54 protein-coding genes and 1 tRNA gene (2 of these 55 running past the window's edge) are annotated in these 56,168 nt (G+C 66.8%); 20 read left to right on the forward strand and 35 right to left on the reverse strand.

Translation table 11 applies throughout. From position 1 onward, the window contains the following. The 5 genes from V5F78_RS09460 to V5F78_RS09480 form a co-directional block, all read right to left on the reverse strand. Positions 1-448, reverse strand: the beginning of a protein-coding gene (locus V5F78_RS09460) for a DMT family transporter (protein WP_394071707.1). The gene continues 479 nt to the left of window position 1, outside the view; 448 of the gene's 927 nt are visible here — the first part of the coding sequence; the start codon lies at positions 446-448; its stop codon lies beyond the left edge, outside the window. A gap of 119 nt (positions 449-567) precedes the next feature. Beyond that, a complete protein-coding gene (locus V5F78_RS09465; RefSeq protein ID WP_394071706.1) occupies positions 568-1,938 on the reverse strand; it encodes a glutamate--cysteine ligase in 1,371 nt (456 codons plus the stop codon). A 315-nt stretch (positions 1,939-2,253) separates the two neighbouring features. Beyond that, positions 2,254-3,285 carry an AI-2E family transporter gene (locus V5F78_RS09470; RefSeq protein WP_394071705.1) on the reverse strand — a complete coding sequence of 344 codons (1,032 nt, stop codon included), beginning with the start codon at positions 3,283-3,285 and terminating at the stop codon, positions 2,254-2,256. 141 nt (positions 3,286-3,426) lie between these two features. Beyond that, the gene (locus V5F78_RS09475; protein ID WP_394071704.1) at positions 3,427-5,073 is read right to left on the reverse strand and encodes a long-chain-fatty-acid--CoA ligase; all 1,647 of its coding nucleotides are present in this window, start codon (positions 5,071-5,073) and stop codon (positions 3,427-3,429) included. Between the two features lie 160 nt (positions 5,074-5,233). Next, entirely contained in the window at positions 5,234-6,565 is a 1,332-nt protein-coding gene (locus V5F78_RS09480; RefSeq protein ID WP_394071703.1) for an OmpP1/FadL family transporter, read from the reverse strand. 455 nt (positions 6,566-7,020) lie between these two features. Here V5F78_RS09480 and V5F78_RS09485 point away from each other — a divergent pair, with 455 nt between their 5' ends. The 6 genes from V5F78_RS09485 to V5F78_RS09510 all read left to right on the forward strand — a co-directional run bounded on the left by V5F78_RS09485 (position 7,021) and on the right by V5F78_RS09510 (position 14,394). Next, on the forward strand, positions 7,021-7,452 hold the full coding sequence (locus V5F78_RS09485; protein WP_394071702.1) for a MerR family transcriptional regulator: 432 nt from the start codon (positions 7,021-7,023) through the stop codon (positions 7,450-7,452). A gap of 279 nt (positions 7,453-7,731) precedes the next feature. Then, on the forward strand, positions 7,732-8,868 hold the full coding sequence (locus V5F78_RS09490; protein WP_394071701.1) for a thiolase family protein: 1,137 nt from the start codon (positions 7,732-7,734) through the stop codon (positions 8,866-8,868). Between the two features lie 14 nt (positions 8,869-8,882). Further along, complete coding sequence (locus V5F78_RS09495; protein WP_394071700.1) at positions 8,883-11,210, forward strand: 3-hydroxyacyl-CoA dehydrogenase/enoyl-CoA hydratase family protein; 2,328 nt, start codon at positions 8,883-8,885, stop codon at positions 11,208-11,210. Between the two features lie 194 nt (positions 11,211-11,404). Further along, complete coding sequence (locus V5F78_RS09500) at positions 11,405-13,195, forward strand: acyl-CoA dehydrogenase C-terminal domain-containing protein (RefSeq protein ID WP_394071699.1); 1,791 nt, start codon at positions 11,405-11,407, stop codon at positions 13,193-13,195. An 80-nt stretch (positions 13,196-13,275) separates the two neighbouring features. Beyond that, entirely contained in the window at positions 13,276-13,584 is a 309-nt protein-coding gene (locus tag V5F78_RS09505) for an SCP2 sterol-binding domain-containing protein (RefSeq protein WP_394071698.1), read from the forward strand. A 276-nt stretch (positions 13,585-13,860) separates the two neighbouring features. After that, positions 13,861-14,394, forward strand: a complete 534-nt coding sequence (locus tag V5F78_RS09510) for a hypothetical protein (protein ID WP_394071697.1) — start codon at positions 13,861-13,863, stop codon at positions 14,392-14,394. Positions 14,395-14,512: 118 nt separating this feature from the next. Here the strand turns inward: V5F78_RS09510 and V5F78_RS09515 are convergent, their stop codons facing one another. Continuing rightward, on the reverse strand, positions 14,513-14,938 hold the full coding sequence (locus V5F78_RS09515; RefSeq protein ID WP_394071696.1) for an organic hydroperoxide resistance protein: 426 nt from the start codon (positions 14,936-14,938) through the stop codon (positions 14,513-14,515). A gap of 285 nt (positions 14,939-15,223) precedes the next feature. On the opposite strand from V5F78_RS09515, the gene V5F78_RS09520 reads away from it, so the two are divergent. Next, the gene (locus V5F78_RS09520) at positions 15,224-16,519 is read left to right on the forward strand and encodes an MFS transporter (protein WP_394071832.1); all 1,296 of its coding nucleotides are present in this window, start codon (positions 15,224-15,226) and stop codon (positions 16,517-16,519) included. 304 nt (positions 16,520-16,823) lie between these two features. On the opposite strand, the gene V5F78_RS09525 is transcribed toward V5F78_RS09520, so the two are convergent. After that, on the reverse strand, positions 16,824-18,167 hold the full coding sequence (locus tag V5F78_RS09525; protein WP_394071695.1) for an ATP-binding protein: 1,344 nt from the start codon (positions 18,165-18,167) through the stop codon (positions 16,824-16,826). Beyond that, positions 18,164-18,886, reverse strand: coding sequence for a response regulator (locus tag V5F78_RS09530; RefSeq protein ID WP_394071694.1), 723 nt, complete (start codon positions 18,884-18,886; stop codon positions 18,164-18,166). The genes V5F78_RS09525 and V5F78_RS09530 overlap by 4 nt, the downstream gene beginning before the upstream one ends. 210 nt (positions 18,887-19,096) lie before the next feature. Here V5F78_RS09530 and V5F78_RS09535 point away from each other — a divergent pair, with 210 nt between their 5' ends. Together V5F78_RS09535 and V5F78_RS09540 are read left to right on the forward strand one after the other, a co-directional pair. Further along, positions 19,097-19,888 carry a hypothetical protein gene (locus V5F78_RS09535; protein ID WP_394071693.1) on the forward strand — a complete coding sequence of 264 codons (792 nt, stop codon included), beginning with the start codon at positions 19,097-19,099 and terminating at the stop codon, positions 19,886-19,888. A gap of 76 nt (positions 19,889-19,964) precedes the next feature. Continuing rightward, positions 19,965-20,201, forward strand: a complete 237-nt coding sequence (locus V5F78_RS09540) for a hypothetical protein (protein ID WP_394012114.1) — start codon at positions 19,965-19,967, stop codon at positions 20,199-20,201. A gap of 25 nt (positions 20,202-20,226) precedes the next feature. On the opposite strand, the gene mdoH is transcribed toward V5F78_RS09540, so the two are convergent. The 12 genes from mdoH to exbB all read right to left on the reverse strand — a co-directional run bounded on the left by mdoH (position 20,227) and on the right by exbB (position 32,443). Continuing rightward, positions 20,227-22,401 carry a glucans biosynthesis glucosyltransferase MdoH gene (gene mdoH / locus V5F78_RS09545; RefSeq protein WP_394071692.1) on the reverse strand — a complete coding sequence of 725 codons (2,175 nt, stop codon included), beginning with the start codon at positions 22,399-22,401 and terminating at the stop codon, positions 20,227-20,229. Next, a complete protein-coding gene (locus V5F78_RS09550; protein ID WP_394071691.1) occupies positions 22,389-23,930 on the reverse strand; it encodes an OpgD/OpgG family glucan biosynthesis protein in 1,542 nt (513 codons plus the stop codon). The genes mdoH and V5F78_RS09550 overlap by 13 nt, the downstream gene beginning before the upstream one ends. A 144-nt stretch (positions 23,931-24,074) precedes the next feature. Then, positions 24,075-25,073, reverse strand: a complete 999-nt coding sequence (thiL, locus tag V5F78_RS09555; protein WP_394071690.1) for a thiamine-phosphate kinase — start codon at positions 25,071-25,073, stop codon at positions 24,075-24,077. A gap of 1 nt (position 25,074) precedes the next feature. Then, complete coding sequence (gene nusB / locus V5F78_RS09560; RefSeq protein WP_394071689.1) at positions 25,075-25,557, reverse strand: transcription antitermination factor NusB; 483 nt, start codon at positions 25,555-25,557, stop codon at positions 25,075-25,077. Then, positions 25,554-26,045 carry a 6,7-dimethyl-8-ribityllumazine synthase gene (ribH, locus tag V5F78_RS09565; protein ID WP_394071688.1) on the reverse strand — a complete coding sequence of 164 codons (492 nt, stop codon included), beginning with the start codon at positions 26,043-26,045 and terminating at the stop codon, positions 25,554-25,556. The genes nusB and ribH overlap by 4 nt, the downstream gene beginning before the upstream one ends. A gap of 6 nt (positions 26,046-26,051) precedes the next feature. Beyond that, positions 26,052-26,690 (reverse strand): riboflavin synthase, encoded by a 639-nt coding sequence (locus tag V5F78_RS09570; protein WP_394071687.1) that lies wholly within the window; start codon positions 26,688-26,690, stop codon positions 26,052-26,054. Between the two features lie 411 nt (positions 26,691-27,101). Then, on the reverse strand, positions 27,102-28,238 hold the full coding sequence (gene ribD / locus V5F78_RS09575; RefSeq protein WP_394071686.1) for a bifunctional diaminohydroxyphosphoribosylaminopyrimidine deaminase/5-amino-6-(5-phosphoribosylamino)uracil reductase RibD: 1,137 nt from the start codon (positions 28,236-28,238) through the stop codon (positions 27,102-27,104). A gap of 3 nt (positions 28,239-28,241) precedes the next feature. Next, positions 28,242-28,781: a transcriptional regulator NrdR gene (nrdR, locus tag V5F78_RS09580; protein WP_394071685.1), complete on the reverse strand. Its 540-nt coding sequence runs from the start codon at positions 28,779-28,781 to the stop codon at positions 28,242-28,244. A gap of 28 nt (positions 28,782-28,809) precedes the next feature. Then, positions 28,810-30,123, reverse strand: coding sequence for a serine hydroxymethyltransferase (gene glyA, locus V5F78_RS09585; RefSeq protein WP_394071684.1), 1,314 nt, complete (start codon positions 30,121-30,123; stop codon positions 28,810-28,812). A gap of 188 nt (positions 30,124-30,311) precedes the next feature. Continuing rightward, on the reverse strand, positions 30,312-31,169 hold the full coding sequence (locus V5F78_RS09590) for an energy transducer TonB family protein (RefSeq protein WP_394071683.1): 858 nt from the start codon (positions 31,167-31,169) through the stop codon (positions 30,312-30,314). After that, positions 31,166-31,687 (reverse strand): TonB system transport protein ExbD, encoded by a 522-nt coding sequence (gene exbD / locus V5F78_RS09595; protein WP_394071682.1) that lies wholly within the window; start codon positions 31,685-31,687, stop codon positions 31,166-31,168. The genes V5F78_RS09590 and exbD overlap by 4 nt, the downstream gene beginning before the upstream one ends. 3 nt (positions 31,688-31,690) lie before the next feature. Next, positions 31,691-32,443 carry a tonB-system energizer ExbB gene (exbB, locus tag V5F78_RS09600; RefSeq protein ID WP_394071681.1) on the reverse strand — a complete coding sequence of 251 codons (753 nt, stop codon included), beginning with the start codon at positions 32,441-32,443 and terminating at the stop codon, positions 31,691-31,693. A gap of 672 nt (positions 32,444-33,115) precedes the next feature. Between exbB and rimO the strand changes: the two genes are divergently transcribed. After that, on the forward strand, positions 33,116-34,450 hold the full coding sequence (rimO, locus tag V5F78_RS09605) for a 30S ribosomal protein S12 methylthiotransferase RimO (protein ID WP_394071680.1): 1,335 nt from the start codon (positions 33,116-33,118) through the stop codon (positions 34,448-34,450). Positions 34,451-34,547: 97 nt separating this feature from the next. Here rimO and rpoZ read toward each other — a convergent pair whose 3' ends face one another. Next, a complete protein-coding gene (rpoZ, locus tag V5F78_RS09610) occupies positions 34,548-34,934 on the reverse strand; it encodes a DNA-directed RNA polymerase subunit omega (protein ID WP_394071679.1) in 387 nt (128 codons plus the stop codon). A gap of 203 nt (positions 34,935-35,137) precedes the next feature. Between rpoZ and V5F78_RS09615 the strand changes: the two genes are divergently transcribed. Both V5F78_RS09615 and V5F78_RS09620 read left to right on the forward strand, forming a co-directional pair. Beyond that, positions 35,138-35,743, forward strand: coding sequence for a LabA-like NYN domain-containing protein (locus V5F78_RS09615; protein WP_348848379.1), 606 nt, complete (start codon positions 35,138-35,140; stop codon positions 35,741-35,743). Positions 35,744-35,749: 6 nt separating this feature from the next. After that, the gene (locus tag V5F78_RS09620) at positions 35,750-36,394 is read left to right on the forward strand and encodes a uracil-DNA glycosylase (protein ID WP_394071678.1); all 645 of its coding nucleotides are present in this window, start codon (positions 35,750-35,752) and stop codon (positions 36,392-36,394) included. Here the strand turns inward: V5F78_RS09620 and V5F78_RS09625 are convergent. From V5F78_RS09625 to dapA, 3 genes are all read right to left on the reverse strand, one after another. Next, complete coding sequence (locus V5F78_RS09625) at positions 36,391-36,957, reverse strand: peroxiredoxin (protein ID WP_394071677.1); 567 nt, start codon at positions 36,955-36,957, stop codon at positions 36,391-36,393. The genes V5F78_RS09620 and V5F78_RS09625 overlap by 4 nt on opposite strands. Positions 36,958-37,091: 134 nt before the next feature. After that, positions 37,092-37,571 (reverse strand): SsrA-binding protein SmpB, encoded by a 480-nt coding sequence (smpB, locus tag V5F78_RS09630; protein ID WP_394012080.1) that lies wholly within the window; start codon positions 37,569-37,571, stop codon positions 37,092-37,094. Positions 37,572-37,632: 61 nt separating this feature from the next. Then, positions 37,633-38,532, reverse strand: coding sequence for a 4-hydroxy-tetrahydrodipicolinate synthase (gene dapA / locus V5F78_RS09635; protein ID WP_394071676.1), 900 nt, complete (start codon positions 38,530-38,532; stop codon positions 37,633-37,635). 260 nt (positions 38,533-38,792) lie between these two features. Between dapA and V5F78_RS09640 the strand changes: the two genes are divergently transcribed. Then, positions 38,793-41,021, forward strand: a complete 2,229-nt coding sequence (locus V5F78_RS09640; RefSeq protein WP_394071675.1) for a transglycosylase SLT domain-containing protein — start codon at positions 38,793-38,795, stop codon at positions 41,019-41,021. Positions 41,022-41,173: 152 nt separating this feature from the next. After that, complete coding sequence (locus tag V5F78_RS09645) at positions 41,174-42,424, forward strand: multidrug effflux MFS transporter (RefSeq protein WP_394071674.1); 1,251 nt, start codon at positions 41,174-41,176, stop codon at positions 42,422-42,424. Positions 42,425-42,808: 384 nt separating this feature from the next. Here V5F78_RS09645 and V5F78_RS09650 read toward each other — a convergent pair whose 3' ends face one another. From V5F78_RS09650 to gor, 3 genes are all read right to left on the reverse strand, one after another. Further along, positions 42,809-43,105 (reverse strand): hypothetical protein, encoded by a 297-nt coding sequence (locus V5F78_RS09650; RefSeq protein WP_394071673.1) that lies wholly within the window; start codon positions 43,103-43,105, stop codon positions 42,809-42,811. Between the two features lie 24 nt (positions 43,106-43,129). After that, a complete protein-coding gene (locus V5F78_RS09655; protein ID WP_509276740.1) occupies positions 43,130-43,525 on the reverse strand; it encodes a hypothetical protein in 396 nt (131 codons plus the stop codon). A 91-nt stretch (positions 43,526-43,616) separates the two neighbouring features. Further along, complete coding sequence (gor, locus tag V5F78_RS09660) at positions 43,617-44,978, reverse strand: glutathione-disulfide reductase (protein ID WP_394071671.1); 1,362 nt, start codon at positions 44,976-44,978, stop codon at positions 43,617-43,619. Positions 44,979-45,167: 189 nt separating this feature from the next. On the opposite strand from gor, the gene V5F78_RS09665 reads away from it, so the two are divergent. Continuing rightward, positions 45,168-47,318, forward strand: a complete 2,151-nt coding sequence (locus tag V5F78_RS09665) for a glycosyltransferase family 2 protein (RefSeq protein ID WP_394071670.1) — start codon at positions 45,168-45,170, stop codon at positions 47,316-47,318. 26 nt (positions 47,319-47,344) lie between these two features. On the opposite strand, the gene V5F78_RS09670 is transcribed toward V5F78_RS09665, so the two are convergent. From V5F78_RS09670 to V5F78_RS09680, 3 genes are all read right to left on the reverse strand, one after another. After that, positions 47,345-47,866, reverse strand: a complete 522-nt coding sequence (locus V5F78_RS09670; RefSeq protein WP_394071669.1) for a DUF2059 domain-containing protein — start codon at positions 47,864-47,866, stop codon at positions 47,345-47,347. Between the two features lie 22 nt (positions 47,867-47,888). Next, positions 47,889-48,593 (reverse strand): ribose-5-phosphate isomerase RpiA, encoded by a 705-nt coding sequence (gene rpiA / locus V5F78_RS09675; RefSeq protein ID WP_394071668.1) that lies wholly within the window; start codon positions 48,591-48,593, stop codon positions 47,889-47,891. A gap of 97 nt (positions 48,594-48,690) precedes the next feature. Further along, positions 48,691-49,176, reverse strand: a complete 486-nt coding sequence (locus tag V5F78_RS09680) for a hypothetical protein (RefSeq protein ID WP_394071667.1) — start codon at positions 49,174-49,176, stop codon at positions 48,691-48,693. A 157-nt stretch (positions 49,177-49,333) separates the two neighbouring features. Between V5F78_RS09680 and gph the strand changes: the two genes are divergently transcribed. Beyond that, positions 49,334-50,020: a phosphoglycolate phosphatase gene (gene gph / locus V5F78_RS09685; protein WP_394071666.1), complete on the forward strand. Its 687-nt coding sequence runs from the start codon at positions 49,334-49,336 to the stop codon at positions 50,018-50,020. Positions 50,021-50,141: 121 nt separating this feature from the next. Then, positions 50,142-50,216, forward strand: a tRNA-Val gene (locus V5F78_RS09690). A 274-nt stretch (positions 50,217-50,490) separates the two neighbouring features. On the opposite strand, the gene V5F78_RS09695 is transcribed toward V5F78_RS09690, so the two are convergent. Then, a complete protein-coding gene (locus V5F78_RS09695; RefSeq protein ID WP_394071665.1) occupies positions 50,491-50,784 on the reverse strand; it encodes a hypothetical protein in 294 nt (97 codons plus the stop codon). Between the two features lie 164 nt (positions 50,785-50,948). On the opposite strand from V5F78_RS09695, the gene V5F78_RS09700 reads away from it, so the two are divergent. From V5F78_RS09700 to V5F78_RS09710, 3 genes are all read left to right on the forward strand, one after another. Next, positions 50,949-51,635 (forward strand): VIT1/CCC1 transporter family protein, encoded by a 687-nt coding sequence (locus V5F78_RS09700; protein WP_509276742.1) that lies wholly within the window; start codon positions 50,949-50,951, stop codon positions 51,633-51,635. 6 nt (positions 51,636-51,641) lie between these two features. Then, positions 51,642-52,493 (forward strand): alpha/beta fold hydrolase, encoded by an 852-nt coding sequence (locus V5F78_RS09705; protein WP_394071663.1) that lies wholly within the window; start codon positions 51,642-51,644, stop codon positions 52,491-52,493. A 157-nt stretch (positions 52,494-52,650) separates the two neighbouring features. Next, a complete protein-coding gene (locus V5F78_RS09710; protein ID WP_394071662.1) occupies positions 52,651-53,235 on the forward strand; it encodes a L,D-transpeptidase in 585 nt (194 codons plus the stop codon). Positions 53,236-53,427: 192 nt separating this feature from the next. Here the strand turns inward: V5F78_RS09710 and V5F78_RS09715 are convergent, their stop codons facing one another. The 4 genes from V5F78_RS09715 to V5F78_RS09730 form a co-directional block, all read right to left on the reverse strand. Further along, positions 53,428-53,634, reverse strand: a complete 207-nt coding sequence (locus V5F78_RS09715; RefSeq protein WP_394071661.1) for a cold-shock protein — start codon at positions 53,632-53,634, stop codon at positions 53,428-53,430. A gap of 437 nt (positions 53,635-54,071) precedes the next feature. Continuing rightward, on the reverse strand, positions 54,072-55,118 hold the full coding sequence (locus tag V5F78_RS09720) for an ABC transporter substrate-binding protein (RefSeq protein ID WP_394071660.1): 1,047 nt from the start codon (positions 55,116-55,118) through the stop codon (positions 54,072-54,074). 18 nt (positions 55,119-55,136) lie between these two features. Continuing rightward, a complete protein-coding gene (locus V5F78_RS09725; RefSeq protein ID WP_394071659.1) occupies positions 55,137-55,946 on the reverse strand; it encodes an ABC transporter permease in 810 nt (269 codons plus the stop codon). Beyond that, on the reverse strand, positions 55,943-56,168 hold the 3' end of the coding sequence (locus V5F78_RS09730; RefSeq protein WP_394071658.1) for an ABC transporter ATP-binding protein. The gene runs 632 nt beyond the window's last position; 226 of the gene's 858 nt are visible here — the last part of the coding sequence; its start codon lies beyond the right edge, outside the window; its stop codon occupies positions 55,943-55,945. The genes V5F78_RS09725 and V5F78_RS09730 overlap by 4 nt, the downstream gene beginning before the upstream one ends.

A 56,168-nucleotide genomic window follows, 5' to 3' on the forward strand; every position in this document is an offset into this window, starting at 1 on the left:
CGAAGACCAGAGCGATGCCCCCGACCCCCAGCAAGGTGCCCGCCAGGATGCGCGCCGTGACGCGGGTACCGAACATCGCCGCCGACAGAACGGGAATGCACACGGAGGCGAGTGAAAACACCACCGACATGACGCCGGATTTCAAATGATAGCCGGCATAATAGAACGTCAGGAAATTCAGCGAGAACAGGCACGCGCCGAGCCCGGCGAACAACAGATGATCGCGCGGCCTGAAGGCAAGCCGGCCACCGGAAAGACCGACCGCCAAGAACATGATCGCTCCGGCGATAAGAAAGCGCAGCATGCCGGACACCTCCGGCGCAACCACGCCCAATTGCAGGCGCAGAGGCAGCCAGCCGGTGCCCCAGAGCAGCACGGTCGCGGCATAAAGGGCCGCCTCCACGGGGCCGAACACGGTCGGGGCGGCGGAGGGTGGAGGCGCGGCCATCGAAATGAAACTCCGGGAGGTGGTTCGTTAGACCCCACCCGCGCGCAGCGCGAACCACCTGCCCGCGCATGGCCGCCATGCGCGAGGCACATATGGACTGCGCTACCCTGGTGCTCGCCTCAGTAGGCGAGTGCCTTGAACACCGGCTCGACCGATTCGTCCCAGGAGCTGAGATAGAGGTCGCGCAGCTTTTCCGCCGGGGTCTTGCCGCTGGCAAGAACCTCTCTGAGCGGCGCAAGGAAGCGTGTTTCGTCGCGGCCCTGGCTGTCCAGGTGGCGACGCCGCTTCAGCCCGGCTTCCGACAGGGCCACCATGTCGGCGGCGATGTCGCGCACCTTGCGGCCGGCGATGGTGGCGTCGAGGGCCAGCCGGGGCACGTCGTCGCGCAGGGCCTGCCGCTCCGCCTCGGTCCAATCCTTCACCAGGTCGAGCGCGGCATCGAGGCTGACGGAATCATACAGCACGCCGGCCCACAGCGCCGGAAGGGCGCACAATTCCGCCCACGGCCCCGCGTCCGCCCCGCGCATCTCCAGGAAGCGCTTCAGCCGCACCTCGGGGAAGATTGTGGAGAGGTGATTGACCCAATCCGACAAGGTCGCGGTCTCGCCCGGCAGCGCGGGATGGCGCCCGGCGAGAAGATCGCGGAAGGACGAGCCCGCGACATCGACGTAGGCATCGCCGCGCTTCACGAAATACATCGGTACATCAAGCGCATAGTCCACGTAACGCTCGAATCCCATGCCATCTTCGAAGGCGAAGGGCAGCATGCCGGCGCGCTGATTGTCGGTGTCACGCCAGATCTGCGAGCGGAACGAGAGGAAGCCGTTCAGCTTGCCTTCGGTGAAGGGCGAATTGGCGAACAAAGCGGTGGCGATGGGCTGGAGCGCGAGGCTCGCCCGCAGCTTGCGCACCATGTCCGCTTCCGAGGCATAATCCAGGTTCACCTGCACCGTGCAGGTGCGGAACATCATGTCGAGGCCGAGCTTACCGACCTTGGGCATGTAATTGGCCATGATCTTGTAGCGGCCCTTGGGCATCACCGGCGTCTCGGCGCGAGTCCATTTCGGGCTCATGCCGATGCCGAGAAAGCCGATGCCAAGGGGCTCGGCCACCTGACGCACCTGCGTCAGGTGGGTGTTGATCTCCGAGCAGGTCTCGTGGATCGTCAGAAGCGGCGCGCCGGAAAGCTCGAACTGGCCGCCCGGCTCAAGCGAGATGGCCCCGCCGCCTGCGGGGTCGGCAAGGCCGATCAAGGTCTCGCCTTCCATAATCGGCTCCCAGCCGGAGATCTTCCCCATCCCCTCCAGAATGGCCCGGATGCCTGCTTCCCCCTCATAGGGAACGGGTTCGTGCCGGCCGAGGGTGAACGGGATCTTCTCGTGCTCGGTGCCGAGCCGGAAGGCGGATTCCGGCTTGTTCCCCTGTTCGATCCAGGCGACCAATGCGTCGCGGGATTGGATCGGGGTCGCATCCAGCATATCGCGAGCCATGCGCGCATTTTCCCTGGCACGACCGGAATGGGCACAAGGTGCCATCGCCGGAATGCGTACCGCGTAAAGAGGTTGGATCATGCCGCGCACCGGCGCTGCGGCGCTGGCGGGGCATGGTCGAGAACGGGCGCGCGAACATACACGGCGCCCACGCCACCGCAAACCATACGATGCGGGCGGGTTTCAAACGCGCTTTAAGGTCGCGCTCAAGCCCCCTGCCCCGCCCATGCGAAGCGTTCGCACCAGTCGGTCAGAGCCGGCCGCCTTTGCCGCCTTTGCCGCCTTTTCTCGCAGGGAGGCTTCCTCTGGGGGATTTTATCCGGACGTCTCTTGCCCGGCTGCCCCGTGCCCCGCCGGCTCGGCAAGCGCCTCGCGCCGCCACACCGCGAACACCACCACCGTCAGCGGCGTCGCCAGCAGCACGCCGAGCGGCCCGAGCAATGTGCCGACCGCCACCACGGCGAACAGGCTGACCGCCGGGGGGATCGAAACCATCTCCTGTTGCAGCAGCGGCGAAATCACATTGCCTTCCAGCTGCTGCACCACCACGAACAGGGCGAGCGTCCACGCCGCCTCCTCATAGCCAACCGTAAAGGCGAGCAGCAGCGCCGGCACCGCTGCCACCACCGGGCCGATCATCGGAACGAATTCCGCCAGCCCCGCGAACAGGCCAAGCGCGAAGGCCGAAGGTATGCCGATGATCGACAGGCCGACACCGCTGAGGACGCCCACCAGGACCATCGCCATGAGCTGCGCCTTCAGGAAATTGCGCAGCCCGATATTCGCCCGGTCCAATGCATCGTCGATGTGCGGCCGCCAGGCTTTCGGGAAAATGAGCTGAATGCCCCGGCGATACACCTGAGGCTGGATGGCGATATAGATGCCGCCGACCACCACTAGGAACAGGCTGAGAAGAACATTGGCGACATTGCTGGTGAAACCGCGCAGGACCGATAGCACCGTGGTGCCGGACGGCACGGCATTTTCCGCTTGGCGGAGCAAATCGTCGGTCAGTCCGGCCAACCCGAAGCGGTCTCGGAACTCGGCCCAGGCCTGGGGCAGGCGCTGCACGAGTTCAACCACCTGGGCCCGGATGAGGCTGCCGAACAGATAGAGCGTGACCGCGAGGATCACAGCGACCAGAAACGCCGCAAGCGCAAGCGCGGCGCGCGGCGGCAGCGTCGTGACCCGCGCGATCGGTTCGGACAAGGCGTGCAGTGCCAGCGCGATGAGCACGGCCGCAAAGATCAGCAGGATAAGGTCGGACACCAGCCAGGCGACCAGGAAGCCGGCGGCGACGAGGCAGCCCACAGCCACCCCACGCGCCACGCGCGTTTCAAAGCCCATAGGCGGTGTCCATCTGCGGCGTCCTTCCGTCTGCGGCGCGACCCTCTCGCTTCCGCAACGCCACCGGGCGTGGGGCGTTCCCCGGACGCCCATCGCGCCGAACCGCTGATGAATTTCAGCGTGGCACCTCCGCGCTCGGGATCAAGCGCGCTTGCGCCGCTCCTCCTCCACCAATTCCTTCTTCGAAAGCTTGCCCACCATGGTCTTAGGCAGGGTCTCGCGGATTTCCACCTCTTTCGGCAGCTCGATTTTCGAGACCTGCGTCACGAGGAAGGCGAGCAGCTCATCGGGTGTCGCGCTCGCCTCGGCCCGCAGGGTCACGAAGGCCTTGGGGCTCTGGCCGCGATAAGGGTCCGGCACCGCGATCACAACGCATTCCGCCACCGCTGGATGCAGATAAAGTGCTTCCTCGATCACGCGGGGATAGACATTGTAGCCGCCGCACAAGATCACGTCCTTGATGCGATCCACCAAGAACAGATAGCCGTCAGCATCCAGGTAACCGACATCGCCGGTGCGGAACGCGCCGTCCACGAAGGCGTGGGCGGTTTCCTCCGGCCGGTTCCAATAGCCGGACATCACTTGCGGGCCGCGTGCGCAAACCTCTCCCTTTTCACCCAGTGGAACCAGGCGGGAGGGATCGGCGAGGTCGCGAATCTCGATTTGCGTGCCGGGAACCGCGGTGCCGACCGATCCGTCCTTGATGACGCCGAGGGGCGGGTTGGCGGTCAGCACGGGCGAGGTCTCGCTCAGTCCGTAGCCTTCCACCAGCTTGCAGCCGCTCAGTTCCTCGAAGCGGTGGCGCACTTCGCCCGGCAGGGGCGCGCCACCGGAAATGCAGAGGCGCAGCGAGGACAGGTCATATTTTTCGAGATCCGGCGCATTGTTGATCGCCGTATAGATGGTCGGCACGCCGGGAAACAGGGTCGGCTTCTGCGTGGCGATGGTCGCCAGCAGATCGCCCAGGTGAAAGCGCGGCACGAGGATGATTTCCGACCCGGCCGCGATGGGAATATTCATCACCGTGGTCATGGCGAACACATGGAACAACGGCAGGACGCCGAGCACCCGCTCGGCGCCGACTTCCAGGCACCGCACGTGCGCCATCACCTGGCGCGCATTGGCGACCACGTTCGCATGGGTCAGCATCGCACCCTTGGGAATGCCGGTGGTGCCCCCGGTATATTGAAGCACCGCGACATCGCGCAGCGGATCGACCGAGATCGGCGCCGGGCGGCCGACATCGCGCACAAGGTCCTGATAGCGGATATGGCGGCCGTCCCCGCGCGCAAATTCCGCCAGATCCTTGCGCCGCAAGAGCGGAAACAGCAGCCCCTTCAGCCAGGGCAGAACCTTGGCGAACGGACAGACGATGATCGACTTCAGCCCGGATTCGTCGGCGACCGCCGCAACCCGGGAATGGATCACCTTCAGGTCCGGAACCACCATGATGGTGGTGCCGGAATCGCGGATCTGGTTGGCGAGCTCCCGCTCCACGTAAAGCGGGCTGAAATTCACCACGATGCCGCCGGCCCGCAGGATCGCGTAATAGAAGATCACCGAATAGGGCGTGTTGGGCAGGCACAGGCCGACCCGCGTCTCCTTACGCACGCCAAGGCGCTGAAGGCCGGCGGCGGCGGCATCGACCATCGCGCCGAGCTGGGCGTAGGTCCATCTGCGCCCCATGAAATTCATGGCCGCGCGCGCGCCATGCTCGGCCACGCTGACGTCCAGCAGGTCGCTCACCGGCGCTGCCGCGATGCCTGCGTCCTGATTGCGATCGAGCATTTGTGTTTCCCCTCTCGATGGAGGCGCGCATCGCCGCGTGACACGGCGCCGGCCTCTCTTGCTTGCGGGGCACCTCACGGTGCCGCCGCGCGCATCATGGAGCGCAATTGTGCCGGGAAAGCGAAGCTTGATGCGCGCTCCCGACCGCGCCCCACTCACCTCACTTGGTGATGAGGGCGGTCTTCACCGGCACGGAGTCGAAGCGGTAGCGCACGCCGACCGAGACGATGTCCACATAGGCGTTGTTCACTTCAGCGACCAGCACGCCACGGGTGAGATTGGCGGTGTCGAGCGGGGAGAGGTTGATCGGGCCGCTTTCGCCGAAGATGTGGGTATAGGCCAGATCAATGCTGAGGTTATCCGTCCACGCATAGGTCAGGCCGCCGGAAAGCCAGAGCCGGTTGCTGTCGGGCAGGCGCGGGGTGCGGTATTCGTCGGTGACGGGCGAGATTTCATAAGCAAGACCCGCGCGCAGGGTGAGCTTGGGGTCCCACTGATACTCGAGGCCGCCGGAGAAGAACCAACCATCCTGCCAATGCAGCGAGAGGATCGAGGGGGCCGAAGGGACCGCGCTGTTGGGCTGGATGACCAGCTGCTGCAAGTTGGACCAATTGGTCCATTCAACCGTTCCGAGCACGGTCCAGCGCGGGTCGAGCTGCGAGCGCAAGCTGGCGGTGATCTGGTCCGGCAGGTTCAGGCCGGCGGTCGCGGGCGCCTGGCCGGCGATCACCCCGATGGGCAGCGAGGAGGTGACGGAGCCGCTGAGATTCTGGTCGATGGCCGAGCGATAGCCGATGCCGAGCGTGGTGCCCGGCCGCAAGGTGAACAAGGCGCCGAGGGTGAAGCCGACGCCCATATCGTCGCCATTCACTTCGGCGGAACCCTGAAGATAAGACGGCGCGCCGGTGAGGATCTGCGCCTGGTTCAGCTTGGCGTCGATGTAATTGACCGCCACGCCGCCGCCGAGGGTCAGCCAGTCGTTGACCTTATAGGCCACAGAGGCGGTGGCGTTCATGTCGAAGATGCGGCTGTAGCACCCGTAATACCGACCGGACCAGTTGCACGGCGCGTCCGTGATGAGGCCGTAGGGCGACGTGATCGCGAGCCCGACCGCCCAGCGATCAAAGGCATAGCTGATATAGCTGGTGGGCAGCGTGCCGTTGTCGACGATGTCGCCGACGCCCACGGTGCCAAGATTGGCGCCGAGCGCGCTGCGGGCGCCGATCACGTCGATGGAGGCATGGGGGGCGATATAGGTGACATTGCCTTCCACAGAGAGGCCAGGAGCAAAACTCATGGCCGCCGGGTTCCAGTACATGGAGGCAAGGCCCGCGCCGCCCGCCGCGTTACCGGCGAACGAGGTGCCTTGATAGTAGGAACTCTGCTCGCGCAGGCCGAAGCCGCCCGCCGAGGCGGTCGAGACGCCGCCCAGGAGCAGGGCCGGCATCATCAAGGCGGTACCGGTATGAGCAATGGCGTGACGTCTGGACATAATGCCCCCCAAGGTTGCGTTTCCACCCGGCATCCCGTCTTGTGCGGCGCACGTATCAGTGCTTGTGATGCCCTATACGTCAACAAGCATGCCTATTCGGCTGGCAGCGTCAACCGGACTGCAGACCGAGGAGGTGCGAAAATTACTTTAACCACTCCTCTGTGGCAGACGTGCAACGTTGACGGGGTAGATGTCCCCGCTGGATCCACGGAATTCGTATCGGATTCACAATGATACGTCAGCTGGATTGACCTTTTTGCATTGAAGGAGGCGAGACGGACACAGCGAGAGCCATTGTGCAGCGCCCAGATGGCGTGCCCGAATCTTTTGCGTCGCAATATTGAAATGATAACTGCCAAATCACGTCTTCCAAACCGCCTGGGTCGGGGGCTTGCGCCGAAGGTTAAAGCATGTATCCTGCGTTCGTTGGGTGACGTATAGGTAAAGGTGCGACAGTGGCAGTTAAGCGCGGTGCCTCCGGTGCCATAACCGACACATTCTTCACCGTGACCGAGCTGGCGCGGGATCTCGCCGTCACGGCCCGCACCATTCGCTTCTACGAGGACAAGGGGCTCATCACGCCCCGGCGCGCCGGAAATATTCGCGTCTATACCAAGCGCGACCGGGCGCGGATGGCGCTCATCCTGCGCGGCAAGCGCCTCGGCTTCAGCCTGCGGGAAATCAAGGAATATCTTGACCTCTATGACGTCGATCCGACCCAGATCGAGCAGATCCGCCTGCTGCTGAAGCAGGTGCGCACGCGCCTGGAGATGCTCGAGGACCAGCGCCTGGCGCTGGAGGAGACCATCGTCGAGCTGAAGGAGATCGAGGCGCAGACCGAGGAGGCCCTGAAGCAGGAAGTCGCCTCCAAGCGCATCGCCGGCTGAAGACAGCGCGTTCCCGTCCGGGTCCCCGGCCCGCGCGCCGCGCCTGTTTGCGGGCGTCTATCGGGCGTCATTACCGGCGCGGCATGATCGGGCGGGCCCACCGCTCGCCGCCTGGCGCGGCATGACCGAGCAGCGTTCAGATGCGGAATGCGAGCGGCAGTTTCTGACCCTCGCGCGCAAGCACATGAGACATCACGCCAATAACATTTGGTCTTCGAACACGAAAACGCGGCACCCGAACAAGAACACTGGCAACAAAGACATCTGGTAGGAGAGCCCATGCAGAACGTGGTTATCGCAGGCTATGCCCGCTCGCCTTTCGCGCCCGCCAAGAAGGGGGACCTCGCCCGCGTCCGCCCGGATGACATGGCCGCCCAGGTGGTGCGTGAGCTGATCGCCCGCACGAAGGTCAATCCCGAGGACATCGAGGATTTGATCGTCGGCTGCGCCTTTCCAGAGGCCGAGCAGGGCTTCAACGTGGCGCGCCTCATCGGCATGATCGCCGACCTGCCGCAATCGGTCGCCGGAGTCACGGTGAACCGCTTCTGCGGCTCTTCCATGCAGGCGATCCACATGGCCGCCGGCCAGATCCAGCTCGGCGCCGGCGAGGTGTTCGTGTGCGCCGGCGTGGAGAGCATGAGCCGCGTGCCCATGACCGGCTTCAACCCCATGCCGAATCCGGCCCTGCACGAGAAGAACCCCGCCGCCTACATGGCCATGGGCGACACCGCGGAGAATGTCGCGCGCAAATGGCAGATCAGCCGCGCGGATCAGGACGCCTTCGCGCTCAAGAGCCAGCAGAAGGCCGCGAAAGCCCAGGCCGAGGGCCGGCTGAAGGATGAGATCGTCTCCATCCGCATCAACGGCAAGAGCGTGGATGTGGACGGCTGCATCCGCACCGAGGCCAAGCCGGAGGATTTCGCCGGTCTCAAGCCCGCTTTCGATGAAAACGGCACCGTCACCGCCGGCACCTCCTCGCCGCTCACCGACGGCGCGTCCGCCGTGCTGGTGTGCACCGAAGCCTATGCCGAGAAGCACGGCCTCACCCCGCTCGCCCGCCTGCGCGGCGTTGCGGTGGCCGGCTGCGCGCCGGAAATCATGGGCATCGGCCCGGTCGCCGCCACCCGCAAGGCGCTGGCGCGCTCCAACATCCAGGTCGGCGACCTTGATGTGGTCGAGCTGAACGAGGCCTTCGCCTCCCAGGCGCTCGCCTGCATCAGCGATCTCGGGCTGCGGGACGACACCATCAATATCGACGGCGGCGCCATCGCCATCGGCCATCCGCTCGGCGCGACCGGCGCGCGGATCGTCGGCAAGGCGGCCTCGCTGCTCCAGCGCGAGGGCGGGCGCTATGCGCTCGCGACCCAGTGCATCGGCGGCGGACAGGGCATCGCCACCGTTCTCGAACGCATCTGAGCGGAGCGCGAGAGATGAACGAGATCAAGAAGGTCGCCGTTATCGGCGCGGGCGTCATGGGCGCCGGCATCGCCGCCCATGTGGCGAACGCGGGCATCCCGGTGCTGCTGCTGGACATCGTCCCCGAGGGTGCGGCCAACCGCAATGCCATCGCCGAAGGCGCCATCGCCCGCCTGCTGAAGGCGGACCCCGCCGCCTTCATGTCGAAAGCCGCCGCCAAGCTGGTCACGCCCGGCAATACCGAGGACCATCTCGATCAGCTGGCCTCCTGCGACTGGATCGTGGAAGCGGTGATCGAGCGGCTCGACATCAAGCAGGCGCTTTATGCGAAGATCGAGGCTGCGCGCACCCCCGGCTGCGCGGTGTCCTCGAACACTTCCACCATCCCGCTGGCCGATCTCACCGCCGGCCTGCCGGACAGCTTCGCCCGCGATTTCCTCATCACCCACTTCTTCAACCCGCCGCGCTACATGCGTCTGCTGGAGATCGTCGCCGGCCCCAAGACCGACCCCGCGACGGTGGCGAAAGTCTCGGCCTTCGCCGACGTGAAGCTCGGCAAGACGGTGGTGACCTGCAAGGACACGCCCGGCTTCATCGCCAATCGCCTCGGCACCTTCTGGCTGAACCTCGCCGTGGGCGAAGCCATCGAGAAGGGCCTGAAGGTGGAAGAGGCGGACGCCGTGATGGGTCGTCCGTTCGGCATTCCCAAGACAGGCATCTTCGGCCTGCTCGACCTCGTCGGTCTCGACCTGATGCCGCATGTGCAGGGCAGCCTGGAGCGCGCGCTTCCCAAGAGCGATCCCTTCCACGCCACGCTGCGCGACGTCCCCCTGGTCAAGACCATGATCGAGACCGGCTACACGGGCCGCAAGGGCAAGGGCGGCTTCTATCGGCTGAACCGCGAGAATGGCGGCAAGCTGAAGGAAGCCATCGATTTGTCCACCGGCGCGTATCGCCCGCAGGAAAAGGCGGCGCTGCCGGAGCTTGAGGACGGCGGCGGCAGAGATCTCCTCGCCCTTCTCTCCGCGCCCGGCGCGGGCGGGCGCTATGCCTGGGCCGTGATGGGACGCACCCTCGCCTATGCCGCTCGTCTGGTGGGCGAGGCGGCGGACGACGTGGTCGCCATAGATGAGGCCATGCGCCTCGGCTACAATTGGAAATGGGGCCCGTTCGAGCTGATCGACAAGATCGGCGCGGCCAACCTCATCGCCCGCCTGAAGGCGGACGGGGAAGAGATTCCCGCTCTCCTCGCCAGCGCCGAGGCCCAGCCTTTCTATCGGGTGGAGAACGGCACGCGGCGCTATCTCGGCCGCGACGGTGCCTATCACGACGTGGTGCGCCCGGAGGGCGTGCTGCTGCTCGCCGACATCAAGCTCAACAGCGAGCCCCTGATGAAGAACGGCTCGGCGGCGCTGTGGGACATCGGCGACGGCGTGGTGTGCCTGGAATTCACCAGCAAGGGCAATTCGCTGGATGAGGGCATCATCACCTTGCTGACCAAGGCGACGCGCCTCGTGAAAGACAAGTACAAGGCGCTCGTCATCTATAATGAGGGCAATAACTTCTCCGTCGGCGCCAATCTCGGCCTCGCCTTGTTCGCCTGCAACATCGCGGCGTTCGGCGAGGTGGAGAAGCTGGTGGCGACCGGGCAGAAAGCCTATCAGGACCTCAAATACGCCCCCTTCCCCGTCGTCTCCGCCCCCGCCGGCATGGCGCTCGGCGGCGGCTGCGAAATCCTGCTGCATTCCGATGCGGTGCAGGCCCATGCGGAAAGCTATATCGGCCTCGTGGAATGCGGCGTCGGCCTGCTGCCGGGCTGGGGCGGATGCAAGGAGATGCTGACCCGCTGGCAGAACGCCAAGGGCATGCCCAAGGGGCCCATGCCCGCGCCCTCCAAGGTGTTCGAGCTGGTGAGCGTCGCCACCGTCTCCAAATCCGCGGCGGAAGCGAAGGAATATCTGTTCCTGCGCGAAACCGACGGCATCACCATGAACCACGACCGCCTGCTGGCGGATGCCAAGGCCAAGGCCCTGGCGCTGGCGGAAAACTACGTGCCGCCCAAGCCCAAGGACCTCACCTTGCCCGGCCCCTCCGGCAAGACGGCCCTGGTGATGGCGGCGGAGGGCTTCCACCGGCGCGGCATCGCCACCAAGCACGATCTGGTGGTGGCCGGAGCGCTGGCCGAGGTCCTCTCCGGCGGCAAGGCGGACCATATCGAGCCGGTGACGGAAGCCCAGGTGCTGGAACTGGAGCGGGCGAACTTCATGCGCCTCATCAGGACCAATGCGACGCTGGCCCGCATCGAGCACACGCTCGAAACCGGCCGCCCGCTGCGGAATTAAGTGGCATCGCCTGAACAGTCCCCTCTCCCGCTTGCGGGGGAGGGCTAGGGAGGGGGAAGGCGGACGATCGCAGTTTGGCAAATGGTGCCCTGCTTGATTGCCCCCTCCCCGCCCCTCCCCCGCAAGCGGGAGAGGGAGTTAGCCCTCGAACATGAGCCTCTTGGAGAGGCCGCAAGGACAACGGGAGAGCGACCATGCAGACGTATCAGCCCCCGCTCCGCGACATGCGCTTCGTGCTGCACGAACTGCATGGCAGCGAAAGCCTGAAGGATATGAAGGGCCTCGAAGAGGTCACCCCCGATCTCATCGACGCGGTGCTGGAGGAAGCTGGCAAGCTGGTGACCGAGGTGCTGGCGCCCATCAATATGGCGGCCGACCAGGAAGGCTGCACTTATGAGAACGGCGTGGTGCGCACGCCCAAGGGCTTCAAGCAGGCCTATGAAACCTATCGCGAGGGCGGCTGGAACGGCATCGCCTGCGATCCCGAATGGGGCGGCCAGGGCCTGCCGGCGAGCGTGACCAAGTTCATCGAAGAGATGATGTGCTCGGCCAACCTGGCCTTCGGGCTCTACCCAGGCCTCACCCACGGCGCCTATATCGCGCTGAAGAACCACGCCTCGCAGGAGCTGAAGGAGCGCTATCTGCCGAAGATGGTGGAGGGGGTCTGGACCGGCACCATGTGCCTCACCGAGCCCCATTGCGGCACCGACCTCGGCCTGCTGCGCACCAAGGCGGAGCCGCAGGACGACGGCAGCTATCTCATCACCGGCAACAAGATCTTCATCTCCGCCGGCGAGCATGACCTGACCGAGAACATCATCCATTTGGTGCTCGCCCGCCTGCCGGACGCGCCCAAGGGCATCAAGGGCATCAGCCTGTTCCTGGTGCCGAAATTCCTGCCGACCGAAGACGGACGGCCCGGTATGCGCAACGGCGTGCAGTGCACCGGCATCGAGCACAAGATGGGCATTCACGGCTCCGCGACGTGCCAGCTCTCCTTCGACGACGCCAAGGGCTGGCTGGTCGGCGAGCCGCACAAGGGCATGCGCGCCATGTTCTCGATGATGAATTCCGAGCGCCTCTCCGTGGGCACGCAGGGGCTCGGGGTGGGAGAAGCCGCCTATCAGGGTGCGGTCTCCTACGCCAAGGAACGTCTTCAAGGCCGCGCGCTGACCGGGGCGAAATATCCCGAGAAGCCCGCCGACCCGATCATCGTGCATCCCGACGTGCGGCGCACGCTCATGACCATGCGCGCCTATAACGAGGGCTGCCGCGCGCTCTCCGGCTGGGTGGCGCGCAACCTCGATCTGATGGAGCGTTCCAACGATCCGGAGGAGCGCCAGCGGGCGGAGGATTTCACCGCGCTGATGACGCCGATCGTGAAGGCCATGTTCACCGATCTCGGCTTCACCAATGCCTCGCTCGGCGTGCAGGTCTATGGCGGCCACGGCTACATCCGCGACCACGGCATGGAGCAGTATCTGCGCGATGCCCGCATCGCCATGATCTATGAGGGCACCAACGGGGTGCAGGCGCTGGATCTCGTGGGCCGCAAGCTCGGCGCCCACACCGGGCGCTATCTGCGGGCCTTCTTCCACCCGGTGCTGAATTATATCGACGCAAAGCTGGACGACCCCGACCTTGGGCCGCTGGTGGGCCCGCTCGGCAAGGCGTTCGGCGCGCTCCAGCTCGCCACCGCCCACATCGCCCAGAAAGGCATGCAGGACCCCGACGAGGCCGGCGCGGCGGCGACCGAATATCTGCGGCTGTTCGGGCTCGTCGCACTCGGCTACATGTGGGTGCGCATGGCCGAAGTGGCCCTGCAGAAGCGCGGCGAAGCCAATGGCGATGCCGCCTTCTACGAAGCCAAGATCGTGACCGCGCGCTTCTTCATTGATCGCCTGCTGCCGGAAGTGGCGGCCCTGTGGGGCTCAATCAAGACCGGCAAGGCGTCCATGATGGCGCTGGACGACGCGGCTTTCTGATCCTAACTGAGGGCGTGCCGAAGGCGCGCCCCCTCCTTGGACACGGCGTCTCGGCGAGGCGCACGGATGCAGGATCGACCATGGCAGACCTTTCCTCCCTCATCGAGCTCATGAACGATCGCGCCGGCGCCTTGAGCGAACTTGGCTATCGCGTGCGATTCGACCTGACCGATACCGACGAATCCATCCTGCTGGATGCCACCGGCCCGGCGGTGGAGGTGAGCGAGGGCACCGGCGAGGCCGATGCCGTGTTCAAACTCTCTTCAGACACGCTGGACAAGCTCATCACCGGGCGCATCGGCCCCATGTTGGCGTTCTCCACCGGCCGGCTGCGGGTCGAGGGCTCGCAGGGCGTGGCGCTGAAGCTCGCCGGCCTGCTGGACAGCTGAGCGCGCCGGCGGCGATTTCAGCCGCCCTCGCCCCGCGAGGGACGCGCCCAGTTTTTAGAAGTATTCGCCTTCGCGCGATTTCTCCCCGAAGGTTGCGATCAAGTTCATTTAATTGACACACGCGGCGCAAGCGCCTTCAAGACACAGCCCGAACTTAACCATAAGCCGGCAAGCATTTTTCCCACCAGCAACGGGCATGAGAGCTCTGGTAAAGCGCGAGAGCGGTGGTAATGTACGCGCGTAATGACGGATTAACGTCTGCCCCGGGAGAGTTCGATGAAATCTGTGATTTTAGGCGCGCTGTTCGCGATGGTCGGCGCCATCGGCATGGCGAACGCCCAAGGCGCCAAGCCCGCCAATACCGAAGAAATGAAGCCGGCCAACTGGTTGTTCGTCCAGGTCGCCGATTCGGTTACGGTCGACGACAAGACGATCACCCTGAAAGGCATCGCGCCGCAGACCCTCATGTTCTCCGACCGCCCCGAGCGCATGACCGGCGATGCGCCGACCGCGAACTTCGTGAAGTTCTGGAACACCGGCAAGGACAGCTTCCAGAAGGACGCTCCCAACGCCACGCTCTCCGTGACCGTGGACGGCAAGCCCACGACCGCCGTGGTGGAACTCACCAACCCGGTCCTGAATGGCGATACGCTGGTCTATAATTACAAGCTGCTCAGCGACGAGAAGCCCGCCTCTGGCACCAATGCCAGCCTGTTCATCGACTGGTGGTATGGCTACGGCCCCTATTGGCACCCCGGCTATTGCTGGCGTGGTCCTTACGGCGGCCTGCACTGCCGTCCGGGCTGGTGAGCCCTCGCCCGTCTGAGGCCTGAAACGAAGACCCCCGCCCGGCTCGGCCGCGGCGGGGGTTTTCTTTTGGATGTCGCGCGGCGGCTCACCCGGGCCACCGCGCCTTCACCGAGATCGCTCAGGCGATTTCGAGCCCGACGTCCACATTGTTGCGGGTGGCGTTGGAATAGGGGCAGATCTGATGCGCCTTGGCGACCAGATCCTCGGCCTGGGCGCGCTCGATGCCCGGCAGCGAGATCTTCAGGGCGGCGGTGATGCCGAAGCCGCCTTCCGAGCGCGGGCCGATCCCGATCGTGGCGGTGACCGTGGCGTCAGCGGGGATGCGCACCTTTTCCTGTCCGCCGATAACCTTCAGCGCACCGAGGAAGCAGGCGGAATAGCCAGCCGCGAACAATTGTTCGGGATTGTTGCCTTCGCCGCCGGCGCCGCCGAGTTCCTTCGGGGTGGCCAGCTTCACGTCGAGCGTGCCGTCGGTGGTGGTGGCGCGGCCGTCGCGGCCCCCGGTGGCGGTGGCCTGGGTGGTGTATTTCACATCGACAGTCATGGGATGTCTCCTTTGAAAATCCGTTTAGGACGCTGCGGCAACCGCCCCGCTCGCCATGTGCGAGCCCTTGAGGCGACCCCATGAATGTTTTAATAGCTCACGATTAAATCGCGCGCAATACATTTTTTGAAATCCGTCCTGATACCGCCGCGCCACACCGGACGCGCAAGCGCCGCACGCCTCCCGCACGCCATTGCCTGCGGGCGGAAAGCTCCCTATCCAGAAGGCGTTGCAGCGGACGGGGCCGCACGGCCCATGGAGAACGTGATGTCTGGGACCGCGCATATGGACGCCAGCCTGCCCCGCAAATCCCCCTCCAAGGCCGCGACGGTCTTCCGCGTGACCAGCGGCAATTTCCTGGAGATGTTCGACTTCTTCCTGTTCGGCTTTTACGCCACGCATCTGGCCGCGGCGTTCTTTCCGGTACACGACCCATTCGCCTCGCTGATGCTGACCTTCGGCACGTTTGGCGCGGGTTTCCTGATGCGGCCGCTCGGCGCCATCATCCTCGGCGCCTATGTGGACAAGATCGGCCGCCGCAAAGGCCTGATCCTGACGCTGGCGATCATGTCGTGTGGCACGATTCTCGTCGCCTTCGTGCCGGGATATGCCACCATCGGCCTGCTGGCGCCCCTGCTGGTTCTGATTGGCCGGTTGCTCCAGGGCTTTTCCGCCGGTGTGGAGCTGGGCGGGGTCTCGGTCTATCTGTCGGAAATGGCGACGCCCGGCCACAAGGGCTTCTATGTGAGCTTCCAGTCGGCGAGCCAGCAGGTGGCGATCATCGTCGCCGCCGCACTCGGCTTCGCCCTGAATGAATGGATGAGCCCGCAGGCCGTCTCCGACTGGGGCTGGCGCATCCCCTTCTTCATCGGCTGCCTGATCGTGCCGTTCATCTTTGTCATCCGCACCTCGCTCCAGGAGACCGAAGAGTTTCTCGCGCGCAAGCATCGCCCCGACGCCAGCGAGATCTTCCGCTCTATGCTCACCAATTGGCCGCTGGTGCTGGCGGGCATGATGCTGGTGGTGATGACCACGGTGTCGTTCTATCTCATCACCGTCTACACCCCGACCTTCGGCCGCGCGGTGCTGAAGCTCAGCGCGGCCGACAGCCTGATCGTCACCTTCTGCATCGGCGTTTCGAACTTCTTCTGGCTGCCGGTCATGGGTGCGCTGTCGGACCGGGTCGGGCGCTGGCCCCTGCTCGCGGGCTTTTCCCTGCTCGCGCTCGTCACCGGCTATCCCGCTCTGTCCTGGCTGGTGGCCGAACCGACCTTCGGGCGCATGCTGCTGGTGGAGCTGTGGCTGTCCTTCCTCTATGCGAGCTATAACGGCGCCATGGTGGTGGCCTTGACCGAGGTGATGCCGGTGAACGTGCGCACCTCCGGCTTCTCGCTCGCCTATAGCCTCGCCACCGCTTTGTTCGGCGGCTTCACGCCGGCCGCTTGCACTTGGCTGATCGAGGCGACCGGGGACAAGGCGGCTCCTGGCCTGTGGCTCGGGTTCGCGGCCCTGTGCGGCCTGCTGGCCACCGCCGCGCTCTATCTGCGCCGCGATGGCCGCAGCTTGGTGAATGCCGTCTAGGACCGATCGACAGTCATGGCTTGACGCCATTGCAGCAGAACATCGTCATGCACGGGCTTGTCCCGTGCATCCACGCTGAACCGCTGGCACCGACTTTTCAAGGCGTGCGCGGGCGGCCCTGCGTAGATGGCCGGGACGAGCCCGGCGATGACGCGCAAAAGACGACGGCTGATGAAAGTAAGCCAAGGGCGCGAACCTGCCGTCAGGCGCCACGACCATGCATCACGCCACTGACCGTCGATCCGCCCCAGCGCATTTTCGAGCGGGGTGGACACCGGCCTACACAAGGCGGTGACTCGGGAAGTCACAAGACGTTGCGGTCTTCCGTGTCCTGGTGATCCTCCACGCTGGGCAACTCCACCCGCTGGATCAGGCCGCCGGACGGCTTGTTGGCGAGCGCCAGCTTGCCGCCGTGCCGCTGGATGATCTCGTGGGCGATCGCCAGCCCGAGGCCGGCACCGGGGATCGTCACCTGGCGCGCCGGATCGGTGCGGAAGAAGGGCTCGAACACCTGCGCCATCAGATGTTCGGGAATGCCGGGCCCGTCGTCCTCGATCAGCAACAGGGCGCATCCCGCGCCCGGGCGCAGATAGACCCGCGCACCGCGCCCGTGGGTGGCGGCATTGACGATGAGATTGCGAATCGCGCGCTTGAGCGAGAGCGGCTTGCCCGCGACGTTCAACGGGCACGCCTCGACCAGCTCGGCACCGAGACCGCTTTGCTCGGTTTCCCGCACCACGGCCTTTACCACCTCGTCGAGCGGCACGTTTTCATCCGGCGCGCCGCTGACTTCCTCGCGTACGAGGCGGATGGCGCTGTCGGCGATGTGGTCGAGCTCGGCGAGATCGTTGAACCAGCGCTCGCGCTCCTCCTCGTCCTCGATGAATTCCGCCCGCAGGCGCAGGCGCGTGAGGGGGGTGCGCAGATCGTGCGCGGCCGCGGCGACGATCCGCATGCGGCTGTCCATCGCCATCTTGAGCCGGTGGGACAGCAGATTGATGGTGCGCGCGGCTGCCCGCACCTCGGTGGAGCCGGTTTCAGCGAGCTGCGGCAGTGAACCGTCGACGCTGACCTGATCCACCGCCTGCTCGATGAGCGCGAGCGGCCGCAGCAGGCGCTGAACCGCCACCGCCACCACGATCGTGACGCCGAGGGCCACCAAGGCGAACCATCCCAGCACCCCGTAGGGAATCGCCGGTGGCGGGGGCAGCATGTGCTGCTCGATGGGAAATCTCAGCCATCGGCCATCCTTGAGATGAACCAGCGCCAGATGTTCTCGGCTCCCCTCGTCCGGCGGGCCATCGACGGGCGGCGGGCCCCCGGGTGACGAGCCGGGGGCGAATTCCGTAATTACGGTCACGGCGCGGGCGATGCCCTGCCGGCCCAGAGCCTCGGTCAGCGCCCGGGAGGCAAACGGATCGGCCATGCCTTCGGGCGGGGTGACGCTGAAGATGTCTGGGCTGGCAACCGCATCCGCCCCGTTCTCGACCATCTTCACCACCATCGCGAGCTGGCTCGCGGTCACGGCTTGCTCAAAAATCGGGCGCGGTCGGCCGGTGACCAGAAGAAACACCGCGGTGGCAAGGACGAGGACCAGCAGGATCGCCACCACCAGAAGCGCCGTCACCCTTGCACGCAGTGATTTCACGATGCGGTCTCGAGCATCTCCACCCGCGCGGCGAACTGATAGCCGCCGTTGCGCTGGGTCTTCAGGATCTGGAACGAGCCGGCATCGCCGAGCTTGCGCCGCAGCCGGCTGACCAGCACGTCGATGGACCGGTCGAAGGGGCCCGCCTCCCGGCCCTGGGTGATGTCCAGCAGCTGATCGCGCGACAGGATGCGGCCAGGCCGCTCCAGAAAGGCGAGCAGCAGGTCGAATTCGGCGGCGGTGAAGGCCAGGTCCACGCCCTGGGCATCCAGCACCTGGCGCGAGGTACGCTCCACCGTGAATCCGCAGAAGCTGTATTTCTGCGCGAGGCCGGGATCGGGCGGCACATCGTGCATGCGCCGCAACACCGCGCGGATGCGCGCCACCAGCTCGCGCGCATTGAACGGCTTGCCGAGATAATCGTCCGCCCCGACTTCCAAGCCGATGATGCGGTCCACCTCCTCCTTGAGCGCCGTCAGCAGGATGATCGGCACCCGAGAGCGCGAGCGCAGCGAGCGGCACAGGTCCAGGCCCGAAGCGTCCGGCAGCATGAGATCCAGCACGACGAAATCAATGCGGTTGGTGGTGAGCTTTTCTTCCATCTCCCGGCCGCTCGCAGCCAGGGACACGCGAAACCCCTGGCTCGCGAGATAGCGGCCAAGCAATTTTCGGATTTCATGGTCGTCATCGACCACGAGAATATGGGGCGCCGCTTCCAACTGAATGTTTCCCGTTGTAGTCCCCATCGCTCTAGCGCAGGCGGCGCAAAGATCCGCCGGCGGAATGCAATTTTCCATTGCCATCATGCGCCCAGCAACGGCCGCTCACAAATCCCCGAGTTTGAGAAACATCCAGAAACCAACCGCCATACCTGGGCAATTGCCGGGGGGCATCGTCCGGTCATCGAAAACGACCTGAGGACGATCTAGATGTTGAAACGGGCCATTCTCGCCCCCTCGGTGGTGCTGGCGCTCGGCATCGGCGTGGCCGGCTTCGCGGCCGGCGGCTTTGCCTTCGCGGACGGCACCACGCTTCCGGCGAAGAGCACGGACCGCATTTCAGCGAGCGAGGGAACGAGCGGCTTTGCCATGACCGCCCGTGCCACGCAACTGGCCGATGCCACCCCGCCCGGCCCGCGCGACCGGCAGCCCGTGATGCGGGACGCCGACCAGGACGGCACGCGGCGAACCGCCCCTGGCCTCCATCCCTCGGAGCTCCCGGGAAACGGCCCGTTCGCAGGTCGCCCGCCCTTGGGCGGACAGGTGGTGGCGGCCGCATCGCTCGCGGCGATGGAGACCTTCGTCGGCATCCGCGCCGACCAGTTCGATGCGTGGCGCACCTATACCAATGCCGTGCTGGCGCTGCTCCAGCCGCCGAAGCCGCCGCAGGAGGCGGAGAAGCCCGCCCCATTCGCGCGGGCCGAGGCCATCGCGCGCCATATGGCCGAGCAAGGTGCCAAGGCCCAGGCGGTGCTCGACGCGCTCGCGGCGCTGAAAAGCAAGCTCACCGAGGACCAGCTCCAGCGCGCGGCGGAGCTTTCCGCGCTGCTGCCGCCCGGCCCGCCGCGCGGCCCGCTCGCGTTTGCGTTCGGCGCGCCCCTCGCCCCGCCGATGCCGCCCCCCGGCGTCGAACACCCCCATCTGGGCGGACATGGCCCGCAGGCCCTGCCGGATCCTTCCGACGCCGACACGGCGTCCCAGCATCCGCGCCCGGCGCTCTGAGCGCAGGCAGATCAACGGGCGGGGGCCCATGCGAGGACGGGCGCAAAGCGCCCTCCCGGTATCACAAGGAGCCCACATGACACCGACGCACGCGGCACATATCGACATCGCGCAGGCCGACGTAACCGAATTCGTCGCCAAGCTGATCTATGAGCGGACCTATCACAAGGTCTGGGAAGACGCCGCCCAATGGGCGCGCAAGGACAGTGTCTCCTGTGCCGAGACGGTGGTGGACGCGCTGCGGCACGCGGCGCTTTTGCCGGGCGAGCAGGCCCCCGTGCACCGGGCGCACGTGCAGCCGCCCCGCCGCTGAACCGCTTCGGGGTCAGGAAGCGACCTCAGCCGCGAGGGTCCGGGAGGGCCAGGAGCGCGGCGAGCGCCTCGCCATCGCCAAGCGCTGCGGCCTTTTCTCGTGCGGAAAGCGCGCCGATCGCCTCCGGCAGGCTTGCGGCATCGGCGATCTTGGCGCGCGCCACCAGGCGTTCGGGGGAATGATCCCCGCGCCGGCGCGCACCGCCGTCTGGCAGGAAGGCGATATGGGCCGCCCTCAGGCGCCCGTCGCCGCGCAGCCGGGCCACCGCCTCGCCCTCGCGCAGCTCCACGGCCAGTTGCTCGGCGATCCGGCCGGACTGTTCCAGCACGGGCGGTGGCGTGCGCTCCTCAGGCACCGTGAGGAGGCCGAGCCGCCGCAATCCCGTCCCCGCGCCGCGCAATGCCGTGAGCGCCACCAGCGGCACCGCCAGCACGAGGCCGAGGATCACCGGGCTCATCCACCAGAACAATGGCGCGGCGATGAGATAGGCCACCACACCCAGGGCGAGCCCCAGCAGGGTGTGAAAACCATACCGCCGCAGCAGGGCACCGAGCGGCACCGAGCCATCATCACGGCGCTGCGGCTGCCAGCCGGAATCCCGGCCCATGAGGATGCTGGCCACCGCCGAGGATTGGATGATCATCATGATCGGCGCCATCAGGCCCGAGAGCAGGGTTTCCACCAGCACCCCGAAGAACGCCAGTATGCCGCCGCCGAACCCGCGCCGCCGGCGCGCGTCGAACAGCATCAGCACATAGGCGATGAGCTTCGGCGCCAGCAGCACCGACATGGTGCCGACGAACACCCAGGCGGCGCGGACGGGGTCCTGCGCCGGCCAGCTGGGAAACAGCGAGAATTGCGAGGGGAAATAGTCCGGCGGCACGAAGCGCCCCTGGAGCGACACGAGGAGGCCGGCGGTCAGCATGGCGAGCCACAGCGGCGCCGTGATGTAGGAGCCGATCCCGGTCAGAAGATGCAGGCGGCTGACGAATTTCAGCCCGCGCCCCGGCAGCACCGCGGCGTGCTGGAGATTGCCCTGGCACCAGCGCCGGTCGCGCACCGCAAGGTCGGTGAGGGAGGGCGGGCCTTCCTCATAGCTGCCCTCCAGGCCCGGCACCATGTGCACCGCGTACCCGCCGCGTCGGATCAGCGCCGCCTCGACGAAATCATGGCTCAGAATATGCCCGCCGAACGGCTTGCGGCCCCGCAGATGCGGCAGGCCCGCGCAGTGCGCGAAGGCGGCGGTGCGGATGATGGCGTTATGGCCCCAATAATTGCTTTCGCTGCCGTGCCACCAGGAAAGGCCGTGGGCCAGCAGCGGCCCGTAGAGCCTGCCCGCGAATTGCTGGAGCCGCGCGAAAAGCGTGCGCCCGCCGACGATGATCGGCAGGGTTTGGATGAGGCCCACGCCGGGATTTTGCTCCATGGCGGCGGCGAGGCGCACGATGGCATCGCCGGTCATGACGCTGTCGGCGTCGAGCACGATCATACTCTCATAGGCGCCGCCGAAGCGCGTCACCCATTCGCCGATATTGCCGGCCTTGCGGTCGATATTCTTTGCCCGCCGCCGGTAAAACAGATGGCCCTCCCCGCCGGTGCGCGCGCGCAGGGCCAGATAGCCCGCCTCCTCGGCGATCCAGACGTCCGGGTCGGTGGTGTCGGAGAGGATGAAGACGTCGAACTTGTCTCCCTGCCCGGTCGCCAGGAGCGATTCATAGGTCGCCTGGAGCCCCGCCATCACCCGCGCCGGGCTCTCGTTGTAGCACGGCATCAGCAGCGCGGTGCGCGCGGACACCGCCGGCAAGGGCGCGTCGGGATCTATGCCGAGCGGCCCGGCGCCGGACCGCAGCAGGGAAAAGATGCCGCTGAGCGCGCTGGTGCAGGAAAAGGCGATCCACGCGAACAGGACCACGAACAGGACCAGCACCACGCCTTCCAGCCAGGAGAGCGATCCCACGGAGAGCACGAGATACATTTCCCATGCCGCAAAGACCGTCATGGCGATGGCGCCGCCGATCACCAGCACCCGCCGCCAGAAGAGCCCGGCGGGCGCGGTATCGGGACGGCGCGTCACATGGGGACTGACCGAGAGCGACTGCACGGGCATGGCGAGCGGTGCCTCGGGCGGAAGCGCCGGCGCCGTCGCCTCGGGCGGCGGGGCGTCCATCGCCAAGGCGCGCGGGTCCGTCAGGCTGTCCATCTATAGACCCAGACTTCGGACATCACATCCGAGTCCCGCAGGATCTGCGCGCGCAGCTCGGCGAGGTCGGCATTCTGCGGATCGAGCACGAACGAGAGCCGCCAGCCCTGGATATCCGGATTGGGCTGCAGGACCACATCCTTCACCGTGCCGGCGCTGGTGGAGACCTGGGCCCGCAGGGTGGTGATGTCCATGTCCTTCAGCGTATCGCCCACGACATCGACCACGAACAGCCGCCCGCCGCTGGCCGCGCCGCTGCGGGTGGCGCCGAAACGGGCGGGCGGAGCGGCCTCCGCATGGTCCCAGGCCCAATACAGGCGATAGGTGAAGGCATATTCGCCCCCCTTGCGCAGCGGCTCCTTCGGCCGCCAATAGGTGACGACATTGTCGTGCACTTCCTCGCGGGTCGGAATTTCGATCAGGTGCACCGCGCCCTCGCCCCAATCGCCGATGGGCTCCACCCAGACGCTCGGGCGCTTTTCGTAGCGCGCTTCCAGGTCCTGGTAGTCGAAGAAGGAACGCTGGCGCTGCATGAGGCCAAAGCCGCGCAGGTTCGAATCCATGAACTGGCTCACCTGCAGCCGCTTGGGATTGGTGAGCGGCCGCCACAGCCGCTCGCCCCGGCCGTTGACGATGGCAAGCCCCTCGGCATCGCGCACAGCGGGGCGGAAATCATCCACGTCGTTGCGGTCGTTGGGGGCGAAGAAGAACATGGATGTGAGCGTCGCGATGCCGGCCTGATCCATGTCGGTGCGCGGATAAAGCGTCATCTCCACCGCCATGGCGGTGGGATCGCCGGGACGGATGGTGAAGCGAAACGCCGCCGCCGCGCTCGGGCTGTCGAGCAGCGCATGCACCACCACCGAGTCCGTGTCCGGCCGCGGCCGCTCGATCCAATAGGCGACGAACAGTGGGAATTCCTCGCCGCCCGCATCGCCGGTCTTCACCGAGAGCCCGCGCGCCGAGGAGCCATAGACCTGCCCCTTGCCGACCGCGCGGAAATAGCTCGCGCCCTGGAATGCCGCGACCTCGTCGAAATAGTCGGGGCGGTTGATCGGCGCGTGCAGGCGAAAGCCGGAAAAGCCGAGATTGTCCTTGGGGTCGGGCGCGGCGACATTGTGCTCGAAATTGAACAGGTCGGGCGAATAGGCGAGCGGGCGCGCCTTGCCGTCGGCGACGATCGAGATATCCACCCGGTCGCGGAACAGAAAGCCGCGGTGGAACATCTGCAATTGGAACGGCAGCTTCTCGCCGCGCCAAAGTGCCTTTTCAGGATTGAAGCGGATGTTGCGGTAATCGTCATAGCTCAGCTTATCGAGCTGGGACGGCAGTTTCTGGTCGGGGGCCTTGTAAGGCTTGGCGGCGCGCTCGCGCGCCAGCTGGCGCACGGTATAGGCATCGAACGGCGTGCCCTCGCTCGCCGGTGCCGGGGTCTGCGCCTGCGCCGCGAGCCCGCCGAAGAACGACGCGCCGAACGCCCCCATCAGCGGAAGGAAAGCGGCGGCCTGGACGACCTGGCGACGATGCATGAACGGGCCTCATAAAATGAAAGTCGGGCCGCAACTCGCCCCATTTGAGGATCGCGATGCCGCAGCTTAACGGTGGGAAGGGGGATTGGTTCCGCACTGCAATGGCGGCATCACGGCGCGCCGGCGACAGCCCTGCGGCGATCCTCAGAAATGGCTGAAGCTCCGCTGCTCCAGCACCATGGAATTGCCGGCTCCGTCCAGCAGATCCAGCCCCTCTTCCGCCCGCGTCTCGCCAATCACGGTGCAGAAGATCCCCGCTTCTCGCGCCGCCGCGAGAAAGGCATCCACCTCGGCAAAGGGGAGCGTGGCGGCGATCTCATAATCGTCGCCCCCGGTGAGCGCGGTGGCGAACAGGGCGGGCTCGGCGGCAATCGCCGCCCGCGCGGCCGCCGAAAGCGGCACCCGGCCGGCATGGATCCGGCCGCCGCAGCCGGAGGCCGCAAGCATCTTCGCGACGTCGCCGACCAGACCGTCGGACACATCCATGCCCGCCGCCGCGTGGTCGCGCAGCGCGCCAGCGAGCGCAAGGCGCGGCTGGGGATGGAGATAGCGGTCGGCGAGATGGGCGATGAGGGCGGCGTCCAGGCCGGCAAAGCCCGGCCGCGCTGGATCGAGCCGCCATTGCAGCCCGAGCGCCGCATCGCCGATGGTGCCGGAAACCACGATCGCCTGGTCCGGCCGGGCACCGGTGCGCGGCACGAAGCGCCCGCGCGGCACGGCACCGAAGGCGGTGATGGAGAGCGTCAGCGGACCGGGCGTGCGCACCGTGTCGCCGCCGAGGATGGGGCAGCCGTAGACATCCGCATCGGCGCCGAGGCCGGCGGAGAAGGCTTCCATCCAGGCGCCGGTGACATCGCGCGGCAAGGCCAGCGCCAGTAGCGCGCCGAGCGGGCGCGCGCCCTTGGCCGCAAGGTCGGAGAGGTTCACCCGCATCACCTTGCGGGCGATGGAGGCCGGCGGATCGTCGGGAAAAAAATGCACGCCCGCGACCACCGCGTCCTTGGTGAGGACGAGGTCGCAATCGGCCGGCGGGGTGAGGATGGCGGCATCGTCCAGCAGACCGCGCGCGGCGGCGTCCCGGGCGATGGGCCGGAAGAACCGGCCGATGAATTCATCCTCGCCCGAACCGCCGTCCGCGACCATCTCAATCGGTTCCGCTGCGGGCAAACTCGCTGGCGCGCAAGTCGCGCGCGAGGGCATCCAGCACCGCATTGACCATGCCGGTCTCGTCGCGATCCAGGAACGCGCCGGCGACGTTGACATATTCGGCGATCACCACGCGCGCCGGCACGTCCGGGCGCGAGGACAGCTCGAACGCACCCGCGCGCAGCACCGCGCGCAGAACCACTTCCACACGGCGCAGCGGCCAGCCGTCGGAGAGCGCCTTGTCCACCATGGGATCGAGCGTGCGCTGGTCACGCACCACGCCTTCGACCACGTCCTTGAACAGGGTCACGTCGGCGTCGGGATATTGCGTCCCCTCCACCTCCTGCCCGAGCCAGTGGCTCTGAAACTCGGCGAAGATCTCGTTCACCGGCGTGCCGGCCACGTCCATCTGGTAGAGCGCCTGCACCGCGCCCAGGCGGGCGAGGCTCTTACGCATGGGTTTCGGCGCGGTCTCGCTCATTCCGACACCCGGCGCTTGAGGCGCACCAGGTTGAGCGCCGCCTCGGCCGCGCCGCCGCCCTTGTTGCCCTCGGAGACGCGCGCGCGCTCCCAGGCCTGCGCCTCGGTATCCACGGTGAGAATGCCGTTGCCCACCGGCATCGCATGGGCGAGGCCGAGGTCCATGAGCCCGCGCGCGGATTCGCCCGCGACGATCTCGAAATGATAGGTCTCGCCCCGGATGACGCAGCCGAGCGCGACGATGGCGTCGATCGGCTCACCGCTGATTTCCGCGCCATCCATGGCAATCTCGGCGGCGATGGGAATTTCCAGCGCGCCGGGCACCGTCACCACCTCGACCTCGACCCCGGCCGCTTCCAGCGCGGCGCGCGCGCCGGCGAGCAGTTCGTCAGCCAAGGCCTCGTAATAGCGGGCTTCCACGATGAGCACCCGCGCGCCGGAAACCGGCTCCGCCGCGGTGCCTGCGCGCTCGTTGCGCGTGCTGACCATGTCAAATCACTCCTGAATTAGGCGCGAGGGGTACGCGCCGCGAGGGAACTCCGCAAGTCGCGCCGCATAGCGCGCCATCAGGTCCACTTCGAGATTGATGTCGTCGCCCGCTTTCACCCCGCCCCAGGAGGTGACCGCCAGGGTGTGGGGAATGAGCAGGCAGGTGAAAAAATTGCCGTCCACGGTGTTCACCGTGAGCGAGGTGCCGTCCAGGCAGACCGAGCCCTTGGCGGCGATGAAGCGGGCGAGATCGGCCGGCGCCTCGAAGGTGAATTTGGTGGTCTCGGCGAAATCCTCCCGTGCCGCGACCCGCGCCATGGCGTCCACGTGGCCGGTTACGATATGCCCGCCGAGTTCCGCGCCGATCGCCAGCGCGCGCTCCAGATTGATGCGCCGCCCCGCTTGCCATTGCGCGACCGTGGTGATGGCCAAGGTCTCGGGCGCCGCATCCACGGTGAAGAGGCTGCGCCGGGGACCGCCCTCCTGCACGGCGGTGACCGTGAGGCAGACGCCCGAGCAGGCGATCGAGGCGCCGATGGCGATGCCGGCGGGATCATAATCCGAGGCGATGGCGAGGGTGCGCACCTCGTGATGGGCGGTGACCTCGGTGAGAAGGCCGAGATCGGTGACGATGCCGGTGAACATGGTGTGCGTCCAAATCCCTCTGCGGGCCGTTCCCTCTGCGGGCTCTGCCGCAAAAGCCAGATGTCACGCCCTTAGAGCATGTCGCGGCGAAAATCGCGTCCCTTTTTCGCGATGCCGCAGCGCCGCAACGCATGGCGCCCCTGCGTCTGGCGCGGGCGGCGGACCTCTCGGACGGATCGACATTCGGTGGCGGGATGCCTCGTCGAGGTGCCTGACGGCGCGTGCGCGCCATTGGCTTTCTTTCTCCCAGCCGTCATGGCCGGCCCTCTCCCGGCCTTCCACGCCGGGCCGATGGCACGGGCCCTGAAAATCCGGTGCCTGCGGCGCCGCGTGGATGCACGGGACAGGCCCGTGCATGAGGCAGCTTTGCTGCAATGGCGTCAGGCCATCGATGTCGGTCGGTTCTTGGCCTCAGCGCCGGCGCAGCCGCGTCAGATGGTCTGGGCCGAGATCCGCATGCTCGACCTCGACGAAACCCACCGGCGCGGTGAGGCGCTCCAGCGCGCGGCCCGGCAAGGCGTCGAGCGCATCGGGGCCGAGCCTGCGCGGGCCGCGCAACAGCGCCACCTCGTCCACGAGGCCCGACTCCAGCAGCGCGGCCGCCAGGTGCGGGCCGCCTTCCACCATCAGCCGCGTGACGCCCAGCAGCCCGAGCAGATGCAGGCTCGCGCCGAGATCGAGCCGGCCGTCGCTCGCGCGCGGCACCCGCAGCACTTCCAGCCCGAGATCCACCAGGATGCGCTCGGGACCGAGCGGAGCCTCCTCCGCGCAGATCACCCAGACCGGCACTTCCTGCGCGGTCCGCACCAGGGCACTCGCGGGCGACAGGCGCAGGTCGCTATCCAGCACCACGCGCACCGGCGAGCGTCCTTCCAGGCCCGGCAGGCGGCAGGTAAGCATGGGATCGTCGGCCAGCACGGTGCCGATGCCCACCATGATCGCATCGCTATGGGCGCGCATGAGATGGACCCGGGCGCGCGCCTCCTCCCCCGTGATCGCCGCCGGGCGCGGACCGGGGAGCGCGGCCTTGCCATCGGCGGAGACCGCCATTTTGAGCAGAACATGCGGGCGGCCGCGGGTGACGCGGCTGATGTGGCCGGCATGGTCCTCCAGCGCCTGTTCGGCGCCCACGCCCACCGTCACCCAGATGCCGGCGGCGCGCAGGCGGGCGACGCCCCGGCCCTTCACCCGGTGGTCGGGATCCTCGATCGCCGCCACCACCCGGCGGATGCCGGCGGCGACCACCGCATCCGCGCAGGGCGGCGTGCGCCCGTAATGGGAACAGGGTTCGAGCGTGACATAGAGCGTCGCGCCCCGGGCACCCTCCCCGGCTTGAGTCAATGCAAGAGGTTCGGCATGGGGCCGGCCGGCGGGCGCGGTGCCGGCGGCGCCGAGGATCTTCGGGCCGTGCTCGGTCTGCCGCACCACGAGGGCGCCGACCGAGGGATTGGGCCAAGTGCGGCCAAGGCCCTCTTGCCCGACCCGCAGGGCCTCGGCCATCAGGCGTTCGTCTTCCTGGGGGGAAATGACCGCCTCAAGGGCTGCCATGGATCAGTCCTCGTGCGCGGCGGAAGCCGATGACGCCGGCTTTTGTTCGCCGGACGTCGGCCGAGCTTCGCCGGGCGTCAATTTGGGCTCGCCGTCCGACGACAATTCGCCGAGCAGGCTTTCGAAATCCTTCGCCTCGCGGAAATTGCGATAAACCGACGCGAACCGCACGTAAGCGACGTCGTCGATCTGCTTGAGACCTTCCATCACCAATTCGCCGATGGTCTCGGATGTGATGTCGCTGTCGCCGAGGCTTTCCAATTGGCGCACAAGGCCGGAGAGCATGCGCTCCACCCGCTCAGGCTCCACCGGCCGCTTGCGCAGGGCGATCTCCACCGAGCGGGCGAGCTTGTCGCGATCGAACGGCACCCGCCGGCCGGACCGCTTCAGCACCATGAGCTCGCGCAATTGCACGCGCTCGAACGTGGTGAAGCGGCCGCCGCAATCGGGGCACACCCGGCGGCGACGGATGGCCGTGTTGTCCTCGGTCGGCCGGCTATCCTTCACCTGGGTGTCCAGGCTTCCGCAGTACGGACACCGCATGTTGGATAGCCCCCCGGCGCCCCCGCGCTCAGCTGTAGATGGGGAAGCGCGCGAGAAGCTCGGCCACTTTCCCGCGAACCGCCTGTTCCACCAGGCTATCCTCGTCCGCGCCCTTCTGCGAGAGCACGTCGAGCACTTCCGCGATCATGTGGCCCACCTGCTGGAATTCCGCCACCCCAAATCCGCGCGTCGTCCCCGCCGGCGTGCCGAGGCGCACGCCCGAGGTGACGAACGGCTTTTCGGGATCGAAGGGAATGCCGTTCTTATTCGTGGTGATGTGGGCGCGCCCGAGCGCGGCTTCGGAAACCTTTCCGGTCAGCCGCTTGGGCCGCAGATCCACCAGCATCAGATGGGTGTCGGTGCCGCCGGAGACGATGGCGAAGCCGTGGCCGCGCAGCGTGTCGGCGAGCGCCTTGGCGTTCTCCACCACATTCTTCGCATAGATCTTGAACGAGGGCTGAAGCGCCTCGCCGAACGCCACCGCCTTGCCGGCGATGACATGCATCAGCGGGCCGCCCTGGATGCCAGGGAAGATCGCGGAATTGATCTTCTTGGCCAGATCCTCGTCATTGGTCAGGATCATGCCCCCGCGCGGGCCGCGCAGGGTCTTATGGGTGGTGGTGGTCACCACATGGGCGTGCGGGAACGGGCTCGGGTGCGCGCCGCCTGCCACGAGGCCGGCGAAATGCGCCATGTCCACCATGAGCTTGGCGCCCACCGAATCGGCGATGGCGCGCATCTTCGCGAAATCAATGACGCGCGGATACGCCGAGCCGCCGGCGACGATCACCTTGGGCTTGTGCTGGTCGGCGAGCCTGGCCACTTCCTCATAGTCGATGCGCTGGTCATCCTCGCGCACGCCATAGGGGATGGGCGTGAACCACTTGCCAGACATGTTCACGGGCGAGCCGTGGGTCAGGTGTCCGCCGGCCGCCAGATTGAGGCCCAGGAACGCGTCGCCGGGCTGCATCAGGGCGAAGAACACCGCCTGGTTGGCCTGGCTGCCGGAATTGGGCTGCACATTGGCGAAGCCGCACCCGAACAGCTTCTTCGCCCGGTCGATCGCGAGATTTTCCGCAACATCCACGAACTGGCAGCCGCCGTAATAGCGCTTGCCGGGATAGCCTTCGGCATATTTGTTCGTGAGCACCGACCCCTGGGCTTCCAGCACCGCGCGCGAGACGATGTTCTCGGACGCAATGAGTTCGATTTCCTCGCGCTGGCGACCGAGCTCCGCTGTAATGGCGGCGGCGATCTCGGGATCGCTCTCCGAGAGCGGCGCGGAGAAGAAGCGGTTCAGATCCTCCGTGACGGAGGCGCGGTTCGCGTCGAGCGAGGCCATGAAGGTGGTCTCCGAGGGTTTCGCTGCGCCGGCTCGCGGCACGGCTGGCGCGAACTTGGGCAGGGGTGGTCGCTTAGCACAGGGTGGCGGCCAAGTCCAAAGCCCCGCCCCACCTTTCCGGCACGGCTGGCCTGCGCGGGCCGAGGGGCGTGCGCGGCGCGCGCGCCCTCGCCTCACGTATTGCCCCGTCAGCGCGGGTTGAAGTTCACCGGCACCGTGAGGCTGATGGTGCTGCCGCCGATTTCCGGCGGCGGGGCCGGCACGGGCGATGCGCGGTGGATCAGCGCCAGCACCTCGCGGTCCAGCACGGCCGATCCGGCGGAGCCGGCAAGGCTCGCGGATACGACCCGGCCCGACCGGTCGATGGTGAAGCGCAGGCGCGCCATGCCTTTGTCGCCGTTGGCGTCGGCGGGATAGCGCTTATAGCGGTTGAGGTGCGCCATCAGCTGCCCACGCCAGGTCGCCTGCGCCGCCGAATTGGCGGAAGAGGCGCCGATCGCCGGCGCCGCCGCGGTGGTGGCCTGCGGCGCATCGGTCTTCGGCGCGGCGGTGGTGGCCGGGGCGGCGGGCTTGCGGCTCGCCTTCTTTTTCGGCGGCTCGGGCTTTTCCTGCGGCTTCGGCTTTTCCTTCACCTCCTCCACCGGCTTCTGCTGCGGCAGCATTACTTCGGCCATGGGCGGCGGCGGAGGAAGCTCGAACACCTCTTCCACCTTCTCCATCACCTGCGGCTCGGGCGGCGGGGGCGAATCATCCGGCGTCTCGGGGGCGTCTGGCACCGGCTCGGGCGCCTTCACCATGGGCGGGCCGGGGGCGATGTCGGGCGTTTCCGAGGGCGAGGACACCGCGAGATCCGCCAATTCGATCACCATCGCGGCGGCCGGAAGGTCGCCCTCCTGGTCGCGCTGCCAATAGAGCCCGATATAGACCAGCGCCCCGTGGATGAGGAAAATCACCAGCGCCGCCAGCGCCCAGCGCGCGATGAAGGCCAGAACCTCTGCGCGCGTGGGATGGTGCCAGTGGAAATGGGGATGGTGGACCGACGTCACCGCCCTGCCCCTGAGGTGGCGGCTGCGGGCGCGGCCGGTGCAGGCGCGGCTGTCGCGGGCGCGGCACCCGAGGGCGCAGGCGCACCTGCCGGAAGCGCGGGCGCGGCGCCTTCCAGGCCCACCAGAGCCACCTTCAGATAGCCCGCATTGCGCAGCAGGTTCATCACCTCCATCACGTCGCCATAGGGCACGGAGCGGTCGGCGCGCACGAACACCCGCTGCTGCTTGTCGCCGTTCGAGGCGGCATCCAGCACCCGGCCGAAACCATCGCGCGGCACCTGGTCATTGCCGAGCGACAAGGTGAGATCGCTTTTCACCGTCAGAAACAGCGGCTTGTCCGGGCGCGGCTGGGGCTGGGCATTGGAGGTCGGCAGGTCCACCTGCACATCCACGGTGGCGAGCGGCGCCGCCACCATGAAGATGATCAGCAGCACCAGGATCACGTCGATAAATGGCGTGACGTTGATTTCATGGTTTTCGACGAGATCGTCGCCGCCGAGATCGAGCTTAGCGGCCATGGCTCACTCCGCCGCTGCGCGCAGGGGCGGCGCGCTGATGCCCGCGTCGTGCCGGTCGAGATCGCGGGAAAGATGCCGCAGCACTTCGGAGGAGGAATCGCCCAGCGTCGCCCTGTAATTGGCGATCGCGCGCGCAAACACATTGTAGATCACCACCGCCGGAATGGCGGCGACGAGACCGATGGCGGTGGCGAGCAGCGCTTCCGCGATACCGGGTGCCACCACGGCCAGATTGGTGGTCTGCGCCTTCGAGATGCCGATGAAACTGTTCATGATGCCCCACACGGTGCCGAACAGCCCGACGAACGGCGCCGTCGCGCCGATGGTGGCGAGAAGGCCGGTGCCCACCTGCATGCGGCGCGTGGCATAGGCATCGATCCGGCTGAGCGAGATCGCCACGCGCTCCTTGATGCCCTCGGCCGGCAGGCCGCGCGAGGCCTCAAGCTCCACCAAAGCGGCGCGCACAAGCCGGTTAGTCGTGGTCTTGGCGGTGCCGAGCGCGCCGGCGGCGGGCAGGAGCCCGCTCGCCTGGCGCAGGATCTTGAGGCCGCGCCGGGCCTGCGCCAGCGCCATGAAAAGTTCGAGCACCTTCACCACGGCGACGGTCCAGGTGACCACGGAGGCGAAGGCCAGCCCGAGCATCACCGCCTTCACCACCAGGTCCGCCGCCATGAACATGCCCCAGGGCGAAAGATCATGCGGCAGGATCAGCGATGCGGAGGTGGCCACCGGCGCGCCGGCACTCGGCGTACCCACACCGGGCGCGCCCTGGGCGGAAGGGGCAGGAACAGAAGGAGTGGAAACAGAAGGAGCGGAAATAGAAGGCGTGGAAACCGTTGGCGCGGCAGCGGCGGGGGTGGCGCTTGCCGCGGAAGGAGCGCTTACGGGCGCCGGGCCCGTGGGAACAGCCGCCGGAGCGGAGGGCCCGGGCGACACGGCGGGTGCCGGCAAGGCACGCTGGGCGGGCAAGCTCGTAGGGGCGGATTGCGCTTGCGGCGCCGGCTGCTGCGCCATCCCCATGCTGGGCGCCGCAACGGCACCGGCCACGATCAGGGAAAGGATCGAACCCCAACGGACGCACGCGCGGGGCATGCATGAAAATTCGCGTGTCGTCATCGCGCTTCACCGGCAAGAAAAAGAAAGCTGGTTGGCTGGCGACCCGCGGCGGGGATTGGCTGGCTGGCTTAATCCTTACGCCATCAAAGGGATGACGTTAAGCGTTTTTCTCTGCTGCGACCATGCGCCCGGATACCGCTGCGTCAAGCCGCCTCATGGTTTTGCGGACGCGCGCGAGAGGTAAAAAAGCCCGGCGGCCGCGCGTGCGGCCACCGGCTTGCCGGCTTCGTGTCCGGGCGCGGGATTGACGCCGCCCCTATCCTCGCTTAACGCGTCGGCGCTCCTGACACTGATGGAAACGCGCCCCGCGCCATGGCCGAACTCGCGCCGAAGACTTCGCCTCGTATTTCGTTCGTCTCGCTTGGCTGCCCGAAGGCGCTGGTGGACAGCGAGCGCATCATCACGCGCCTGCGCGCCGAAGGCTATGAACTCTCCCGCGGCCATGATGGCGCGGACCTCGTCATCGTCAACACCTGCGGGTTTCTGGACAGCGCGAAGGCGGAGAGCCTTTCCGCCATCGGCGAGGCGCTGGCGGAAAACGGCAAGGTGGTGGTCACCGGCTGCATGGGCGCCGAGCCCGAGCAGATCCGCGCGGTGCACCCGAGCGTGCTCGCCATCTCCGGCCCCCAGCAATATGAGAGCGTGCTCGCCGCCGTGCACGAAGCGGTGCCGCCGCAGCATGATCCATTCCTGGATCTCGTGCCGGAGCACGGCATCAAGCTCACTCCGCGCCATTATGCCTATCTGAAGATTTCCGAAGGCTGCAACAATCGCTGCACCTTCTGCATCATCCCCAAGCTGCGCGGCGACCTTGTGAGCCGCCCCCTCGCCGACGTGATGCGCGAGGCCGAGCGCCTCGTCGCCGCCGGGGTGAAGGAATTGCTGGTGATCTCGCAGGATACCTCGGCCTATGGCGTCGACATCAAATATGCCGAGAGCCTGTGGCGCGATCGCGAACGCTCCGCCCGCTTCTTCGATCTGGCCGAGGCGCTGGGCGAGCTCGGCGCGTGGGTGCGCCTGCATTATGTCTACCCCTATCCCCATGTGGATCGGGTGATGGACCTGATGGCGAGCGGCAAGGTGCTGCCCTATCTGGATATTCCCTTCCAGCATGCGAGCCCGACCGTGCTGAAGCGCATGAAGCGCCCGGCCTCGCAGGAGAAGACGCTGGCGCGCGTGCAGGCCTGGCGCGCGGCGGTGCCGGACCTGACCTTGCGCTCCACCTTCATCGTCGGCTTTCCCGGCGAGAGCGAGGAGGAATTCACCGAGCTTCTGGACTTCCTGAAGGAAGCCGAGCTCGACCGCGTGGGCTGCTTCAAATTCGAACCGGTGGCCGGCGCCCCCGCCAACGACCTCGCCGCCCCGGTGCCGGACGAAGTGAAGGCCGAGCGCTACGACCGCTTCATGAAGACCCAGCAGGCGATTTCCGCCCGCCGTCTCAAGCGCAAGGTGGGCACGCGCCAGCAAGTGATCATCGACAGCGTCGGCCCGGCCGGTGCCATCGGCCGCACCAAGGGCGACGCGCCCGAGATCGACGGCCGCGTGCATGTCGCCTCGCGCCGGCCGCTGCGGGTGGGCGAGATCACCACGGTGAAGATCGAGGCGGCGGACGCCTATGATCTGCGGGGCAGCGCCGTCGGCTTCTGAGGCCGGTCGCGACCAACGGAAATCCGATCAAATAAAAACGCGGCCGGCAGAGCCGACCGCGTTCAAAAATCACGCAAATCCCGTGGGGACGGAGGGTTCAGCCCTCGTCCTCGTCATTGTGCTCGGGCGGCACGAGGCCCTGGAGGCCGGCGAGCAGCTCTTCCTCGGTCATGCGGTCGAGCACGATGTCGGTGTCGTCGCTGGAGCCGACGCTGGAAGCGATCATCGGCACCGTCTCGGGTTCCGGCTCGTCCACCTCGGTGTATTTCTGCAAGGTGTGGATGAGGTCTTCCTTCAGATCCTCGGGGCTCACCGTCTCATCCGCAATTTCACGCAGGGCAACGACGGGGTTCTTGTCGTTGTCGCGGTCGATGGTGATCGGCGCCCCTGAGGAAATCATGCGGGCGCGGTGGCCGGCGAGGAGAACCAGCTCGAAACGGTTGTCGACCTTGTCGATGCAGTCCTCAACGGTGACACGGGCCATGGGCTCGGCACTCCCTCGTGCGCGGTAAGATAAGGTAGGATGTCAGTTTGAAGAGGGTTTGTTTACAGGAAAGCCCGGGACGCGGCAAGGGCACGCAGGCTTTTCACTTGCGCTCCGCTTAAGTCTGTCCGAGAAAGGTTGGACTTCCCATTTTATACCCATTCTAGCTTGTACACTCCCCCTCTTGGTTTTGGACGCCCTTTATGAACGGACTGGAAAAGATCGCGCTGCTTATTGATGGCGCCAATCTCTATTCAGCAACAAAGGCTCTCGGTTTCGACATCGACTACAAGCGGCTGTTGAAAGAATTTCAGTCGCGCGGATATCTCCTGCGCGCTTTTTATTACACCACCCTGATCGAAGACCAGGAGTATTCCTCCATCCGGCCGCTGCTGGATTGGCTCGACTATAACGGGTATTCCGTCGTCACGAAGCTGGCACGCGAATTCACGGACTCCCAGGGCCGCCGCCGGGTGCGCGGGAACATGGATATCGAGATCGCCGTGGACGCGATGGAACTCGCCGGCCACGTGGACCATATCGTGCTGTTTTCCGGCGACGGGGATTTCCGTTCCCTCGTCGAAGCCTTGCAGCGCAAGGGCATTCGCGTCAGCGTCGTGTCCACCGTCTCCACCCAGCCGCCCCTGATCTCGGACGAATTGCGGCGGCAGGCCGATATCTTCCTGGATCTGGTGGACCTGCAATCGAAGATCGGGCGCGATCCCGCCGAGCGGCAGGGGCGCATGCATGAGACGCCCCGGTTCCTGGAGCGGCGCGGTTCCCCGCTGCCCGACGCCGAAGAGCCCTGATCCTGCATGGAACGCCAGCCGGGGCATGATTGCCCCCTATGCCCGCGCCTCGCGGCGTTTCGCGACCAATGGCGCGCGGCCGAGCCCACATGGTTCAACGGCCCGGTGCCCGGATTCGGCCCGCACGATGCCCGCCTGCTGATCGTGGGACTTGCGCCCGGCCTGCGCGGCGCGAACCGCACCGGGCGCCCGTTCACCGGCGATTTCGCCGGCGACCTGCTCTACCAGACCTTGCTGGATTTCGGCTTCGCCGTGGGCAGCTACGCGGCGCGACCGGACGACGGGTTGGAGCTGCGCGATGCGCGCATCGTCAATGCGGTGCGCTGCGTTCCGCCGGAGAACAAGCCCACCACCGAGGAAATCCGCACCTGCCGGCCGTTCCTCCATTCCGCCATCTCGGCCATGCCGAACCTCAAGGCGATCATCGCGCTTGGCAAGATCGGCCATGATTCCACCGTGGCCGCGCTGGGCGAGAAGGTGTCGCGCGTGAAGTTCGGCCACGGCGCTCAGGCGCAGATCGGCCCCTTGCGCCTGTTCGGCAGCTATCATTGCTCGCGCTACAACACCAATACGGGCGTGCTGACGCCGGCCATGTTCGCCGACGTCTTCCGCGCGGCAAGCGCCTATCTGCAGACCGCCGCCGGCCGCTAGCCGGCCATCCGCCGACGCAGGAATTCGAGCACGTTTCCCGCGTTCTCATGGGGCGGGTACACCGGGTAGAAGACGTGTTCCACCACCCCGTCCTCGATGATCAGGGTGATGCGCTTCAGCAGCACCTTGCCCTCCACCGTGAAGGTCGGCAGTTCCACCGCGCGGGTGAATTCCAGCGTGTGGTCCGACAGCAGCGGAAACGGCAGATGGAGCCGCTCGGCGACTTCGCGCTGGTAGGCGGTGTCCTGGGTGGAAAGGCCGAACACATGGTGCGCGCCCACCTCGACCAATTGCTCGAAATGGTCGCGGAAGGCGCAGCTCTGCGGGGTGCAGCCCCGGGCGCCGGGAATTTCGTCCCAGCCCTCCGGGTTCGGCGTGTCCGGCTGGCCGGTGCGCGGATAGCAATAGACCACGATGCGCCCGGACAGGGAGGAGAGATCCACCCGCCGCCCGTCGGTGGAGGCAAGCGGAATGATGGGCAGTTCCAGGCCCGGCAGATGGCGTGCCTTGCCATCATCCTCGGGGATCGGAAGATTTTCGGGAAGTTCGCTCCAGTCGGCCACGGCTGCATCCCTGTCTTGCCCGGCGCGCGGTTTGCCCGGCACCGGCGTGTTGGTCTCATCCTAGCAAAGGCATGGCCGCGGTACAGCTGTCGCGCGCAGTGCCCACGACCCCTCCCGCGGTTTGGTGGATCGAGCTATCCGCGATCGCGCATGAGGCGGGCCTTGTCGCGGCCCCAGTCGCGCTCCTTCACAGCCTCGCGCTTGTCGTGGGTCTTGCGGCCCTTGCCGATCGCGACTTCGACCTTGGCGCGGCCCTGCTCGTTGAAATAGATCTTCATGGCGACGATGGTCATGCCCTCGCGCTCCACCGCCTGCGCCAGCTTGCCGATCTGGCGCTTGTGCATCAGCAGCTTGCGGGGGCGGCGGGTCTCATGGTTGAAGCGGTTGGCTTCCAGATATTCGGGAATATAGGCGTTGTAGAGCCACAATTCCCCATTCTTGGCGGCGGCATAGCTTTCGCCGATGGTCGCCTTGCCGCTGCGCAGGCTCTTGACCTCGGTGCCGGTCAGCATGATTCCGGCTTCGAAGACCTCGCCGATCTCGTAGTCGAAGCGGGCACGCCGATTGTCGGCGACCACTTTGCGCGGCAGTTCTTTCTTCTTTTTTTCTGACATTTGCTTTTGGGGACGGCGGCGGAAGGGGCGAACCTCTCCCGCCGCGCGCTGTCCCTCAACCTCAGTTCAGCAGGCCCGCGTGGGCCATCGCGCTGCGCACGACCGCACGGGTGGTTTCGGAGACCGGCACCATGGGCAGGCGCACGTCCTCGGCCATCTTGCCGAGCAGCGAGAGCGCGAACTTGGTCGGCGCCGGATTGGTCTCGACAAACAGAGCGGTGTGCAGGGGAAACAATTTGTCCTGCAGCGCCAGGGCGGCCTTGAAGTCGCCCGCGATGCAGGCGCCCATCAGCTCGGAGGAGAGGCGCGGCGCCACGTTGGACGCCACCGAGATGCAGCCGTGGCCGCCATGGGCCATGAAGCCGAGCGCGGTCGCATCCTCGCCCGAGAGCTGGATGAAATCCGGCCCTAGGGTGAGGCGCTGCTGGGACACCCGCGCCAGATTGGCGGTGGCGTCCTTCACGCCGACGATATTCTTCAGCTCATACAGCCGCGCCATGGTCTCGACCGACATGTCGATCACAGACCGGCTCGGAATATTATAGATGAAGATCGGCAGGCCCACCGCGTCATTGATGGCCTTGAAGTGCTGGAACAGGCCCTCTTGCGTGGGCTTGTTGTAATAGGGCGTCACCACCAGCAAAGCGTCGGCGCCGACCTTCTCGGCATGGCGCGAAAATTCGACCGCGCTCTCGGTGGAATTGGAGCCGGTGCCGGCCATGACCGGAACGCGCCCCTTCACCTGCTCGACGCAGATCTCGATCACGCGATTGTGTTCCTCGTGGCTCACCGTCGGGCTCTCGCCCGTGGTGCCGACCGGAACCAACCCGTCGATACCCTCGGCGATCTGCCAATCGACGAAGTCGCGGAACGCTTTTTCATCCAGCGCACCATCCCGGAAAGGAGTGACCAGGGCCGTGAACTGACCCCGGAAGTGCGGCAGGGACGAAGAGGAGGACATGGCAGGTGCCTTGTTGTGAAAAACGATTCGCGCCCGCCTGATTTCAGCGGGTGGATCGCATCAGATAAACTGTTGCGAGCCGGCCGGAAAGGGTCGCGCGGGCTCCGGCCCTCGTTTTGCCGGTTTCGTGAGGCTCCTTCGCGGCGGGCTGCTTAGCATTTCGTCAAGGCACATGGCGAACAATAGGGCGGAACATCCGGCCTCCAACGGTCGCGCGGCAACAGGCTCTGCGAGCCCCAGCCAGGACGTGAGGAACGAATATGTCGCCTGCCCACCGCCTGATCTCCCGCACCGCCCTGGCGATCGCGCTCGCCTGGACCGCGCCGGTGATGGCCGCTTCCGACACGTCCGATTCGCCGCCCGCCAAATCCGCGAAGAGCGCCCCGGCAAAGTCCACCGACTCCAAGGCGAAGACCGACACGAAGAAGGCCGACGCCAAGAAGAGCGACGCCAAAAAGAGCGACGCGAAGAAATCCGACGCGAAGAAAACCGAGTCGAAGAAGACCGCCACCTCGAAGGCGCACGCCAAGCCGGCGAGCGCGGCACTCTCCCTCGCTCCGGCCCGCGCGCCGGCGGTTTCGCTGTCGGGCGAACTTGGCCAATTGCGCTCGGCGGTCACCGCCGCCAAGAACGGACAGGGCACGCAGGCCCTAGCCATGGCGCGGGATTTGAACGATCCCGTGGCCCGCAATCTCGTGACCTGGCTGGTCATCCGCAATGCGCCGAACGATCTCGGCTTCGATGGCATCAACGCGTTTCTCAAGGAGAAGCCCGGCTGGCCGACCCAGAGCACCCTGCGCCGCCGCGCGGAGCGGATGCTGCTGGTGGAAAACCGCAGCCCCGACGTGATCCGCGCCTTCTTCTCGGAGGCCGATCCGCTTTCCGGCGAAGGCAAGATCGCGCTCGCGCGCGCCTTCGCCGCCTCCGGCGACCGCGCCACCACCACCGCCCTGGTGCGCGAGGCGTGGCGTGAGGATGATCTCAGCGAATCGGTCGAAAAGACCGTGATGACCGAGTTTGGCCCTCTCCTCACCCGCGCCGATCACAAGGCGCGCGCCGACACGTTCAGCTACAAGCCGGACACTGATCGCGCCATGCGCGCCGCCGCACGCGCGGGCAGCGATGTGGTGGCCCTCACCCAGGCCCGGCTCGCCATCGCCCGCAAGGATCCCAACGGTGCCAAGCTGCTGGCGGCGGTGCCGTTCACCCTCGCCAATGATCCGGCCTATCTGTTTGCCAAGTCCCAACTCGCCCGCCGCGCGGATCGCCCCGGCGAGGCCGCCCAGGCGCTGCTGAGCGCGCCCGATACCCGGGCCGCCGTGGGTGATGCGGATGAATGGTGGATCGAGCGCCGCCTGGTCTCGCGCGAGCTTCTCGACAGCGGGGATTTCAAGACCGCCTATCGCGTCGCTGCCCATGGCGCGACGCCCACCGCCGACAATTATCGCGCCGAGGAGGAATTCACCGCAGGCTGGATCGCGCTGCGTTTCCTCAAGGACCCGCGCACCGCCGCCCAGCATTTCGCGCGCATGGCGCACGAGCAGAAGCACCCCATCACGCTCGCCCGCGCCGGCTATTGGCAGGGCCGCGCGGCGGAGGCGATGGGCGACACCGGCACCGCCCGCGCCCGCTATGAGGCGGCCGCCCGCTACAGCACCACCTATTATGGACAGATGTCGCGTGCCCGCCTCGGCCTGCCGCCGGTGGCGCTGCGCCGCCAGCCGGAGGCTTCCGGCCAGGCCCGCGCCACGTTCGATCGCATCGAGCCGGTGCGCGCCATCCGCCTGCTCTATGCCATCGGCGAGCGCGATATCCCGCTGACCATCTATTACGACCTCGCCTGGCGGATGGAGGATTCCACCCATCTCGCCATGGTGGCGGAGCTGGCCCAGGCGAATAACGACACCCGCGGCGTCATGGTGGTGGGCAAGGAAGGCTCGGCGGAGGGCCATCCCCTCGACGTCGCCTCTTTCCCGACGTTTGGCCTGCCCTCTTATACCTCCATCGGCAATCCGGTGGACAAGGCGGTGATCTATGCGGTGGCCCGGCAGGAGAGCCAATTCAACCCGCGCACGCTCTCCAGCGCCAAGGCCATGGGCTATATGCAGGTGACGCCCGCCGCCGGCCGCGAGGTGTCCAAGCAGACCGGCGCGCCTTATAACGAAGCGCGGCTGATGAGCGACCAGTCCTACAATGTCCAGTTCGGTGCGGCCGAGCTTGGCGAGCTGGTGAGCAATTACGGCGGCAATTATGTGCTGGTGTTCGCCGCCTATAACGCCGGGCGCGGCAGCGTGCGCAAATGGATCGAGCGCTATGGCGATCCGCGCGACCCGGACGTGGACGTGGTGGACTGGGTGGAGTGCATCCCCTATTCCGAGACCCGCAATTATGTGCAGCGGGTGATGGAGAATTACCAGGTGTACAAAGTGCGCTTCGGCGGGGCCGCCCGGCCCCAGCTGGAAGCGGATCTGCGCGGCACCACGCGCTGAACGCGGTCTGAACGAGAGCAGAAGGGGAATCGCCGGGGCGGCGTTTGCGGTGACACAATAAAGTGCGGGCACTCCCCGCAGCGATCGCCTAGAAGCGGGCACAACGCCCTCCCCTTGCGCCGTCCTCCGGCGCGCTTTCGAGCCTTTTCCCCATGACGAACCGCAACAGCGCCCCGGCCCGGCCGGGCGCATCGGCACCCGGCTTCATTGAATTCGTCGCCATTATCGCCCTCATGATGGGGCTGACCGCCTTCTCCATCGACAATCTGCTGCCCGCCTTCGAGCCCATCCATCATTATTTCGCGGTCGCCAACCCGAACGATCTCCAACTCATCATCTCGGCCTATCTGATCGGCTTCGCGGTGATGCAGATCGTGTTCGGCACGCTCTCCGACGTGTTCGGCCGCAAGAGCATGCTAATGATCGGGCTCGCGATCTATTGCGCCGGCTGCCTGATCGCCATGACGGCGGACAGTTTCAACACGCTGCTGTTCGCCCGCGCGGTGCAGGGCATGGGCTGTGCGGCCGCGCGCGTGCTGTCGGTGGCGATCGTGCGCGATCGCTTCCAGGGGCGCGACATGGCGCGGGTCATGTCGTTCGCCATGATGGTGTTCCTGGTGGTGCCGATCCTGGCGCCGGCAGCCGGCGGGGCGATGCTGCTGGTGGGCAATTGGCACGTGATCTTCGGCGCCATGCTGCTTTTGAGCCTGGTGCTCGCCACCTGGTTCGCGCTGCGCATGCCGGAAACCTTGCATCCGCAATATCGCGTGCCGTTCTCCGTGCGCGCCATTCTCGCGGGCCTGAGAATGACCGTCACGAACCGCCGGGCGTTCGGCTATGCCAATGCCATGGGCCTGATGCTCGGCTGCCTGATGGGCTATGTGGGCTCCTCGCAGCAAATCTTCGAGACCGACGTCTATCAACTCGGCCGGCTGTTCCCGCTGGCCTTCGCCGCCATCGCCGGGGTGATGTCGGTGGCCTCCTTCATCAATGCCCGCCTAGTGAACCGGATCGGCATGCGGCGGCTGTCGCATTTCGGGCTGTGCGGCTTCACCTTGGTGGGCGGGTTGCAGGTGCTCGCCGCGCTGGGGTTCGAGGGACGCCCGCCGGTGCTGCTGTTCTGCCTGCTGGTGGGCCTCAATCAGGCGCTGTTCGCGCTGACGGTGCCGAATTTCAATTCCATCGCCATGGAGCCCCTGGGCGCGGTGGCGGGCACCGCCTCGTCCTTCCTGGGGTTCTACACCACGCTGATGGGGGCGCTGCTTGGCATGGCCGTGGGCCGGGCCTTCGACGGTACCGTCCTGCCGCTGGGCCTGGGCTATTTCCTGCTCGGCGCGCTCGGCATGGTGGCGGTGTTGTGGGCCGAGCGCTGGCGACTGTTCGGCACCACGCCCGGCCACTAGGGCCGGATCTGCCCATATTGAATCGCCTAAGGCGATGCAATATGGGCGGATCGCGCTCTAGGAGCGATCGACATTCATGGCTTGACGCCGTGCAGGAAACAATCGTCATGGCCGGGCTTGCCCCGTGCATCCACGCGGCGCCGCTGACACCGGCTTTTCAAGATCCGCGCGGGCGGTCCGGCGTGGATGGCCGGGACGAGCCCGGCCATGACGGCTGGTGAAAGAAAGACATGCGCGGGCGCCTGACGCCATGCGCTTCGACGATACACTCCAACGCTGAATGTCGATCGCTCACGAGCAGAGTTCCCTTGCAGAGTTCCCTTGCAGGAGTGGGCTTTGCGATAAAGCGCGCCCGCGCTTTCCCCCGCGAAGGCGGAGGAAAGCCTATTTGCCGAGTTCCTTCTGGCAATCCGCGATGGTCTTGCCGAGCTTGGCGTGGCTGGCGTCGGACTCGGTGGTCTCGCGCAGGGTGCAGGCGTCCAGGCTGTCGAATGCGGTGAGGTTCGTGATCTTGGCGCCGGTGAAGGCTTCAAGCGTCGCCTGGCGATCGTCCGGGCCGAGGCGCTGATATTTCAGCACCGACCCGGGCTTGTCCTGGGCGGGCGTGATGGGATCGGCGAACGCGGCAACTGGCGCAAGGGCGAGCGCGCAGACGAAAAGGGCGACGGCGGGGCGCTGCACGAGGAAACTCCAGGATCGGTGCGGTTAAGCCTCTATCTGCACCGACCGGAAATAATCGTCCAGCATGTCTCTGGGGAAGGCCGGCAGGTTTTCAAGCCCGATGTTCCGCAGCAGCGGCGGCATGGGCACATCGGCCATCACCTCGTCCTCGCGGTTCAGTTGCCGGGCCGCGCGCAGCACGCTTTGCGACTGGTCGCGGATGACCTCGGCAAGGGTGGCCGCATTCTCCAGATCGAACAAGGCCAGCATCACCTGCGGGTCGGCTTCCATCTGGTGATGGAACACGGTGCGGTAATTCGCGGGCAGCGCGCCGATGCCCGGCGCCACGCGGGGCGCATCGGCCCGGCGCTGGTCCACGCTGCCGGAGAGCGGCGCGCGGCCGGTGCTGTCGATATCAATCTGGGGAACCTCGGTCATCATGCTGTCTCCGGCTGTTCCCGCGGCGCGACCGGCCGCAGGACTCTGGAAGACAACGCGCCAAGGCGCAGTCCGGTTGCCCCAGCGGCGCGGTTTATGACGCTTTGGTGCGGAGCGTCACCAATTCCTCGGCGGACGTGGGATGCACCGCGACCGTGCGGTCGAAGTCCGCCTTGGTGGCGCCGAGGCCGAGGGCCACCGCCGCAAGCTGGATCATCTCGGATGCCGCCTCCCCCAGGATGTGGCAGCCGAGCACCTTGTCGGTCTGCGCATCCACCACCAGCTTCATGAAGACGCGCGATGGATTGCCCGAGAGCGTCGCCTTGAGCGGGCGGAAATCGGTCTTGTAGATGTCGAGCGTATAACCGGCCTTGCGCGCGGCGGCCTCCGAGAGGCCGACGGTGCCGATCTCCGGCTCGCTGAACACGGCGGTGGCGATCAGCGAATGGTCGACCTGCCAGGGCTTGTTGCCGAACACGGTGTCGGCGAAGGCGTGCCCCTCGCGAATGGCCACCGGCGTCAGATTGATGCGATTGGTGACGTCGCCCACCGCATAGATGGAGGCAACATTGGTGGCCGAATGGGCATCCACCTTCACCGCGCCCACCGCGTCCAGCACGACGCCCGCGGTTTCCAGGCCGAGATTGCGCGTGTTGGGCACGCGGCCGATGGCCAGCATCACCTCGTCCACTTCCACCTCGGTCTCGTCGGAGAGGCGAACCCGCTTGCCGCCCTCGACCGCCGTGATGGATGTGAGCGTGCGCCCGCACATCATGCGCACGCCGGCGTGCTCCATCTCCTTGGCGAGATGGGCGCGGATCTCGTCGTCGAACCCGCGCAGGATCACTTCGGCGCGCTGCACCAAGGTGACCTCGCAGCCGAGCGCGTTGAACATGCCGGCGAATTCTACCGCGATATAGCCGCCGCCCTGAATCAGGATGCGCTTCGGCAACGCTGGAAGATGAAACGCCTCGTTCGAGGTGATCGCCAATTCGCAGCCCGGAATCGCAGGGCCGAGCGCGGGATGGGCGCCGGTGGCGATGAGGATATATTTCGCCCGCACCCGCTCGCCGGTGGCGAGAATCTGCACCGTATTGGGGCCTTCCAGCACCGCGCGGGACGCGACGATCTTCACCCCCGCCGCTTCCGCATTGCGCCGATAGATCGCCTCGAGGCGGCCGATTTCCGTGTCCTTGTTGGCGATCAGGGTGGGCCAGTCGAAGCGCGCGCCCTCCACGCTCCAGCCGAAGCCGGCCATGTCCTTCAGGTCCTGGGCATAGCGGCCGGCATGGACGAACAGCTTCTTCGGCACGCAGCCGCGAATGACGCAGGTGCCGCCCATGCGGTATTCCTCCGCCAGCATCACCTTGGCGCCGTGCTGGGCGGCGATCCGGGCGGCGCGCACGCCACCGGACCCGCCACCGATGACGAAGAGGTCGATTTCGGTGTCGGACATGGCGTGCTCCTGTTGGCCTTCACGGCTGGGCCTTCGCGGATGGGTCCGCGCGGCCCTGCCGAGATGTAGACACGCAGCCTGCGCCGTCAAGCGCGCGCAGGGCATGGCTGTGCCCGCGCTTGCGGGGCGCTGCGAGGGGTGCTTCAAGACCCGGAACGCTCCCCGCCGACCGAGGCACACCGCATTCGAATGCCCGCAGAGATTTCCCCGCTCTGGCTTCGCGCCGACGATACCGAACACGGCGCGCGGCGCTTTTTCCTGCCGTGGCTCTGGCGCGCGCGCCTCGCCGCCGGGGACGGCGTGTTCGCGGTGGAAATCGCCCGCGAGCCCGCGCGGGCCACGGACCCGCTGGAGCTGACCTTCCTCGCGTCAAACGGGGCCGTGCTCGGCCGGGCGACGATCGCCGCGCCGGTGGCCGCGCTCCTGCTGCCGCGCGGCACCGCGCGCGTGAGCGCGACACCGGGGGATGGCCTGCGCCTCGGCTTGTATCCGCGCGGAAAAGTGTGGCTGAAGCTGCATGCCTTCGCCCGTGGCAGCTTTCCCGGCCTGCCCCCGCACCGGCGCTGGCGGGCGGCGGGCGCGGCGGCGCGCGATCTGCGCGGCATGCACGCCTCGCTGTTCGCCGATTCGCCCGCCCGCCAGATCCAGGCGACGCGACGCTATCTGCGCTATCGCAAGGCCCATGTGGAGGATTTCACCGGGCCGCTCGCGCCGGAGGACGCGACCCTGTCGTTCCTCAGCGTGCTCGGTGCCGACACGCGGGCGCAGGATATCGCCGCTTGCCTCGCCGCCCTGCGCGGGCAGAGCGATCCCCATTGGGAATGGCTGATCGGCCTGCCGGACGCGGCGGGCGACATACCGGCCGAACTGGCGGACGAACCGCGCGTCCGCGTCCTGCCGGGCGCCGGCACCGCGCCGCTGACCTTCAATGCGCTGCTGGCCGCCGCCAAGGGCGAGACGGTGGCGCTGCTCGATCCCACCGGCCAGCCCACCCGCGATGCCGTGGGGATGATCCGCGCCGCGTTCGCGGCCCATGCCGATTGCATGCTCGCCTATACCGACGAGGAAACGCTCGATGACACGGGCGCGCCGCGCGACGGCGTCTTCAAGCCGGCGTTCAACCGCCACCTGCTGCGCGCGGTGGACTATTTCGGCGATATCGTCGCGCTGCGCACGGCCCATGCCCGCGCCATCGGCGGCGCGCGGGCCTATCTGCCGCTGGCGTGGCGCTATGATTTGTTGCTGCGCGCCGTGGGGGCCGTTTCGCCTGCCGCCATCCGCCATATTCCACGCGTCGGCTATGGACGACAGGGCGCTGGCGGCTGGACCGGCTTTTCCTCCCCCGACCAAGCCCGTGAAGCCGCGCGGGCGCTGGAGGATGCCACCGGCGCCCCGGTGGAGATCCGCGCCGACCTGAAGCTGCGCCCGCATTACCGCCTGCCGGACACGCCGCCGCTGGTGTCGTTCGTCATCCCGACCCGCGATCGCGCCGATCTCATGGGCATGGCGCTGCGCTCGCTGATCGCACACACGGCCTATCGCAATTTCGAGATCGTGATCGTCGACAACGGCTCGGTGGAGGCCGAGACCTTCGCTCTGTTCGCGGAGATCGCCGCCGCCTGGCCGCGTACGATCGTGGTGCGCGATGAGGGCGGGTTCAATTATCCGCGCATCTGCAACGCCGGCGTGGACGCAGCCTCAGGCAATCTGATCTGCCTGCTGAACAACGATATCGAGGTGGTGGAGCCCGGCTGGCTACACGAGATGGTCTCGCTCGCCGCCTTGCCGGGCACCGGCATCGTCGGGGCGAAGCTGCTGTTTCCCGATCGCACGCTCCAGCATGCGGGCGTGATCGCCGGGCTGTTCCGCTATGCCGCGCACTGGTTTTCCCATGGCGCGGAAGACATGGCCGGCCATCTCGGGCGCCTGCATGCGCGCAACAATCTCAGCGCGGTCACCGGCGCGTGCCTGATGATCAGCCGGGAATGCTGGGACCAGATCGGCCCGCTCGATGCCGAGCGCTTCGCCGAGGATTGCAACGATATCGACCTGTGCCTGCGCGCCCGGGCCGGTGGGTTCGAACTGGTGTGGACGCCGTTCGCGCTCCTGCTGCACCATGAATCCGCCTCGCGCGGGCGCCGGCGCAGCAAGGCCCATCGCGAGCGGCTCAAGGCCCAGCGGGCGCGCATGGAAGCGCTCTGGCGCACCGCCACGCTGGTGGACCCGCACTATAATCCCAATCTCGCGCGCAACAGCCTGCACGCCGGGATCGCCAAGCACCCGGAGGGAAGCCGGAATCCCCGCACCGATGCCATAGCCCCGCCGCACGCGACGCCCTGAAGCGTCGCGTCAAAACGCGCCTCAGATCACAGATCGTAGCCGCGCTTCTTCATTTCGACGCGAATCCGCTCCATCGCGTCGGAATTGAGCTTGGCGCTCCAGGCCTGGATGTTCTGCACCGCCTGCTGGACGATCGCGGGACGGTCGTTCACCAGCTTCTGCCCGGTGGGCGACTTGTAGAACGCCAGCGCCTCCTTCAGCTCGGCCTCGGTGAAGCGCTGCGCATAGGAGGCGGCGACCATGTCGATGATCTCCGCCTGGCGCTTCTCGAACTCCGGGCGCAGGGCGACGGCGACGTCGCGCAATTGGGGGGCGAGATCGGGATTGGTCTGGAGGAAGCCGAGCGCGGCGCCGTCCACCAGATTGGCGATCACGCCGTTGAACGCGCGGGCTTCGCCGTTTGCGTTCACCAAGTCGCGCGCGGCCTGCATCTGGCCCGCGGAGGGCTGGACCGTCAGCTGCTGGGCCTGCTGGGCAAGGGCGACGCCGCCCGAGAGCGAGAGGGCGAACAGGCCGGCACCGAGGCGTTGGGCAAGCGAGGGGCGCATATTCTTCTCCGTTGAATTGGGTTCAGGCAGACCGTTCGAGCAGCTCGATGCCGCCGGGACCAGCCAGGATGACGCGGCGCGCGAGGCCGAGAAAAAGTCCGTGTTCCACCACGCCCGCCACCTGCTCGATCTGGCGGGCAAGCGCCGCCGGGTCGGGAATGCGGCCGAGATGGGCGTCCAGGATGACATTGCCCTGGTCGGTGACGAAAGGCGCCGCCCCGTTCACCCGGCGCAGCACCAGATCGCCGGCGCAGCCCGCCGCCTCCAGCGCGCGCGCCAAGCGCAGGGTAATGGCGGGAACGCCGAAATCCACCACCTCGATCGGCAGCGGAAAGCGGCCGAGCTGCGCCACATGCTTGGAGGCGTCCGCGATCACCACCATTTCGCGCGCGGCGCTGGCGACGATCTTCTCGCGCAGCAACGCCCCGCCGCCGCCCTTGATGAGCGCGAGATCAGGCCCGACCTCGTCGGCACCGTCGATGCACAGGTCCAGCTCGGGCAGTTCGTCCAGGGTCGCCAGCGGCACGCCGAGCGACAGCGCCTGCGCGCGGGTCTGTTCGGAGGTGGGCACGCCCACGACGTTCAGCCCCTCGCGCACCCGCGCCGCGAGCAGATCCACGAAATGCCGCGCGGTGGAGCCGGTGCCGAGGCCAAGGCGCATGCCGTCCGTCACGAATGTGAGGGCACGGGCGGCGGCGGCGCGCTTCAGGTCTTCGGCATCGGCCATTTGGGTGTCCGGTGGCTGGCGGTGGCTGGCTGAACGGTTGCTAGCCTTGATCGGCGCCGCCGACAAGCGGGGAGGCCGGCGACAGATGGCTTCACGGCTACTTTGCCTGCGGCGTGCACAGGACCATGGGCTCCGCGCCGCCCCCGCCGCTCTTGGGCACGTCGCGCACATAACACACGCTCATCTCGCCCGTGTCCGCATTGACGCGGAAAATGCCGGTCTCCCCGGCAAAGCGGGTGGAGACCAGGGAATAAGCCCCGGCCTTCTGCGCCCCGGCGCCCTCGCCCTTGGGAAAGCAGCGTGTGAGGCCGACGAGCGCGCTGTCGGGCCGCTCGAACTGGCAGGCGGAGACTTCGCCGGTCTGGCGGTTGACGGAATAGACGCGGTTGGCCTGCACCGAGGGGGGCGCCTCGAAAGCGAAATTGCCCGCGCCGGGGGCGGTCTGCGCAAAGGCAGCCGTGCCGGTGAGCACGCCCGCCGCGAGGCCGGCCGCCGCCAGGATCCGGCGCCCCACCGGCATCCCGCGCCCCGCCACAGCCCTGCGTTCCGCCGTGCTCCTGCCGCGTCCGGACCATTCCGCCATGTGTCGTCTCCTTCGCGCCGCGCCCCGTGCCGCCGCCGTCGCCGGGACGCTGGACATGAAAAGCGGCAGGATTGTAGGCAGGGGGCGAGACAGCCAAGAAAAGCCACGCCCGAAAGCCAAGTCCGAAAGCCACGCCCTCCCCGCAAGGATGCTCCCCATGCTGAACCCGCGCCCCGTCATCGCCTTCGACCTCGACGGCACGCTGGTCGATACCGCGCCCGACCTGCTGGCGACCCTCGATGCGGTGCTGGCGGACTATGCCATCGCCCCCGTGGACCGCGACGCCACGCGCAACATGATCGGCGGCGGTGCGCGCATGCTGATCGTGCGGGCGCTGGAGCACAACGGCATCATCGCCCCCAAGGCGGACCTGGACGCCCTCACCGCGCGCTTCATCGCCCATTACGCCGACCATATCGCCGACCATTCCCGGCCCTTCCCCGGCCTGCTGGAGGCGCTCGACGCCCTCGCCGAAGAGGGCGCATTGCTCGCGGTGTGCACCAACAAGCTGGAGCATCTGGCCCGCCTGCTGCTCGACCGGCTCGACCTGACGCGGCGGTTCGTCGCCATCACCGGGGCGGACACCTACGCCAAGCCGAAGCCCGATCCCCTGCCCCTGCTCTCCACCTTCGCGGCGGCCGGCGCGGCGGACGGATTCGGGCTGATGGTCGGCGACAGCGCCACCGATGTGGCCACCGCCAAGGCCGCCGGGGTGCCGGTGATCGCCGTTTCCTTCGGCTATACGGAGATCGCGCCCTCAGCGCTCGGCGCCGATGTCCTCATCCATCATTTCGACCAGCTGCAAGGCGCGGTGCGCGATCTGCTGCGCCAGCCGGCGCGATGATCTGCGCGCGTCGAAGGGTAGGGGGCCGGTCGGCGGCCTGTGGATAGCTCCCCCCGCCCTTGACACCCCCGCGCTGGGGCACTAAATCGCTGCCTCCTGCCAGACGGCAAACGAAATGGCCGGTCGATTAGCTCAGCGGGAGAGCACTCCCTTCACACGGGAGGGGTCGTAGGTTCAATCCCTACATCGACCACCATTCTTCTCGATCCATTCCGATGATCGGCTGCAGCCGGATTTGGTTTGCCCGCCGCGCTGCGACGACGCGTGCGAATGGAGCCGCGCTGCCCGTCCCCCGTTCCCAGCTTTCGCCGTGTCGCCCGCCTGGAGTCATCCATGGGCGGAGATTCGCCCGAACTTCGGGTTTTATCCGCCGCAGAGCCGGCGAGGTCCCTCACGAAACCCATGTTCGTCTGCGCTAAGCCATTGTTTCACGTGAAACATTTTAGGTGATTGGGCGGCGGATGCGGATCTCACCACCCCCATCGGCGATCGCGTTCCGGCTCATAGCAGGTATAGCCCACGAAGCATTGCGGGTTGTCGCGGGTGCGCACCCATTCCGGCCGCAAGGCTTCGTCCGGCATGCAGAAGGTCATGTCCCGCACATAGCGGTCGAACGTCGTGGGCGAGGTATCCAGCAAAGCGGCGCCCCGGCTTTGCACCAGGCCCGCCGTTGCGGCACACGACATTTTATAACTCGCCGGCCGCGCGGACGCCGCCTGTCCGGCGGCGAGCACCAGCACACAACCCAGAAGAATGCGTTTCATCGCCTGACCTCCCTGGCCGACATCGCCCACGCGCCAGTCCCAAACGCCCCGCGCTTCTAAACAAGCCGGCGTGAGCGTCACAGTTCCCGCCGGACGTGGTAAGAGCGTCGTGATCGGGCCGCAGGGCGCAGGGGGCGCCCACGCTGGCTCGCGCTGGAGCTTGGATGATGGGCGTTTTTGAAGGAATCACTCGCTCTTTCAAGGCGTCCATCGGCGAAATCGTGTTCGGCATGGAAGACGGCACCGTCTCCATCTTCGGCCTGGTGTTCGGCGTCGCGCTCACCACCAATGACGCGAAGACGGTGCTGATCGCCGGGGCCACCGGCGCGGCGGCGGCGGCCGTCTCCATGATGGCGGGATCCTATCTGGACGCCGAATCGGTGCGCGATGCCCGCCGCGCCCGCGCCCAGGCAGCGCCGGCCGAGCGGCGCGCGGAACTCGCCGGCAGCCTCACCGCCATCCGCACCAGCCTGCGCGCCGCCGGCGTTGCCCCGACCGATGTGGACCAGATCAGCGCCGCCATCAGCCGCAGCCCGCAGGCCGTGCCCGCGCTGCGGTCCGCCCTCGCGCCGGATGGCAATGATGACGATGCCTCCCCCGCCGCCCACGCCTTCTGGATGTTCGTGTCGGACCTGTTCGCGGGCTTTACCCCCGTCATTCCATTCGCCTTGCTGCCGATGGAACAGGCGCGCATCGTCTCGCTGGCGGTAACCGCCGCATTGCTGCTGGCGCTCGGCATCGGGCGCGGGCTGGTGGCGAAGCGGCCGGTCGCCCGGACGGCGTTGGAAACCTTGTCCGTCGCCACCTGCGCGGCCCTGGCGGGCATTGCCATGGGCCATTTTCTATCCTGAGGCCGCATGCGCGATCCCGTCACCCTGCTACCCCATCGCTCCACCCATGTGATCGCGCCCGACGGCGTGTCCCTGGCGGTCCAGGAATGGGGGACGGCGCTGGGCCGGCCGGTGCTGTTCATCCATGGCTACAGCCAGAGCGGCCTGTGCTGGCGGCGGCAGGTGGAGAGCGACGCGCTGGCGCATCTGCGGCTGGTCACGTTCGACCTGCGCGGCCACGGGGCCTCCGACAAGCCGCTTGAGCCCGTGCATTATCAGCAAGAGAGCCGCTGGGCGGGCGACCTCGCCGCACTCATCGACCAGCTCGCGCTGGAGCGGCCGGTGGTGGTGGGGTGGTCCTATGGCGGGCGGGTGATCTGCGATTATCTGCGCCATCACGGCGACGCCGCTTTGGGCGGCGTGGTGTTCGTGGATGCGGTCGTGGCCACCGAGCGTGCGCTGTTCGGCTCCTGCAACAATCTGATGCGCCTGATGGGCAGCGAGGACCTTGCGACCAACATCGCCGCCACCCGCGCCTTCCTGCGCAAATGCTTCGAAATCCCGCTCGACGCCGACAGCTTCGAAATCACCCTTGCGGCGAACATGATGACGCCGCCCCAGGTGCGCGCCAGCATGGGCGGGCGGCCCACGGATTATGCGCCGGAACTCGCCGCCCTCACCCGTCCGGTGCTGGCGGTGCATGGGCGCAAGGACCAGGTGATTCTCCCCGCCATGTCGGACCGCATCGCCGCGCAGGCCAGCGGGGCCGAGCATGTGGTCTTCGAAACCTGCGGCCACGCGCCCTTCCTGGAAGCGCCGGAAGCCTTCAATGCCCTGCTCGCGGGGTTCATTGCGAGGGCGCAACATTCCCTAAAGTAAGAAATTCTGGCGCTCTGCGACGTTCGATCACAGATGCATTCCGCGGGGAACCTCGCCGCCACAAATTGGTTGCATGATCGCCGCATTTGAGGCGACATCCCTATGACGCTGGTGGACGCTGCGTTCCTGGCGACATCATTGACCGAGGTGGGTCCCCATGGCTTTCAAGACCTTCGCCGTCGCCGGTTTCGCCGCCCTCGTCCTCGGCGCGATGCCCGCAAAAGCCAACGACACTTACGACATATTCGGCTTCAACAAGCTGTTCGGCACCTCATCGATGGGCGTGACGGCCGGCACCTCGCCGATCCCGCGCCAGATGGTGGCGATCGACGGCAAGTATAAGCCGGGCACGATCATCATCCGCACCAACGAGCGGCGCCTGTATTATGTGACGGCGCCGGGCCAGGCGATCCAGTATGGCGTCGGCGTCGGCCGCGAGGGCTTTCAATGGTCCGGCGTGAAGACCGTGAGCGCCAAGAAGGAATGGCCGTCCTGGACCCCGCCGTCGCAGATGCTGAAGCGCCGCCCCGATCTGCCGCGCTACATGCCCGGCGGCATCGACAATCCGCTCGGCGCGCGCGCCATGTATCTGGGCTCGAGCCTGTACCGCATCCACGGCTCCAACGAGCCGGACACCATCGGACAGGCGGTCTCGTCCGGCTGCATCCGCATGACCAATGACGATGTGACCGACCTGTACAATCGCGTGAAGGTCGGCGCCACGGTCTATGTGATGCGCTGAGCAGGACGCCCGCAGGCGGCTCCGGCTCGCCACGAGTCCCACTCGCCACGCAGCCGGCTTGCAACGACGCGGCTTGAAACGAGGCGGACAAAGAAAAGGCCGCTGCGGCACAGGCCGGCGGCCGAGAGTCCCGTCCGGCTCAACCGGACAAGAAAAATACCGATCCGGCTTCAGCCGGATCGGCGGGCAGCCTCAGAGGGCGGAGAGGTTCGAAGCCTTGGACTTGCCGCGGTTGTCGTCGACAACCTCGAACGACACCTTCTGGCCCTCGTTGAGCGTGCTTAGTCCCGAGCGCTCGACGTCGCTGATGTGGACGAACACGTCGGCGCCGCCGCCATCCTGCTGGATGAAGCCGAAGCCCTTCTGGGTGTTGAAAAACTTGACAGTACCTGTGGCCATATCGGCCTCCGTTCAGACGTTGCATTTGCTCCGCGCTTGACACGCGGGAGCCGGGCAGTCCGAAGGGAGTAGGCTTGAGATCGCGGCCCGAAGGGAACGAAACAAGGCAGGCCGCACGAACTGTCCCAACCCCTTTCGCGCCGCGGTCTTCACCGCCGGCCACGAAAAAGCACCCAGCCAGATCCGGGAGCGGAGTACATCCGTCCGCGTCCCCATTCCGCGCTCGCGCGCAGGACGTCTGTCTGGGATGGCTGCAACATAAGCACAAACTGCGTCGCAACAAGGGCATTGGCGCACTTTCTCGCCGCCACCGCGCCGCGCGCCCCGCGACCGCCCCGCCCCGCATCTGCTTTGCCGATCAAAATCAACGGCTTGGAGAAGGTGCTGGAGGCGGGCGAGAGCCAGATTTCTTCTGTGCGTCCCGCCCGCGCCCCGGGTTATTTCACGGTTTCCGCCGCCTTGGCGACGAAGCGTCCGTCGAACGTCTTCGGCAGGTCGATCTTCGCCGCCTTCAACTCGGGGTCGAATTCCACCAGCATGTTCAGCGCGTTTTTCATCCCGCTCTCGGGGATCACGCCGGTTCGCGAATAGATCGGCTTCGAGGCCTTCACCGCCGCGATATAAAGCGCCGGGTCGCCGAGCAGATACTCTTCCGGCACCACCTTCGCCACATCCTCGGGCGTGGCGGTCTTCAGCCACATGAGGGCCTTGTAGAAGGCATTCACCAGCTTCTGGGTGGTGATCGGGTTTTCGGCGATGAAATCGGTCTTCATATAGAGCACGGCGGCCGGATTGGTACCGCCGAAGATCTTCTGGTTGCCTTCTTCGGTGCGGCTGTCCGCGAGCACCACCACGTCGCCGTCGCTCTCCAGCTTGGTGATGACGGGATCGAGGTTGGACATGGCGTCGATTTCGCCGCGCTTCATTTGCGCCACCGCCGAGGCGCCGCCGCCGACGCCCACGAACGACACGTCCTCGGGTTTCAGGCCGTCCTTGGCCAAAAGGAAATTGACGAAGAAGTTCGTGGAGGAACCCGGCGCCGTGACGCCGATCTTCGCGCCCTTCAGATCCTTCACGCTCTTGTAGGTGTCGGCCTTGTCCTTGCGCACCACCAGCACGATGCCGGGATAGCGGCCAAGCTCGATCACCGAGGTGATGTCCTGCCCCTTCGCCTGCATGCGGATGGTATGCTCATAGGCGCCGGTGACCACGTCGATGGAGCCGCCGATCAGCGCCTGCAAGGATTTCGCGCCGCCGCCAAAATCATTGATGGTGACGTCGAGCCCCTCCTCCTTGAAGAAGCCCTTCCGCTCCGCAATCGTGAGCGGGAGATAATAGAGCAGCGGCTTGCCGCCGACGCCGAGCGTCAGGCTCGGCTTCTCGGCCTTCTGCGCCATGGCGGGCGCAGCCGCGCCGAGCGCAAGCAAGCCGCCGAGCGCGAGGCGGGCCAGCTGAAATGCACGTGGCAAAAATGCACGTCTCATGGGAATTCCTCCGTCCTGTTATCTTTGGTTTGACGCGGCGGTGGGGCGCCACACCATGAGGCGATTCTCGATCGCGCTTACGAACGTGTCGATGATGATTACGAACACCGCCAGCACCAGCATGCCGGAAAACACCCCGGTGACGTCGAACACCCCTTCGGCCTGATGGATGCGATAACCGAGCCCCGCCGCCGAGCCGAGATATTCGCCCACCACCGCCCCCACCAGCGCGAACCCGACCGCCGTGTGCAGGGAGGAGAACATCCAGGAGAGCGCGGACGGCCAATAGACGTGGCGCAGCAATTGCCGCTCGCTCATGCCGAGCATGCGCGCATTGGCGAGCACGGCGGGGCTCACCTCCTTCACGCCCTGGTAGACGTTGAAGAAGACGATGAAGAACACGAGCGTCACCCCGAGCGCCACCTTCGACCAGATGCCGAGCCCGAGCCACAGCGCGAAGATCGGTGCCAGCACCACGCGCGGCAAGGCATTGGCCATCTTCACATAGGGGTCGAACACGGCGGCCACCCGCTGCTGGCGCGCGAACCAGAAGCCCACCAGCACGCCGCCCACGGCGCCGATCAGGAAGGCGAGCACCGTCTCCAGCAAGGTGATGCCGAGGTGATACCAGATCACCCCGGTCGCGAAATCGCGCCACGTGCGCTCGAACACCGCGAGCGGCGTCGAGAAGAAGAACGGGTCCAGCGGATAGAAGGCCTTGGCGGAAACCAGCCCGGCCGGAATCTTGATGGTGGAGGCGAAATGCCAGATGGCGATGAGAACAGCCGCCACCAGCACTTGCAGCAGATGCAGCACCAGGCGGTTCATGCGGTCACACCCTCGGACTGGAGATAGCCCTTCACCACTTCCTCCTTCAGCGCCGACCAGATCTCCCGGTGCAAGGCATGGAACACCGGATCGAGCCGCACCTCGGCGATATCGCGCGGGCGCGGCAGCTCGATGCGCCATTGGCCGATGATGCGCGAGGCGGGCCCCGCGCCCATGATCACCACCCGGTCCGCGAGCGCGATCGCCTCTTCGAGATCATGG

This window comes from Roseixanthobacter glucoisosaccharinicivorans, from assembly GCF_043195095.2.
GTDB lineage: Bacteria > Pseudomonadota > Alphaproteobacteria > Rhizobiales > Xanthobacteraceae > NCEH01.

Coding starts and splice junctions, on each gene's coding strand:
- V5F78_RS09645 (WP_394071674.1), top strand. CDS start 41,174: ATGACGAACCGCAACAGCGCCCCGGCCCGGCCGGGCGCATCGGCACCC.
- smpB (WP_394012080.1), bottom strand. CDS start 37,571: ATGTCAGAAAAAAAGAAGAAAGAACTGCCGCGCAAAGTGGTCGCCGAC.
- V5F78_RS09550 (WP_394071691.1), bottom strand. CDS start 23,930: ATGCATCGTCGCCAGGTCGTCCAGGCCGCCGCTTTCCTTCCGCTGATG.
- exbD (WP_394071682.1), bottom strand. CDS start 31,687: ATGGCCGCTAAGCTCGATCTCGGCGGCGACGATCTCGTCGAAAACCAT.
- V5F78_RS09670 (WP_394071669.1), bottom strand. CDS start 47,866: ATGCGCCCCTCGCTTGCCCAACGCCTCGGTGCCGGCCTGTTCGCCCTC.
- V5F78_RS09620 (WP_394071678.1), top strand. CDS start 35,750: ATGGAACGCCAGCCGGGGCATGATTGCCCCCTATGCCCGCGCCTCGCG.
- gph (WP_394071666.1), top strand. CDS start 49,334: ATGCTGAACCCGCGCCCCGTCATCGCCTTCGACCTCGACGGCACGCTG.
- gor (WP_394071671.1), bottom strand. CDS start 44,978: ATGTCCGACACCGAAATCGACCTCTTCGTCATCGGTGGCGGGTCCGGT.
- V5F78_RS09705 (WP_394071663.1), top strand. CDS start 51,642: ATGCGCGATCCCGTCACCCTGCTACCCCATCGCTCCACCCATGTGATC.
- V5F78_RS09665 (WP_394071670.1), top strand. CDS start 45,168: ATGCCCGCAGAGATTTCCCCGCTCTGGCTTCGCGCCGACGATACCGAA.
- rpoZ (WP_394071679.1), bottom strand. CDS start 34,934: ATGGCCCGTGTCACCGTTGAGGACTGCATCGACAAGGTCGACAACCGT.
- V5F78_RS09520 (WP_394071832.1), top strand. CDS start 15,224: ATGGACGCCAGCCTGCCCCGCAAATCCCCCTCCAAGGCCGCGACGGTC.
- nrdR (WP_394071685.1), bottom strand. CDS start 28,781: ATGCGGTGTCCGTACTGCGGAAGCCTGGACACCCAGGTGAAGGATAGC.
- thiL (WP_394071690.1), bottom strand. CDS start 25,073: ATGGTCGCGGACGGCGGTTCGGGCGAGGATGAATTCATCGGCCGGTTC.
- V5F78_RS09535 (WP_394071693.1), top strand. CDS start 19,097: ATGTTGAAACGGGCCATTCTCGCCCCCTCGGTGGTGCTGGCGCTCGGC.
- V5F78_RS09465 (WP_394071706.1), bottom strand. CDS start 1,938: ATGGCTCGCGATATGCTGGATGCGACCCCGATCCAATCCCGCGACGCA.
- mdoH (WP_394071692.1), bottom strand. CDS start 22,401: ATGGACAGCCTGACGGACCCGCGCGCCTTGGCGATGGACGCCCCGCCG.
- glyA (WP_394071684.1), bottom strand. CDS start 30,123: ATGGCCTCGCTCGACGCGAACCGCGCCTCCGTCACGGAGGATCTGAAC.
- nusB (WP_394071689.1), bottom strand. CDS start 25,557: ATGAGCGAGACCGCGCCGAAACCCATGCGTAAGAGCCTCGCCCGCCTG.
- V5F78_RS09700 (WP_509276742.1), top strand. CDS start 50,949: ATGATGGGCGTTTTTGAAGGAATCACTCGCTCTTTCAAGGCGTCCATC.
- ribH (WP_394071688.1), bottom strand. CDS start 26,045: ATGGTCAGCACGCGCAACGAGCGCGCAGGCACCGCGGCGGAGCCGGTT.
- V5F78_RS09510 (WP_394071697.1), top strand. CDS start 13,861: ATGAAATCTGTGATTTTAGGCGCGCTGTTCGCGATGGTCGGCGCCATC.
- V5F78_RS09695 (WP_394071665.1), bottom strand. CDS start 50,784: ATGAAACGCATTCTTCTGGGTTGTGTGCTGGTGCTCGCCGCCGGACAG.
- V5F78_RS09655 (WP_509276740.1), bottom strand. CDS start 43,525: ATGATGACCGAGGTTCCCCAGATTGATATCGACAGCACCGGCCGCGCG.
- V5F78_RS09540 (WP_394012114.1), top strand. CDS start 19,965: ATGACACCGACGCACGCGGCACATATCGACATCGCGCAGGCCGACGTA.
- dapA (WP_394071676.1), bottom strand. CDS start 38,532: ATGTCCTCCTCTTCGTCCCTGCCGCACTTCCGGGGTCAGTTCACGGCC.
- V5F78_RS09475 (WP_394071704.1), bottom strand. CDS start 5,073: ATGCTCGATCGCAATCAGGACGCAGGCATCGCGGCAGCGCCGGTGAGC.
- V5F78_RS09720 (WP_394071660.1), bottom strand. CDS start 55,118: ATGAGACGTGCATTTTTGCCACGTGCATTTCAGCTGGCCCGCCTCGCG.
- rpiA (WP_394071668.1), bottom strand. CDS start 48,593: ATGGCCGATGCCGAAGACCTGAAGCGCGCCGCCGCCGCCCGTGCCCTC.
- V5F78_RS09640 (WP_394071675.1), top strand. CDS start 38,793: ATGTCGCCTGCCCACCGCCTGATCTCCCGCACCGCCCTGGCGATCGCG.
- V5F78_RS09615 (WP_348848379.1), top strand. CDS start 35,138: ATGAACGGACTGGAAAAGATCGCGCTGCTTATTGATGGCGCCAATCTC.
- V5F78_RS09515 (WP_394071696.1), bottom strand. CDS start 14,938: ATGACTGTCGATGTGAAATACACCACCCAGGCCACCGCCACCGGGGGC.
- V5F78_RS09495 (WP_394071700.1), top strand. CDS start 8,883: ATGAACGAGATCAAGAAGGTCGCCGTTATCGGCGCGGGCGTCATGGGC.
- V5F78_RS09710 (WP_394071662.1), top strand. CDS start 52,651: ATGGCTTTCAAGACCTTCGCCGTCGCCGGTTTCGCCGCCCTCGTCCTC.
- V5F78_RS09715 (WP_394071661.1), bottom strand. CDS start 53,634: ATGGCCACAGGTACTGTCAAGTTTTTCAACACCCAGAAGGGCTTCGGC.
- rimO (WP_394071680.1), top strand. CDS start 33,116: ATGGCCGAACTCGCGCCGAAGACTTCGCCTCGTATTTCGTTCGTCTCG.
- V5F78_RS09680 (WP_394071667.1), bottom strand. CDS start 49,176: ATGGCGGAATGGTCCGGACGCGGCAGGAGCACGGCGGAACGCAGGGCT.
- V5F78_RS09725 (WP_394071659.1), bottom strand. CDS start 55,946: ATGAACCGCCTGGTGCTGCATCTGCTGCAAGTGCTGGTGGCGGCTGTT.
- V5F78_RS09480 (WP_394071703.1), bottom strand. CDS start 6,565: ATGTCCAGACGTCACGCCATTGCTCATACCGGTACCGCCTTGATGATG.
- V5F78_RS09570 (WP_394071687.1), bottom strand. CDS start 26,690: ATGTTCACCGGCATCGTCACCGATCTCGGCCTTCTCACCGAGGTCACC.
- V5F78_RS09500 (WP_394071699.1), top strand. CDS start 11,405: ATGCAGACGTATCAGCCCCCGCTCCGCGACATGCGCTTCGTGCTGCAC.
- V5F78_RS09490 (WP_394071701.1), top strand. CDS start 7,732: ATGCAGAACGTGGTTATCGCAGGCTATGCCCGCTCGCCTTTCGCGCCC.
- ribD (WP_394071686.1), bottom strand. CDS start 28,238: ATGGCAGCCCTTGAGGCGGTCATTTCCCCCCAGGAAGACGAACGCCTG.
- V5F78_RS09470 (WP_394071705.1), bottom strand. CDS start 3,285: ATGGGCTTTGAAACGCGCGTGGCGCGTGGGGTGGCTGTGGGCTGCCTC.
- V5F78_RS09505 (WP_394071698.1), top strand. CDS start 13,276: ATGGCAGACCTTTCCTCCCTCATCGAGCTCATGAACGATCGCGCCGGC.